The organism is Paraoerskovia marina (genome assembly GCF_900105445.1).
Taxonomy (GTDB): domain Bacteria; phylum Actinomycetota; class Actinomycetes; order Actinomycetales; family Cellulomonadaceae; genus Paraoerskovia; species Paraoerskovia marina.
On sequence record NZ_LT629776.1, the window covers coordinates 623513 to 680252 of the forward strand.

The 56740-nt window shown below is 69.3% G+C and carries 51 protein-coding genes and 1 riboswitch (1 of these 52 only partly in view); of the genes, 23 read left to right on the plus strand and 28 right to left on the minus strand.

What is annotated here, in order from left to right:
• The 5 genes in view from BLU20_RS02810 to BLU20_RS02830 are tightly spaced (each overlapping or abutting the next) and all read left to right on the plus strand, a layout consistent with a single transcriptional unit that may run on beyond the window.
• Positions 1-897: the 3' portion of a sodium-dependent transporter gene (locus BLU20_RS02810; RefSeq protein ID WP_029253955.1), read on the plus strand. The gene continues 693 nt to the left of window position 1, outside the view; only the last 897 of its 1590 coding nucleotides appear in the window; the start codon falls outside the window, past its left edge; the stop codon is at positions 895-897.
• Positions 894-1061 (plus strand): methionine/alanine import family NSS transporter small subunit, encoded by a 168-nt coding sequence (locus BLU20_RS02815; RefSeq protein ID WP_083371509.1) that lies wholly within the window; start codon positions 894-896, stop codon positions 1059-1061. Before BLU20_RS02810 ends, BLU20_RS02815 begins: the two co-directional genes overlap by 4 nt.
• Positions 1058-2020, plus strand: coding sequence for an ABC transporter substrate-binding protein (locus BLU20_RS02820; protein ID WP_052367224.1), 963 nt, complete (start codon positions 1058-1060; stop codon positions 2018-2020). The genes BLU20_RS02815 and BLU20_RS02820 overlap by 4 nt, the downstream gene beginning before the upstream one ends.
• A complete protein-coding gene (locus BLU20_RS02825) occupies positions 2017-3000 on the plus strand; it encodes an amino acid ABC transporter permease (protein WP_083371510.1) in 984 nt (327 codons plus the stop codon). The genes BLU20_RS02820 and BLU20_RS02825 overlap by 4 nt, the downstream gene beginning before the upstream one ends.
• The gene (locus BLU20_RS02830; RefSeq protein WP_052367223.1) at positions 2997-3809 is read left to right on the plus strand and encodes an amino acid ABC transporter ATP-binding protein; all 813 of its coding nucleotides are present in this window, start codon (positions 2997-2999) and stop codon (positions 3807-3809) included. The genes BLU20_RS02825 and BLU20_RS02830 overlap by 4 nt, the downstream gene beginning before the upstream one ends.
• Before the next feature lie 3 nt (positions 3810-3812).
• On the opposite strand, the gene BLU20_RS13645 is transcribed toward BLU20_RS02830, so the two are convergent.
• The 4 genes from BLU20_RS13645 to BLU20_RS02845 form a co-directional block, all read right to left on the minus strand.
• Positions 3813-4046 carry a hypothetical protein gene (locus BLU20_RS13645; protein WP_157270262.1) on the minus strand — a complete coding sequence of 78 codons (234 nt, stop codon included), beginning with the start codon at positions 4044-4046 and terminating at the stop codon, positions 3813-3815.
• Between the two features lie 190 nt (positions 4047-4236).
• Entirely contained in the window at positions 4237-5169 is a 933-nt protein-coding gene (locus tag BLU20_RS02835; RefSeq protein ID WP_029253951.1) for an excalibur calcium-binding domain-containing protein, read from the minus strand.
• A 121-nt stretch (positions 5170-5290) separates the two neighbouring features.
• Positions 5291-5728: a hypothetical protein gene (locus tag BLU20_RS02840; protein WP_083371511.1), complete on the minus strand. Its 438-nt coding sequence runs from the start codon at positions 5726-5728 to the stop codon at positions 5291-5293.
• A 15-nt stretch (positions 5729-5743) separates the two neighbouring features.
• Positions 5744-5858: riboswitch (SAM riboswitch) on the minus strand.
• Between the two features lie 139 nt (positions 5859-5997).
• Positions 5998-6201 (minus strand): cold-shock protein, encoded by a 204-nt coding sequence (locus BLU20_RS02845; RefSeq protein ID WP_029253949.1) that lies wholly within the window; start codon positions 6199-6201, stop codon positions 5998-6000.
• 483 nt (positions 6202-6684) lie between these two features.
• On the opposite strand from BLU20_RS02845, the gene BLU20_RS02850 reads away from it, so the two are divergent.
• A complete protein-coding gene (locus tag BLU20_RS02850) occupies positions 6685-7974 on the plus strand; it encodes an ABC transporter substrate-binding protein (protein ID WP_083371512.1) in 1290 nt (429 codons plus the stop codon).
• A 73-nt stretch (positions 7975-8047) separates the two neighbouring features.
• On the opposite strand, the gene BLU20_RS02855 is transcribed toward BLU20_RS02850, so the two are convergent.
• The 5 genes from BLU20_RS02855 to BLU20_RS02875 form a co-directional block, all read right to left on the minus strand.
• Positions 8048-8602 carry a GNAT family N-acetyltransferase gene (locus BLU20_RS02855; RefSeq protein WP_083371513.1) on the minus strand — a complete coding sequence of 185 codons (555 nt, stop codon included), beginning with the start codon at positions 8600-8602 and terminating at the stop codon, positions 8048-8050.
• Positions 8603-8704: 102 nt separating this feature from the next.
• Positions 8705-9520 (minus strand): ABC transporter ATP-binding protein, encoded by an 816-nt coding sequence (locus BLU20_RS02860; protein ID WP_083371514.1) that lies wholly within the window; start codon positions 9518-9520, stop codon positions 8705-8707.
• Positions 9517-10440 (minus strand): ABC transporter ATP-binding protein, encoded by a 924-nt coding sequence (locus BLU20_RS02865; RefSeq protein WP_029253945.1) that lies wholly within the window; start codon positions 10438-10440, stop codon positions 9517-9519. The genes BLU20_RS02860 and BLU20_RS02865 overlap by 4 nt, the downstream gene beginning before the upstream one ends.
• Positions 10430-11413: a branched-chain amino acid ABC transporter permease gene (locus tag BLU20_RS02870; RefSeq protein ID WP_029253944.1), complete on the minus strand. Its 984-nt coding sequence runs from the start codon at positions 11411-11413 to the stop codon at positions 10430-10432. The genes BLU20_RS02865 and BLU20_RS02870 overlap by 11 nt, the downstream gene beginning before the upstream one ends.
• Before the next feature lie 13 nt (positions 11414-11426).
• A complete protein-coding gene (locus BLU20_RS02875) occupies positions 11427-12830 on the minus strand; it encodes a branched-chain amino acid ABC transporter permease (RefSeq protein WP_029253943.1) in 1404 nt (467 codons plus the stop codon).
• Between the two features lie 408 nt (positions 12831-13238).
• Here BLU20_RS02875 and BLU20_RS02880 point away from each other — a divergent pair, with 408 nt between their 5' ends.
• The 6 genes from BLU20_RS02880 to BLU20_RS02905 all read left to right on the plus strand — a co-directional run bounded on the left by BLU20_RS02880 (position 13239) and on the right by BLU20_RS02905 (position 25510).
• Positions 13239-13664, plus strand: coding sequence for a PPOX class F420-dependent oxidoreductase (locus BLU20_RS02880; RefSeq protein ID WP_083371515.1), 426 nt, complete (start codon positions 13239-13241; stop codon positions 13662-13664).
• 50 nt (positions 13665-13714) lie between these two features.
• Positions 13715-16003: a S9 family peptidase gene (locus tag BLU20_RS02885; protein ID WP_083371516.1), complete on the plus strand. Its 2289-nt coding sequence runs from the start codon at positions 13715-13717 to the stop codon at positions 16001-16003.
• A 126-nt stretch (positions 16004-16129) separates the two neighbouring features.
• The gene (locus BLU20_RS02890) at positions 16130-17422 is read left to right on the plus strand and encodes an inorganic phosphate transporter (RefSeq protein ID WP_231959270.1); all 1293 of its coding nucleotides are present in this window, start codon (positions 16130-16132) and stop codon (positions 17420-17422) included.
• A complete protein-coding gene (locus BLU20_RS02895; RefSeq protein WP_083371518.1) occupies positions 17419-17649 on the plus strand; it encodes a hypothetical protein in 231 nt (76 codons plus the stop codon). Before BLU20_RS02890 ends, BLU20_RS02895 begins: the two co-directional genes overlap by 4 nt.
• Positions 17650-17770: 121 nt before the next feature.
• Positions 17771-22309, plus strand: a complete 4539-nt coding sequence (locus BLU20_RS02900) for a DUF5979 domain-containing protein (protein ID WP_083371519.1) — start codon at positions 17771-17773, stop codon at positions 22307-22309.
• A gap of 177 nt (positions 22310-22486) precedes the next feature.
• Positions 22487-25510, plus strand: a complete 3024-nt coding sequence (locus tag BLU20_RS02905; protein WP_083371520.1) for a DUF5979 domain-containing protein — start codon at positions 22487-22489, stop codon at positions 25508-25510.
• An 11-nt stretch (positions 25511-25521) separates the two neighbouring features.
• Here BLU20_RS02905 and BLU20_RS02910 read toward each other — a convergent pair whose 3' ends face one another.
• Entirely contained in the window at positions 25522-26559 is a 1038-nt protein-coding gene (locus BLU20_RS02910; protein ID WP_083371521.1) for a threonine aldolase family protein, read from the minus strand.
• Between the two features lie 221 nt (positions 26560-26780).
• On the opposite strand from BLU20_RS02910, the gene BLU20_RS14010 reads away from it, so the two are divergent.
• Positions 26781-27815 carry an LPXTG cell wall anchor domain-containing protein gene (locus BLU20_RS14010; RefSeq protein WP_083371522.1) on the plus strand — a complete coding sequence of 345 codons (1035 nt, stop codon included), beginning with the start codon at positions 26781-26783 and terminating at the stop codon, positions 27813-27815.
• A gap of 117 nt (positions 27816-27932) precedes the next feature.
• Positions 27933-29213, plus strand: a complete 1281-nt coding sequence (locus BLU20_RS02920) for a DUF2254 domain-containing protein (RefSeq protein ID WP_083371523.1) — start codon at positions 27933-27935, stop codon at positions 29211-29213.
• Positions 29214-29363: 150 nt separating this feature from the next.
• On the opposite strand, the gene BLU20_RS02925 is transcribed toward BLU20_RS02920, so the two are convergent.
• The 5 genes from BLU20_RS02925 to BLU20_RS02945 form a co-directional block, all read right to left on the minus strand.
• Entirely contained in the window at positions 29364-29780 is a 417-nt protein-coding gene (locus BLU20_RS02925) for a YchJ family protein (RefSeq protein WP_083371524.1), read from the minus strand.
• Entirely contained in the window at positions 29777-30853 is a 1077-nt protein-coding gene (locus BLU20_RS02930) for an ADP-ribosylglycohydrolase family protein (RefSeq protein WP_083371525.1), read from the minus strand. The genes BLU20_RS02925 and BLU20_RS02930 overlap by 4 nt, the downstream gene beginning before the upstream one ends.
• Before the next feature lie 28 nt (positions 30854-30881).
• Positions 30882-31130 carry a hypothetical protein gene (locus tag BLU20_RS02935; protein ID WP_083371526.1) on the minus strand — a complete coding sequence of 83 codons (249 nt, stop codon included), beginning with the start codon at positions 31128-31130 and terminating at the stop codon, positions 30882-30884.
• An 87-nt stretch (positions 31131-31217) separates the two neighbouring features.
• Positions 31218-31772 carry an NUDIX hydrolase gene (locus BLU20_RS02940; RefSeq protein WP_083371527.1) on the minus strand — a complete coding sequence of 185 codons (555 nt, stop codon included), beginning with the start codon at positions 31770-31772 and terminating at the stop codon, positions 31218-31220.
• Positions 31769-32488, minus strand: coding sequence for a hypothetical protein (locus BLU20_RS02945; protein ID WP_157270264.1), 720 nt, complete (start codon positions 32486-32488; stop codon positions 31769-31771). Before BLU20_RS02945 ends, BLU20_RS02940 begins: the two co-directional genes overlap by 4 nt.
• 86 nt (positions 32489-32574) lie before the next feature.
• Between BLU20_RS02945 and BLU20_RS02950 the strand changes: the two genes are divergently transcribed.
• Positions 32575-34224, plus strand: a complete 1650-nt coding sequence (locus BLU20_RS02950; RefSeq protein WP_083371529.1) for an NERD domain-containing protein — start codon at positions 32575-32577, stop codon at positions 34222-34224.
• Here BLU20_RS02950 and BLU20_RS02955 read toward each other — a convergent pair.
• Both BLU20_RS02955 and BLU20_RS14015 read right to left on the minus strand, forming a co-directional pair.
• A complete protein-coding gene (locus tag BLU20_RS02955; protein WP_083371530.1) occupies positions 34180-35082 on the minus strand; it encodes a cytochrome c biogenesis CcdA family protein in 903 nt (300 codons plus the stop codon). The two genes, BLU20_RS02950 and BLU20_RS02955, sit on opposite strands and share 45 nt — an antisense overlap.
• 1 nt (position 35083) lies before the next feature.
• Positions 35084-35926 carry a DsbA family protein gene (locus BLU20_RS14015; protein ID WP_083371531.1) on the minus strand — a complete coding sequence of 281 codons (843 nt, stop codon included), beginning with the start codon at positions 35924-35926 and terminating at the stop codon, positions 35084-35086.
• Positions 35927-36109: 183 nt separating this feature from the next.
• Between BLU20_RS14015 and BLU20_RS02965 the strand changes: the two genes are divergently transcribed.
• The 3 genes from BLU20_RS02965 to BLU20_RS02975 all read left to right on the plus strand — a co-directional run bounded on the left by BLU20_RS02965 (position 36110) and on the right by BLU20_RS02975 (position 38754).
• A complete protein-coding gene (locus BLU20_RS02965; protein ID WP_157270266.1) occupies positions 36110-37093 on the plus strand; it encodes a DUF4190 domain-containing protein in 984 nt (327 codons plus the stop codon).
• Positions 37094-37249: 156 nt separating this feature from the next.
• Positions 37250-38026 (plus strand): CHRD domain-containing protein, encoded by a 777-nt coding sequence (locus BLU20_RS02970; RefSeq protein ID WP_029253923.1) that lies wholly within the window; start codon positions 37250-37252, stop codon positions 38024-38026.
• Complete coding sequence (locus tag BLU20_RS02975; RefSeq protein WP_083371533.1) at positions 38026-38754, plus strand: class F sortase; 729 nt, start codon at positions 38026-38028, stop codon at positions 38752-38754. The genes BLU20_RS02970 and BLU20_RS02975 overlap by 1 nt, the downstream gene beginning before the upstream one ends.
• Before the next feature lie 208 nt (positions 38755-38962).
• Here the strand turns inward: BLU20_RS02975 and BLU20_RS02980 are convergent, their stop codons facing one another.
• From BLU20_RS02980 to BLU20_RS03005, 6 genes are all read right to left on the minus strand, one after another.
• Positions 38963-39595, minus strand: coding sequence for a DUF6318 family protein (locus tag BLU20_RS02980; RefSeq protein ID WP_083371534.1), 633 nt, complete (start codon positions 39593-39595; stop codon positions 38963-38965).
• 339 nt (positions 39596-39934) lie between these two features.
• On the minus strand, positions 39935-40567 hold the full coding sequence (locus tag BLU20_RS02985; RefSeq protein ID WP_083371535.1) for a DUF6318 family protein: 633 nt from the start codon (positions 40565-40567) through the stop codon (positions 39935-39937).
• Positions 40568-40680: 113 nt separating this feature from the next.
• Positions 40681-41520 carry a PKD domain-containing protein gene (locus BLU20_RS02990; RefSeq protein ID WP_083371536.1) on the minus strand — a complete coding sequence of 280 codons (840 nt, stop codon included), beginning with the start codon at positions 41518-41520 and terminating at the stop codon, positions 40681-40683.
• Positions 41517-42026: a DUF6318 family protein gene (locus tag BLU20_RS02995; protein WP_157270270.1), complete on the minus strand. Its 510-nt coding sequence runs from the start codon at positions 42024-42026 to the stop codon at positions 41517-41519. Before BLU20_RS02995 ends, BLU20_RS02990 begins: the two co-directional genes overlap by 4 nt.
• A gap of 268 nt (positions 42027-42294) precedes the next feature.
• On the minus strand, positions 42295-42735 hold the full coding sequence (locus tag BLU20_RS03000) for a hypothetical protein (RefSeq protein ID WP_083371538.1): 441 nt from the start codon (positions 42733-42735) through the stop codon (positions 42295-42297).
• Positions 42736-42874: 139 nt separating this feature from the next.
• Positions 42875-43360 (minus strand): DUF4188 domain-containing protein, encoded by a 486-nt coding sequence (locus BLU20_RS03005; protein WP_083371539.1) that lies wholly within the window; start codon positions 43358-43360, stop codon positions 42875-42877.
• A gap of 60 nt (positions 43361-43420) precedes the next feature.
• On the opposite strand from BLU20_RS03005, the gene BLU20_RS03010 reads away from it, so the two are divergent.
• Entirely contained in the window at positions 43421-44047 is a 627-nt protein-coding gene (locus BLU20_RS03010; protein WP_083372882.1) for a TetR/AcrR family transcriptional regulator, read from the plus strand.
• A gap of 188 nt (positions 44048-44235) precedes the next feature.
• Positions 44236-44616 carry a hypothetical protein gene (locus tag BLU20_RS03015; protein WP_083371540.1) on the plus strand — a complete coding sequence of 127 codons (381 nt, stop codon included), beginning with the start codon at positions 44236-44238 and terminating at the stop codon, positions 44614-44616.
• Between the two features lie 174 nt (positions 44617-44790).
• Here BLU20_RS03015 and BLU20_RS03020 read toward each other — a convergent pair whose 3' ends face one another.
• Positions 44791-46425: an AAA family ATPase gene (locus tag BLU20_RS03020; protein WP_083371541.1), complete on the minus strand. Its 1635-nt coding sequence runs from the start codon at positions 46423-46425 to the stop codon at positions 44791-44793.
• A gap of 3 nt (positions 46426-46428) precedes the next feature.
• On the minus strand, positions 46429-49095 hold the full coding sequence (locus tag BLU20_RS03025; protein ID WP_083371542.1) for a hypothetical protein: 2667 nt from the start codon (positions 49093-49095) through the stop codon (positions 46429-46431).
• 47 nt (positions 49096-49142) lie between these two features.
• Between BLU20_RS03025 and BLU20_RS03030 the strand changes: the two genes are divergently transcribed.
• Genes BLU20_RS03030 through BLU20_RS03040 form a run of 3 tightly spaced genes read left to right on the plus strand, consistent with a single transcriptional unit; the run spans position 49143 to position 52284 of the window.
• Entirely contained in the window at positions 49143-49490 is a 348-nt protein-coding gene (locus tag BLU20_RS03030; RefSeq protein WP_083371543.1) for a hypothetical protein, read from the plus strand.
• Positions 49487-51673 (plus strand): NACHT domain-containing protein, encoded by a 2187-nt coding sequence (locus tag BLU20_RS03035; RefSeq protein WP_083371544.1) that lies wholly within the window; start codon positions 49487-49489, stop codon positions 51671-51673. The genes BLU20_RS03030 and BLU20_RS03035 overlap by 4 nt, the downstream gene beginning before the upstream one ends.
• Positions 51673-52284 (plus strand): hypothetical protein, encoded by a 612-nt coding sequence (locus tag BLU20_RS03040; protein WP_157270272.1) that lies wholly within the window; start codon positions 51673-51675, stop codon positions 52282-52284. Before BLU20_RS03035 ends, BLU20_RS03040 begins: the two co-directional genes overlap by 1 nt.
• Positions 52285-53278: 994 nt before the next feature.
• On the opposite strand, the gene BLU20_RS03050 is transcribed toward BLU20_RS03040, so the two are convergent.
• Genes BLU20_RS03050 through BLU20_RS13655 form a run of 3 tightly spaced genes read right to left on the minus strand, consistent with a single transcriptional unit; the run spans position 53279 to position 56445 of the window.
• Positions 53279-53638: a nucleotide pyrophosphohydrolase gene (locus BLU20_RS03050; RefSeq protein ID WP_083371547.1), complete on the minus strand. Its 360-nt coding sequence runs from the start codon at positions 53636-53638 to the stop codon at positions 53279-53281.
• A gap of 12 nt (positions 53639-53650) precedes the next feature.
• Positions 53651-55426 carry a DUF2075 domain-containing protein gene (locus BLU20_RS03055; RefSeq protein WP_231959271.1) on the minus strand — a complete coding sequence of 592 codons (1776 nt, stop codon included), beginning with the start codon at positions 55424-55426 and terminating at the stop codon, positions 53651-53653.
• The gene (locus BLU20_RS13655; RefSeq protein WP_157270274.1) at positions 55423-56445 is read right to left on the minus strand and encodes an ImmA/IrrE family metallo-endopeptidase; all 1023 of its coding nucleotides are present in this window, start codon (positions 56443-56445) and stop codon (positions 55423-55425) included. The genes BLU20_RS03055 and BLU20_RS13655 overlap by 4 nt, the downstream gene beginning before the upstream one ends.
• Positions 56446-56740 lie beyond the last annotated feature (295 nt).

A 56740-nucleotide genomic window follows, 5' to 3' on the forward strand; every position in this document is an offset into this window, starting at 1 on the left:
GTCTGGATCGCGGCGTACGGCCAGATCTTCTTCTCGCTCTCGATCGCCTTCGGCATCATGATCACCTACTCGTCGTTCCGCCCGCGCCGGTCGAACATGACCGGACCCGGCCTCGTCGTCGCGTTCGCCAACTCCTCGTTCGAGATCCTCGCGGGGATCGGTGTCTTCGCCACGCTCGGGTTCCTCGCCTTCAACGAGGGCGTCGCGATCGACCAGCTCGAAAACCTCACCGGTGTGGGTCTGTCGTTCATGACCTTCCCCGCGGTGATCTCGGAGATGCCCGGCGGGCAGCTCTTCGGGGCGCTCTTCTTCGGCACGCTCGTGCTCGCGGGGCTCACGTCGCTGCTGTCGATCCTGCAGGTGGTCTCCTCGGGCTTCCAGGAGAAGTTCGGCTGGAGCCCCCGGGCGTCCGCCGTGGGCATCGGGAGCGTCAGTGCCGTCATCTCGATCGTGCTGCTCGGATCGACCACCGGGCTGATCTACCTCGACACCACCGACAACTGGGCCAACAACATCGGGATCGTCGGGTCCGCCGTCCTGATGACCGTGCTGCTGATGTGGGTGCTGCGCCGGGGCAAGGAGCTCCAGTACCACCTCAACACCGTCTCGACGTTCCAGCTCGGGTCCTGGTGGCGGTTCTGCGTCGGGATCCTCGCACCCGTCCTGCTCACGTACATGCTCGCTTCGCGCATCGTCACGCTGATCTCCGAGGGGTACGAGGGCTACCCCACCTGGTACCTCGTGACCGTCGGCTGGGGCTCCGTCGCGTTCATGGTCGTGCTCGCCGTCGTCATGCCGATGGTGCGCCGGCACGAGTCCGTGGACGGGTTCGTGCCCTGGCCGGAGTACCCGCCCAAGCCGCAGCCCACCAGCGCCGTCAAGGAGGCACGTCGATGACCAGCACCGCCGTCATCTTTCTCATCGTGACGATCGTCGTCGTCTGGGGCGGTCTGATCGCCAGCATCGTCGCGCTCCGCCGGCGCCCGGAGGCGGAGAACCTCCCCGAGGGCGGCCACGACGACGACGGCGTCGCGCCCGTCGTAGACTCCAGGGAGTCATGACCTCGCACCCCGCACAGCACCCTCCCGGGCCCGCCCGCCGTCCGACGTCGGGCCTCCGGATCGCCGGGGTGCTGACCGTCACGGCGCTGGTCGCCGCGGGGTGCACTCAGGTCTCGGACGAGGAGATCATCGGCGAGAGCGGCGGGGTGACCATCCCCGAGGTCGACGTGTCCACGATCCAGCCCGACCCCGACGTCGTCGCGCTCGTCCCGGACGACGTCGCGGCCGGCGGCCTGCTCACGGTCGGGGTCGACGGGGCCTACGCCCCCGCCGAGTTCCTCGCCGAGGACGGGCAGACGCCGATCGGGTACGACCTCGACATCATCGCCGCCGTCGCCGCCGTCATGGGGCTCGAGAGCGCCCCCGAGATCGCCGACTTCACGAGCATCATCCCGTCGGTCGGCTCGACGTACGACGTCGGGATCTCGTCGTTCACGATCACGCCGGAGCGCCTCGAGGCGGTCACGATGATCAACTACTTCAACGCCGGCGAGTCGTACACGGTGCTCGCGGGCAACCCCCGGGAGATCGACCCCGACCACCTGTGCGGGACCACCGTCGCCGTGCAGGTCGGGACCGTGCAGAACGAGGAGATCCCCGTGATCTCCGACGAGTGCGTGGCCGCGGGCGACCCCGAGATCACGATCCTGCCGTTCAACCAGCAGAACGAGGTGACGACCAACCTCGTCGGCGGACGCGCGGACGTCATGTACACCGACTCGCCCATCGCGGCCTTCGCGGTCGCCCGGACGGGCGGACGCCTGGAACAGCTCGGCAGCGTCCGGGCCGAGGCCGACCAGGGGATCGTCGTCGAGCTCGGTGACGACGACCTCGCCCTCGCCATCCAGGCCGCCCTCGAGTCGCTCGACGCCTCGGGCGACTACGAGCGCATCCTGACGGCGTGGGGCAACGAGCAGGGCGCCGTCGACTCCTTCGATATCCAGCCGGAGATCTCATGAGCCAGACCCCGACCCCCGAGACCGACCCGATCCCCGGGCGCATCCACGCCGTGCCCGTCCCGCGGCCCGGGCGGTGGATCTCCGCCGTCGTCATCGGCGTGCTCGCCGCGATGGCGGTCAACGGCCTGGTCACCAACGACAACTACCGCTGGGACGTCGTCGGCGCCTACCTCTTCGACACCCGCGTGGTCCAGGGCGTCGGGTGGACCCTGCTCCTGACGTTCCTCGCGATGGCGATCGCGGTCCTGCTCGCCGTCACCCTGGCGATCATGCGGCGGTCGCAGAACCCCGTCCTGCGCTGGACGAGCTGGACCTACATCTGGATCTTCCGCGGCACCCCCGTGTACACGCAGCTCGTCTTCTGGGGCCTGCTGTCGGTGCTGTACCCGCGCCTGAGCGTCGGCGTGCCGTTCGGGCCCGAGTTCTTCTCCTTCGACACCGCCGACGTCATCACGGCCTTCTACGCCGCCGTCCTGGGCCTCGCGCTCAACGAGGCCGCCTACCTCGCCGAGATCGTGCGCGCCGGGCTCGGCTCCGTCGACCCCGGTCAGAGCGAGGCGGCGAAGGCCCTGGGGATGAGCGAGAGCAAGATCCTGCGCCGCGTCGTCCTGCCCCAGGCCATGCGCGTGATCGTCCCGCCGACGGGCAACGAGACGATCTCCCTGCTCAAGACGACGTCCCTCGTCCTCGCGGTGCCGTTCACCCTGGACCTGACGTTCGCCACCAACGCGATCGCCAACCGGATCTTCCTGCCGATCCCGCTCCTGATGGTCGCGGCGATCTGGTACCTCGTCATCACGAGCATCCTCATGGTCGGGCAGCACTACATCGAGCGGTACTACGGCAAGGGGTTCGGCTCCGACGGCGGGACCGGGCGCCCGGGCGGAGGACGACGACGCGCGGGCCGCCCGAGCCGCCAGGCCGCCATCCGGCAGTCCGGCACCACCACCGACGACCCCTTCCTGGACGTGACGCCATGACCACGCAGCCCACCACCCCGGACCCCGCGGCGGCCACGGCGCCGATGGTGCAGATCGAGGGCCTCCACAAGCTGTTCGGCGACCTGCACGTCCTGCGCGGCGTCGACCTGACGGTGCAGCCGGGGGCCGTCAGCGTCATCCTCGGTCCCTCGGGGTCGGGGAAGTCGACCCTGCTGCGCTGCATCAACGAGCTCGAGGAGATCGACGCCGGCTCCGTCGAGGTGGCGGGCGAACGCATGGGCTACCGCGAGGTCACCCGCCGTGGGCGCACCCGCCTGCACCGGCTGCACCCCAAGGTGGTCGCACGCCAGCGCTCGCGCATCGGCATGGTCTTCCAGCGCTTCAACCTCTTCCCGCACCGCACCGCCCTCGAGAACGTCATGGAGGCGCCGGTACAGGTCCGGGGGGACTCGAGGTCGACGGCCCGGGCCCGGGCGCTCGAGCTCCTGGACCGCGTGGGGCTCTCCGACCGCGCCGACCACTACCCGGCCCAGCTCTCCGGGGGGCAGCAGCAGCGAGTCGCCATCGCGCGGGCCCTGGCGATGGACCCCGAGCTCATGCTCTTCGACGAGCCCACCTCGGCCCTCGACCCCGAGCTCGTGGGGGAGGTGCTGGGCGTGATGCAGGACCTGGCACGGTCCGGGATGACGATGGTCGTCGTGACCCACGAGATCGGCTTTGCCCGCGAGGTCGCCGACCAGGTGGTGTTCATGGACGAGGGTGTGATCGTCGAGCAGGGGGCGCCCGAGCAGGTGCTCGTCACGCCGCGCGAGCAGCGCACGCAGGACTTCCTCGCGCACGTGCTGTAGGCGTCAGCCCCGGACGAGCGCTCCGAGGCCTACTCCGCCGCCCAGGCCGACGACGATCGCGGCAGAGGTGAGGGCGACCGGGTGGCGCAGCAGCCGCTGCGAGAACGTGAAGTCGTGGGCGTCATGCGTCACGGCACCGTCGGCGACGGGGTGGGCGGCACGCTCTTGCGGTGCCTGCACGAGGCTCGCGGGCGACGTCGTCGACGGTGATGCGCTGATCCGGGCGGACTGTGGCACGGAGACCTCCAGGGCACTGCGGCTGCTCGTGCACGGCGCACGAAGCGGGCAGACGTGTGTGCCTGCCCGCCTCCGAGTCTGTGGTTCGCCGTGGTCGCACGCTCGCTGAACGAGCCTCCGTTACCGATCCGTGGCCGAACAGGTGAGGTAAAACGCCCCGTACCGGACGGACCGGACGCCCGCGGAGGCCTCAGTCGCAGATCACGCCGTCGCGGTCCCAGTCGAGGATCGCGTTGTAGGCGGGGTCTCCCTCGCGCATCGGCGCGACGCCGTCGCGCTTCGCCTCCCCGCAGTCCCAGTACGTCTTGTCGGCGTTCTGGTTGTTGTTCTGGTTGTCGTTGTTCTGGTTGTTGCCCTGGTTGTTGTTCTGGTTCTGGTTCTGGTTGTTGCTGTTCTGCGCCTCGTCCTCGCGGTCGCTGATCTCGCTCTCCCGGTCGTCGAGCGCGTCCTGCTCGTCCTTGAGCGCGGCCTGGTCCTCGGCGAGCTGCTCCTGCTGGGCGGTCAGGTCCTCCATGTGCGTCTCGAACTCGGCGCGGTCGTCCGCGAGGGAGTCGCGCTCCGCCTCGGCCTTGGCCTGCGAGGCGTTCGCCTCGGCGATCGCCTCGCTCGCGTCGCCCCGTGCGGCGAACGCGAGGACCAGCCCGATGACGAGCCCTGCGCAGAGCCCGCCGATCGCGGCGGCGACCATCGGGCCCGTCGCGGTGCGCCGTCCGGAGGACCCGTCCTTGCTCGGGTTGCCCGCGCCGGATCGGCTGCCGCGTGACGGCGCCCCGGCGGCCGGGGAGTCGTCGGGGGTCGCGCCCAGGGCGACGACGCCGCTGGCGGACGCGGTCGGTGTCGACCCCGACGGGCTGCGGGTGGTCGACCCGCTGGTGGCCGTCCTGTCGCCCGAGCTCCGGACGGTGGTCGTCCTCGTGCTCGTGGCCGCCGGAGTGCGGACCGCCTGCATGACGGCGGTGGCACCCGGATCGGTCGCGGCGGGGACCACGGTCGTGGCGTCGTCGTCGTCGACCCAGTACTCCCAGCCGGGAGGGGCCGGGGGCCACGACGGGTCGGGCGACCAGGTCGCATCGGGCTCGAACCCGGGCGGGGTGCTCCACCCCGGGGGCGGGTTGAAACGCATGTCAGGCTCCTCGATCGGTTGCGCGGAACACTATGCGGCAAGCGAGGTGGTTTGCGCCAGACCGTGTGCATTTTTGGGCAGGCGGACGACGCCGGCCTCCCGTGTCGGGAGCGGCCTCCGGTCAGGTGGTCGCGGGGCGGGGAGCGGGGCCGACGCCGCACTCGACGAACGCGGAGACGGTCCGGATCGCGTCGTGCGCGTCGTCGACGACGTACCGCAGGGCGTGGTGCTCCTCGTGGACGGCGACGAGGTCCCCGACGTGGAGCGCGGCCCGCAGATCAGCGGCGTGCCAGAGGATGGCGCGGTTCGGCACCGGTGCGGGCTCTCCGAGACCCGTCGGTCCGGACGGCGCGGCAGGGAGGACGTCGGCGTCGTAGCCGACACACGTGAGTCGTTCCGACACGGACCGCACCACCCCGGTGCGCCATCCCCACGGCGTGGCGTCGAGGGCGGCGCGCTGCGTCGGTGTGAACCCGTACCCCGGTGTGACCGGAAACACAGCCGCGGTGGCCTCGGGCGTGCGCGTGCCGGCGAGGGGAAGGGTGGTGGCGGAGGCCATCTGCGTACTCCTGACGTGGTGCGCTTCCCCCACCGGCGGCGGGGGCGGGTCTTCCTCCGGGAGCACCGTGCGCACTGGCGCGGTTGCCGGTCCCGCACGCCGGAGGGCGATACCACGGGGCCTCATGACCGCGACCATCGTAGGCCGATCCGCCCGCGGATGGCGAGCCCGTCGTCGGGCACCGCGTCCGCACGCAGAACGACCCCCCGCCACGAGTGGCGAGGGGTCGTCGGTTCAGCTGCCGCGTCAGGCGGCGGGCTGAGAAAAAATCACGCGGGGCGGATGTTCTCCGCCTGCGGGCCCTTGGGGCCCTGCGTCACGTCGAACTCGACGCGCTGCGCCTCTTCGAGCGTGCGGTAGCCCTGCGTCTGGATCGCCGAGTAGTGGGCGAACACGTCGGCGGAGCCGTCCTCGGGGGCGATGAAGCCATAGCCCTTCTCCGAGTTGAACCACTTCACGGTACCGAGCGTCATCTTGTTTCTCCTTCAAGAGGTGTCAACGGCCCCGACTTCCGAGGCCGGCATCACGGTGATTCGTCGTCAACTCTTGGGTAAACAAGGTCCGCCCGGTCCGGAGACCGAAGCGCAAGGACAAGCGAACTGCATTCTGCGAGTACGAGCGTACCGGGTTTGAGCCAGGGACACCATGGCCTGACGGCAGAATCATGTGGAGATTTCCGCGCCGCCGGTGCCGCCGCTGCCGCCGGTGCTGCACGCGCGGCCAGGCGGTGCGGTCGCGGGTCGAGGCGGGGCTGTGCGACGTCGTCGCCGCCGAAACGGCACGATCGTGCCGGTATTGCCCGCCAGGTGAGACGAAACGTGTCATGAGTCACATCACGGTAACGATCGGGCGGAACTGTGCCCCAGGACACATCGCCGACACATTCGCTGCCTACTGTGACCGCACGGCACGAATGGTGTCGTGGATCACAGGTCCACCTCGGAGGGAAAAGACTTATGAAGCGACGGACCCTTGCGACGCGAAGCCTCGCGCTCGCTGCAGCCCTCAGCCTGGGCCTGGCGGCCTGCTCGACCGACGACGGCGGCGACAGTGCCGACGGTGGCGGCGACGGCGGCGGCGGCGACGACCAGCTCGTCGTCGGGACGCTCCTGCCCCTGACCGGAACCCTCGCGTTCCTCGGCCCGCCCGAGGTCGCAGGTGTCGGCCTCGCGGTCGACGAGATCAACGAGGCCGGCGGCGTGCTCGGCAACGACGTGACCATCGAGGGCGCAGACTCCGGCGACTCGACGGACTTCAACGTCTCGACCCAGTCGGCGACCGACCTCATCGGCAAGGACGCTGACGTGATGATCGGCGCCGCGTCGTCGAGCGTCTCGCTGAACGTCGTCGACATGGTCACCGAGGCCGGCGTCATGCAGATCTCGCCCGCCAACACGTCGACCACGCTCTCGGGCTACAGCGACCTCTTCGCGCGCACCGCCCCGCCGGACTCCGTCCAGGGCTCCGCCCTCGGCTCGCTCATCCTCGACTCGGGGGCCACCAAGGTCGGCTTCCTCGTCCAGAACGAGGACTACGGCACGGGCCTGCGCGACAACGTCCAGCAGACGATCGAGGCAGGCGGGGCCGAGGCGGTCTACGGCGGCACCGGGGCCGGGCAGGAGTTCCAGCCCGGCGAGTCGAACTTCTCCGCACAGGTCACCGACCTGCTCGCGCAGGACCCCGACGTCATCTCCGTGATCGCGTTCGACGAGACCAAGGCGATCGTCACCGAGCTCGTGGCCCAGGGCTGGGACCTCGGCGGCAAGACGTTCTTCTGCGACGGGAACACGGCGTCGTACGAGGGTGACTTCGACGAGGGCACCCTCGAGGGCGTCATCGGGACGATCCCCGGTGCCGAGGCCAAGGGTGAGTTCAAGGAGCGTCTCGACGCGTTCTACGCCGACTCCGAGGGTGGCGAGCTCACCTCGTACGCCTACGGCCCCGAGTCGTACGACGCGACGATCCTCGCGGCCCTCGCGGCCGTGCGTGGTGGATCGGCCGACGGCCAGACGATCGCGGACAACATCAAGTCCGTGTCGGGCGCCGACGGCGGCACCGAGGTCAGCAGCTTCGCGGAGGGCGTCGAGGCGCTCGAGGCGGGCGACGACATCCACTACGTGGGCGTCTCCGGCACCGGCCCCCTGAACGACGACAACGACCCGTCGTCGGCGTTCATCGGTGTCTACGAGTACGACAGCAGCAACGTGCAGAACTTCACGCGTGCTGTCGAGGGTCAGATCGGCTGACCCTCTCCACACCCCCGCCGCAACGGCGCGGCAACCGAGGAGGGCTCGGCACCGTCTGGTGCCGGGCCCTTCCTCATGGGACACCGGGCGAGCCCGCGTGCTCGGCCGCGAGCATCCCGTAGACGGCGGTGTCCGTCCACTCGCCCTTGCACCACCAGTTCTGCCGCAGGTGGGCCTCCTGCCGCATTCCCAGACGTACGCAGAGCCGTGCCGACGCGGTGTTGCGGGGGTCGAGCTGCGCGGCGACGCGGTACATCGAGTACTCCTCGAACGCGATCGTCAGCAACGCCTGCGCGGCCTCGGTGGCGTACCCGCGCCCGGCGGCGTCGGGGTGCAGCACCCAGCCGATCTCTCCGCAGGCGAGCGTGTCGTCGGTCGGCCAGAGCACGACGTCGCCGATCACCCGGCCGTCCAGGACCATCACGAGCGCCAGGGCCGTCCCCGGCCCGTCGATGCCGGTGCGCGCCACCCGCTTGGCCATCTCGACCGGCGTGCTCTCCGCGGTCCAGGCCGCCATGGGCACGTACCGGGCGACGTCGTCCCGTCCGTAGATCTCGCGCAGCGACGGTGCGTCGTCCTCGTGGACGTGGCGCAGGAGGAGACGGTCGGTGGTCACGGGCACGGTCATGGCACCAGTCTGCCCCCGGAAACGACGCCGGCCCCGGGGGAAGTCCCCCCGGGGCCGGTCCGTGCTGCGGTGTCGGGCGGGCCGGAGCCCTGCCCGGTGGTGCTACGGCGTGGAGCGGTCCGCTGCGGCGGCGTCGGCCGCGTCCTCGACGCCCTCGGCGAGCGTGCCGAGGTACAGCGAGATGACCTTCGGGTCGTGCTGCAGCTCGCTCCCCGTGCCGTTGTAGGCGTCGACGCCCTGGTCGAGCACGTAGCCGCGGTCGCAGATCTGCAGGCAGCGGCGGGCATTCTGCTCGACCATGATCACCGAGACCCCGGCCTTATTGATCATCCGGGTCCGCAGGAACGTCTCGTCCTGCCGCACGGGGGACAGTCCCGCGGACGGCTCGTCGAGCAGAAGCACGGAGGGGTTCATCATGAGCGCGCGACCCATCGCCACCATCTGACGCTCACCGCCCGAGAGCGAGCCCGCGCGCTGGGCGCGGCGCTCCCCGAGGGCGGGGAACAGCTCGGCGATGAACGCGAAGCGCTCGGCGAACGCCTTCGGGCGCAGGTACACGCCCATCTTCATGTTCTCCTCGATCGTGAGGGACGGGAAGACGTTGTTGGACTGCGGCACGAACCCGACGCCGCGCTCCACGAGCTTGTTGGCCTTCATCCCGGTGATGTCGTCACCGCCGAGCGTCACGGTGCCGGACCGCACCTCCACGAGACCGAACAGGGCCTTGAGGAGCGTCGACTTCCCGGCGCCGTTGGGGCCGATGATGCCGATCAGCTCGCCCTGCCCCACCTCGATCGAGCAGCCGTTGAGGATGTTGACGCCCGGCAGGTAGCCCGCGACGAGGTTGTCGGCGCGCAGCAGCAGGTCGTCGACGGCGGGGCGGGGCCCCGCGGTGGCGGTCACGGTGTCGTTGCTCATCGCTTCTTCTCCTCTTCCTCGAGGCGGGCGAGGATCGCGGGGTCGAGGAGCGAGTCGTCACCCAGGTCGGTGTCGTGGTGCGCGCCGAGGTAGGCGTCGATCACGGCCTGGTCGTTCATCACGCTCTCCGGTGGCCCCTCGGCGACGATCCGGCCCTCGGCCATGACCACCACCCAGTCGGAGACGTGGCGGACGGCGTGCATGTCGTGCTCGACGAAGAGCACGGTCATGCCCTCGTCGCGCAGCGCCTGGATGTGCCCGAGCAGGGACTGCACGAGTGCCGGGTTCACCCCGGCCATCGGCTCGTCGAGCATGATCATCGTCGGGTCCGTCATCAGGGCCCGCGCCATCTCGAGGAGCTTGCGCTGGCCGCCGGAGAGCGAGCCCGCGAAGTCGTCGGCCTTGGCGAGGAGGTTGAAGCGCTCGAGGATCTCGGACGCCTTGTCCGTGACCTCGACCTCGCGTCGGCGCCACAGCGGCGGGACGAGCGAGGCGAACATGTTCTCGCCCGGGTGGTTCCGCGCGGCCAGGCGCATGTTGTCCATGACCGTCAGCCGCGAGAGCGCCTTGGTGAGCTGGAACGTGCGCACCATGCCCGCACGGGCGACCTTGGCGGCGGGCTTGCCGCCGAGGGAGTGCCCCTCGAACGTCCAGGACCCCTGGTCCGGGACGTCGAACCCGGTCAGAAGGTTGAAGAACGTCGTCTTGCCGGCACCGTTGGGGCCGATCAACGCCGTGATGGCCTTGGCCTCGACCTCGAGGTGGTCGACGTCGACCGCCGTCATCCCGCCGAAGCGGCGGCGGACGTTGTCGACCGTGAGGATCGACGTGGGCTTGGGGGACCCGGGCGTGGCCTCGACGTGTGAGAGGTCCAGCTTGACCGGGTCGACCGTCGTCTCGGTCGTCGTGTCATCGGACATTGAACGACAGCTCCTTCTTGTCGCCGAATATTCCTTGGGGTCGGAAGATCACCAGGCACATCAGCGTGATCCCGACGAGCATGCCGCCGATCTGCTCGATCTGGGCCGAGGAGACCGCGTCCGGCAGGGCGGAACGCATCCCGGCCCGCAGCAGCATGTAGACGCTGAAGAAGATCATCGACCCGATCACCGGGCCCCAGACGGTGGCGGCGCCACCGAGCAGGAGGATGGTCCAGATGAAGAACGTCATCGACCGGCCCATCGAGTCGGGCTGGACGGCGCGCGGGAGGACGAACAGCACGCCTGCCACGGAGCCGGCGACGCCGCCGAGGATGAGCGCCTGCATCTTGTACGCGTAGACGTTCTTGCCGAGCGACCGCACGGCGTCCTCGTCCTCACGGATCCCCTTGAGCACGCGGCCCCAGGGGCTGCGGGTCAGGAGCCAGACGAGCAGCACGGCGATCAGGACGACCGACCAGGCCACGATCCGCACCCACCAGGAGTCCGAGCCGTTGTTCAGGTACTCGAGCGGTCCGATCGCGGAGCGGCCGTCGGGCAGCGGGGAGAGCCCGAGGAAAGTCTCCTTGAACGAGTTGCCGGTGAGGCCCGAGGACCCGCCGGTCTGCTCGTTGAAGACGGTGGAGCGCCCCACCATGCGGATGATCTCCGCGGCCGAGATCGTGACGATCGCGAGGTAGTCCCCCCGTAGCTTCAGCGTCGGGATGCCGAGCAGGAGCGCGAAGAGCGCTCCGGCGATGATCGCGACGAGGAGGGCGACGAAGAAGGGTGCTCCGGCGATCGTGGAGATCGCGAAGCCGTAGGCGCCGAGGAGCATGAAGCCCGCCTGGCCCATGTTGAGCAGTCCGGTGTACCCGAAGTGCAGGTTGAGCCCGATGGCCGCGAGCGCGTAGGCAGCGGTGGTCGGCGCGATGAGCTCGCCGAGGGCTTGTTCGAGGATGCGCAGAAAGTCCATGGTCAGCTTCCCTTCAGCCGATGCGCTCGGCTCGACCGAGCAGACCCTGGGGCCTGAACACGAGGACGAGGATGAGGATGAGGAGGGCCGAGGCGTACCGCAGGTCGCTCGGGATGAAGAGGTTGGAGAGCTCGACGACCATGCCGATCACGAGGGAGCCGACGAGGGCTCCGAACGCGGTGCCGAGTCCACCGAGGGTGACGGCGGCGAACATCAGCAGCAGCATCTGCATGCCCATCATCCAGTTGAACGACCCGAAGACCATGCCGAGCAGCATCCCGGCGAGGCCGGCGAGACCGGCGGCCAGGACCCAGACGATGCGGATGATCTTGTTCGGGTCGATGCCGGTCGCCGAGGCGAGCGCGGTGTTGTCCGAGACGGCGCGGGTGGCCTGGCCGATCCGGGTCCGGGTGAGGAACCACGCGACGGCGAGGAGGACGACCAGGGCGATCACCATCGAGACCCACGAGGCGCGGGTGAGGGTGAACGGCCCGAGCGACCACGTCTCCGGGTTGCTCGTGATGATGCGCTGGGTGCCGGCGCCGATGGCGAGCTGGATGAAGTACTGCAGCGCGATCGACAGGCCGATCGTCACGATCATCAGCTGGACCACGGGTGTCCCGCGTTTGCGGAGCGGTTTCCAGATGCCGGCGTCCTGGATCCAGCCGGTCGCGGCGCAGAGCGCGATGGTGACGATCGCGCCGAGCCAGATCGGCATGCCCATCACGTTCATCGTCACGTACGCGAGCATCGCGCCGAGGGTGACCTGCTCGCCGTGGGAGAAGCTGGAGAGCTTGGTGGTTCCGTAGATGAGGCTGAGGCCCACGGAGGCGAGGGCCAGCAGGAGGCCGAAGCGGAGGCCCGAGCCGATCTGCGTCCACACCTGGTCGGCCTTGAGCCCGCCGGAGGAGGCCGCCGGTGTGCTGCCGTCGCCGTCGAGCCCGCCCTCGCCGGTGGACGAGGCGGTCTCGCTGGGCGCGACCGCCGTGTCCTCCCCGATGCGGAACGCGGCGCGGGCGGTGCCGCCCATCTGCGCCGTGACGGTGATCTCGGTCTCTGCTCCTTCGCCGAGCTCCTCCCCGTCGGGGAGGGTCGTCGCGTCGAGGGAGGCGACGTACTTGCCGGTCTCCGTGACGGCGACGGCGGAGAGCCCGTCGTCCGTCGTCGTCACGATCTCGCTGAACCCCTCGGGTCCGGTGATCTCGATGTCGGCGTCGGCGATCCGGTTGTTCTCCGGGTCGAGGACGAGAACGCCGATGCAGGCCGTCTCCGTGTCGGGCGTGCAGGTGCTGGTGGCGGTAGCCACGCTGGTCGGTGTGGTGGCCAGGGCTGGGGCGGCGGCGAGCGCGGCGAGCCCGGACAGCATCAACGCTGCCAGGGATCGTCGGATCGTCGTCTTACCTCGGTCCGCTGTCATCGGCGGGTCCTCCGTGTTCGCTGTTCACCGAGAGGGGTGGCGGGTCGGCCGCACCTCGGTGTGCGGTGGACAGTAGATCGGGCGTGTATCGGTCGTGTTTCTGCAAGGTGCCGGAAGTGTAGCGCGCGTCACATTAGGAATTGGTGGCCTGCGAGTGCCTGGCTCTTTACCTGGACGTTTGCACCACTTTCCGCCGTTCACGCAGGTCAGTGGCCGGATTCGTGCTGATTCGCAGAGTGGATTCGGGCGCTCTCCCGTGCCTGGCGGGCCCCCAGGGCGGGCCAGGGTGTGCGGCGCGTCGCCGATTCCCGTCCGTCGTCGAGCGTCCGGTCCGTTGCGCGATCGTGACACTACGTACCGTGATGTGAGACACAGTCGCGTCCGGTCGGTCTGCGGGAGGATGGCGACATGACTTCTCAGAACACGGACCTGCGCGACGAGTCCTTCCTCGCCCTCACGACCTTCCGACGCTCGGGCGAGGGGGTCGCGACGCCCGTCTGGGCCGCGCGTGACCCCCAGGTCGACGGCGCGCTCGTCGTCGTCACGGACCTCCACTCGGGCAAGGTCAAGCGTCTGCGCAACAACCCGACGATCACGCTCCAGCCGTGCGACGCCCGCGGCAACGTCCGCGGAGAGACCGTGACCGGGACCGCCGTTGTGCTGGACGGGACCACGCCGGCGGACGAGGCCACCCGCAAGGCGGCGCACGCCGCGCTGCGGAAGAAGTACGGGTGGCAGGCCCGCGCGCTCGACCTCGCGTCGAAGTTCCGTCGCAAGCAGGAGCGCACCTACCTCCGCCTGACCCTCGACGACGGCCAGGACGCGACGGCGTAGCCGCCAGGCGCGTTCGACGGCACCCCGCCCCGCCCCCGTACGCTGGCGGGGTGTCGGATTCGCAGCAGTTCTCAGACCCCGCCGTCGTCGCTCCCGTCGCGGAGAAGCGCCCGACGACGCGCACCCACCACGGCGACGTCGTCACCGACCCGTACGAGTGGTTGCGCGACAAGGAGTCGCCCGAGGTGCTCGCGCACCTGGAGGCCGAGAACGCCTACGCAGCCGCGCAGACCGACGACCTCGCCGACCTGCGCGAGCGGATCGTCGGCGAGATCAAGGCGCGCACGCAGGAGACCGACCTCTCCGTCCCCGTGGCGGAGGGCCCCTGGTGGTACTACTCGCGCACCGTCGAGGGACAGCAGTACGCCATCCGTGCCCGCGCACCGCGCGTACCCGGCGACGACGTCCCGCCCGAGCTGGTCCCCGGCGAACCCGTCGAGGGTGAGCAGGTCCTGCTCGACGAGAACGTCGCCGCCGAGGGGCACGAGTTCTTCTCGCTCGGGTCGTTCGACCTCTCCGGCGACGGAGACCGGCTCGCGTACGCGACCGACGTCGTCGGCGACGAGCGCTACACGCTCCGGGTCCGCGACCTGACGACGGGAGAGGACCTGGCCGACGAGGTCCCCGGCACGTTCCCCGGGGCGACGTTCAGCCCCGACGGCCGCTACGTCTTCTACCCCACGGTCGACGACGCGTGGCGCCCCCACCGCATCTGGCGGCACGAGGTCGGCACCCCCGCGGGCGACGACGTGATCGTCTTCGAGGAGCCGGACGACCGGTACTGGGTGGGCGTCGGCCTCTCCCGCTCGCGCCGATACCTGCAGATCGAGCTCGGCTCCAAGATCACCAGCGAGTCGTGGATCCTCGAGTCCGACGACCCGACAGGCGACTTCCGCGTGGTCTGGCCGCGCCGCGAGGGTGTCGAGTACACCGTCGAGCACGCCGTGCTCCCCGGCGCCGACGGTCCCCGTGACAGCCTCCTGATCACGCACAACGACGGGGCGCTCGACTTCGAGGTCGTCGCCACCGACGTCCCGACGGCCGGGGCGACGCTGCTCCCCGAGGACGCGACCGTCGTCGTGCCGCACGACCCCTCGGTGCGGATCGAGGGCGTCGACGCGTTCGCCGGCCACGTCGTCGTCTCCTACCGCAAGGACGCGCTCGCCCGGGTCGGGGTCGTGCGGCTCGACGTCGGTCGAGCGGAGGTCGTCGGTCGGGCGGAGGACGGCGGTCGAGCTCGTCGAGACCAGGATCTCGACAGGCTCGATCAGCGTGGCCGGCTCGATCAGCAAGGGCCGCTCGATCAGCCGTGGCAGATCGAGGAGATCGCCTTCGACGAGCCGCTGTACACCGTCGGCGTCGGTGCCAACCCGGCGTGGGACCAGCGCCACGTCCGCATCGGCCAGACGAGCTTCGTCACCCCGGCGACGGTCTACGACCACGACGTCGCGACCGGCGAGCGCACCCTGCGCAAGCGCCAGCCCGTGCTCGGCGGCTACGACCCGGCCGACTACGCGCAGTCGCGCGAATGGGCGACCGCGGACGACGGCACGCAGATCCCGATCTCGCTCGTGTGGCGCCGCGACGCGGTCACGCTCAACGCGTCGGGCATGCAGGCCGACCCGGCACCGCTGATGCTCTACGGGTACGGCTCGTACGAGATCAGCACGGACCCGGGGTTCTCGGTGCCGCGCCTGTCGTTGCTGGACCGCGGGGTCGTCTTCGCGGTCGCGCACGTGCGCGGCGGTGGCGAGATGGGGCGCGGCTGGTACGACGACGGCAAGACCCTGACCAAGAAGAACAGCTTCACGGACTTCGTCACCTGTGCCCGGCACCTCGTCGGCAGCGGGTGGACGACGCCGGAGCGCACGGTCGCGTACGGGGGCTCGGCCGGCGGCCTCCTGATGGGGGCGGTGGCGAACCTCGCCCCGCAGGACTTCGCGGGTGTCGTCGCGGCCGTGCCGTTCGTCGATCCTCTGACGTCGATCCTCGACCCGTCGCTGCCGCTGACCGTCATCGAGTGGGACGAGTGGGGCAATCCGCTAGAGGACCCCGAGGTCTACGCCTACATGAAGGAGTACTCGCCGTACGAGAATGTGCGCGACGACGTCGAGTACCCCCGAATCCTCGCCCTGACATCGCTCAACGACACCCGCGTCCTCTACGTCGAGCCCGCCAAGTGGGTGGCCCGGCTGCGTGAGGTGGGGGCCGACGTCGTGCTGAAGATCGAGATGAGCGCCGGGCACGGGGGAGTGTCGGGGCGGTACGAGCGCTGGAAGGAGATCGCGTTCGAGGACGCGTGGACGCTCGACGTGCTGGGGCTTGCAGGCCGTGCATGAACGACACACAGATGTTTCTTAGAATCTCCTGCTGACTCGAACGCAAGATGAACTCCAGGTGAACAACCGCGGAAGGGTTGTCGATCTGGTCGCGTCCTCCCCTCCGGACGCCGCACCATTGAATACGTGACAGAGACGATCCTTCTGGTCGTCGTCGTAATGACGGCGCTGGCCTTCGACTTCACCAACGGGTTCCACGACACGGGGAACGCGATGGCCACGTCCATCGCCACCCGGGCTCTCAAGCCCAAGACCGCCGTCCTGCTGTCGGCGAGCCTCAACATGGTCGGTGCGTTCCTGTCGCTGACCGTGGCCGCGACGATCGCCACGGGCATCGTCGACGCGGGCCTCGTGACGCTCGAGGTCGTGCTGGCGGGTCTGGTCGGCGGCATCCTGTGGAACCTGATCACGTGGCTCTTCGGTATCCCGTCCAGCTCCTCGCACGCACTGATCGGCGGCATCGTCGGCGCCATGCTCGCCGCCGCCGGCACCGAGGGCGTGCTCTGGGGCGGTCTGGTCGCCAAGGTGATGCTGCCGGCGCTGCTGGCCCCGATCGTCGCGATCGCGGTCGCGAGCATCGGTACGGCGCTCGTCGCCCGCCTGACGCGCGACGTCCCGCAGGACATGAACGAGAAGTCGTTCCGCTGGGGTCAGATCGGCTCGGCATCCCTCGTCTCGCTCGCGCACGGCACCAACGACGCGCAGAAGTCGATGGGCATCATCCTGCTCGCACTGATCGCCGCGGGCGCGGTCCCCGAGGACTCGGGCGTCCCGTTCTGGGTCATCTTCTCCTGCGCCCTCGCGATGGCGCTCGGCACGTACCTCGGCGGATGGCGCGTCATCCGCACGCTCGGCAAGGGGCTCGTCGAGATCGACTCCCGCCAGGGCATGGCCGCGGAGACCTCGTCCGCCGCCGTCATCCTCCTCTCCAGCCACTTCGGCTTCTCGCTCTCGACGACGCACGTCGCCACGGGATCGATCCTCGGCTCCGGCGTCGGGATGAAGGGCGCCGACGTCCGGTGGGGTGTCGCCGGTCGGATGGGCCTCGCCTGGCTCATCACGGTCCCGGCCGCGGGCATCGTCGGAGCGCTCGCCTACTGGATCCAGGGTGTGGTCGGCGGCGATGCCGGTGCGTTCGTCTCCTTCGGCCTCCTGATCCTGATCTCGGCCGGGATCTACCTGGTCTCGCGGCGCAAGCCGGTCAACCACACCAACGTCAACGACGAGTGGGAGCCGAGCCGCACGGGCGGCTCGGACGAGACCGCCACGGACGGCGAGCTCACCGGTGACTCGTACGAGTACGACCCGGAGGCCATCGACGTCCTCGCCGACGCCGTCGTGATGCGCGACGTCTACGCGCTCTCCTCGGAGTCCGACACCGACGAACCTGACCCCACTACCTCGGAGAACCGCGCATGAACATCGAGTGGAGCGCCCTCGGCAGCGTGATCATCTGGGGCATCCTGATCGGCGCCGGCCTGCCCGCGCTCTTCGCGCTCGGCGTGAAGACGCTCGCCGTCCCGGCCGGACCCGACGGTGAGCGGCACCCGAGCCTCGGCCGCCGCGTCGGGGCCTGGACGTGCTTCGGCGTCATCATCCTGGCGATCGTCGGAGCCGTCGTCTTCATCGCCTCCGGCGGGCACTGACCTCCTCGGCCGACGAAGGTCGGGCCGAGGAATTGCCTGCTCGGTTTCCGGTCGCGCTCCCACGCTTTCTGGACCACCCTGTGATGTGACGCACAGGGTGCAGGGGGGATCGGGGACGTTCATGCGGACGACGACGAGGCGCGCGACCGCGCGCGCCGCTCTCGCCGGACTGGCGCTCGCGCTGGTGGCGCCCTTCAGCCCGTTCGCGGTGGTGGCCCCCGCGGCGGCTGCTGACGCCCTGCAGTGCCCGGACGTCCCGCCGAACGTGGGGATCTTTCCCCCGTTCAACGGGTACGACACCAACGTCAACACCTATGTCGGCGGCGACTGGACCATCACCGAGTCCGCGGCCGAGACCGAGGGCGTCGTCGTCGTCGAGGGCAACGCGACGTTCGACCGCGACCCCGACGGCATCTTCAACCTCGGCGTGGTCGGCGTCGGCTCGCAGGTCGTGCCGCCTCCCGGGTCGGTGATGCTGCACGTCGGCGGCGACATGGAGACGGTCGGCACCAACTACGTCGACGTCGGCTCCGGGCTCGACGGCGGTGGGGCCGTGAACGTCGGAGGCGGGATCACCACCGGGATCGACCAGTCGGCGGCGATCGTCACCAACGGCGGGACGGTCCAGGAAGGGCTGGGAACGCCCGACGCGCTCGTCCCGTTCGAGTCGTTCGGCAACACGCTGCAGACGACGTCCGACACGTATGCCGCCCTCGCACCGACCGGGACGACGACGGACGACGGCTTCGGCACCCTGTACTTCGAGGGGGACAACACCCTCGACCGTCAGGTCTTCGAGGTCGACCTCAACGCCGATCCCACCGCGCTCGAGAACCCGACGATCGTCTTCAAGAACATCGACCCGGCAGCCGTCGTCGTCATCAACGTGATCGGGCCGGACGACGGCAGCCCGGTGAACGTCAACACGAGCACCTTCTACGGCGGCGACCCCTTCGCCGGCGGCACCGCCCTCGGGGCCGAGAACCTCGGCGAGTGGGCGACGGACACCCTCTGGAACTTCGAGGACGCCACCGACATCACCTTCGACGGCACGTCGCAGTTCGTCGGGTCGGTCGTCGTCCCGACTCCGGGCGGCACGGTCACCACGTCCATGCCGGGTCTCAACGGCCGGATGTACACCAACGGAGACCTCACCCAGGCCGGAAGCGGCACCGAGATCCACGCCTACCCCTTCGACGACGGCACCGACTGGGGCTGCCAGGACGAGGACGCGGGGTACGGGATCGCCAAGATCGTCGTCGACCCGGAGGGCATCGCGCCGGAAGACCTCGTCTTCTCCGGGACGTTCGAGTGCCGTGACCCCGACGACGACTCCGTCCTGCTCGAGGGCGCGTGGGAGCTGACGGCGGGCGAGACCAAGATCTACGCGGGCGACGGAGTCCCGGCCGGGTCCGTGTGCACCGTCACGGAGAACACCCCGCCACCGGTCGACGGGGGTACGTGGCAGGAGCCGGTCCTCGACCCGTCGGAGTTCGTCGTCTCGGACGACCCGACGGAGATCGTGACCATTCAGGTCACGAACACGCTCGACGCGCTCGCGACAGGGTTCGAGATCACCAAGGACCTGACGGACGGGGAGAGCCTCGTGCCCGCCGGCACGGAGTTCACCGGAACCTGGGAGTGCACGGACCCCGACGACGGAAGCACCGTCGGCTCGGGCGACTGGGCGCTGGAGGCCGGTGAGTCCGTGACCGTGGCCGAGGACCTGCCGATCGGCTCGGTCTGCACGGTCACCGAGGACGAGCTCCCGGCGATCGACGGCGGTCAGTGGCAGGATCCGGTGATCTCCCCGGACTCCGTGACCCTCGGCGTCGCGGCCACCGACGAGGTGCCGACGATCACGGTCGCGAACGAGACGGCGGTCCTGGCCGGCGGGCGGTTCGACATCGTCAAGGCGCTCGACGACCCGACGGGTGCCGTGGATCCCGACCTGACCTACGACCTGCAGTGGGAGTGCACGCTCGACGGCACGGTCGTCCGCTCCGGGACCGTGACCCTGGCGGCGGGCGAGAGCGCGGAGGTCCCCGGGGCGGACGAGGAGCTCCTGCCCGTCGGGGCGGTCTGTGTCGTCTCCGAGGTCGACCCGCCCGACGTCGACGGCGGGGAGTGGGCCGACCCCACCATCTCCTCCGAGGTGGTGATCGGCGACGAGTCCGCACGCGCCGACGTCGTCATCACGGTGGTGAACGTCTTCGAGGTCGACACCACCGGGTTCGTCATCGCCAAGTCGGTCGACGACCCGGACGAGGTGCTCTCCGGGGACGAGACGTACACCGGGACCTGGGAGTGCACGCTCGACGGCGAACCAGTCGGGGACGGCACGTGGTCCCTGACGGCCGGTGAGACGGTGACGGTGGCGGAGGACGTGCCGACTGGCTCGGTGTGCACCGTGGAGGAGGACCTGCCGCTGCCCGAGATCGCCGACGGCGTCTGGGCCGACCCGATCCTGCCCGAGCCGGTGACGGTCGTCGCCGCGGGCGAGGGCGTCGAGGTCCCGACCGCGACGGTCTCGAACAGCGTCGCGGCGGCCGTCACCGGGTTCGAGATCACCAAGGCCCTGGTGGACGACGAGGGCCTCGTGCCGGACGGCACGACGTTCGACGGCGCGTGGGCCTGCGTCTTCGACGGCGAGGTCGTGGGAACCGGGACCTGGGAGCTCGCCCCGGGGGAGACGGTCGAGGTCGCGGACGGGCTGCCGATCGGTGCGGTGTGCACGGTGCGCGAGATTCCACCGCTGCCCGACGTGACGGGTGGGTCGTGGGAGTTCCCGACCTTCGAGGGGGTTCCCGTCACGCTCGAGGACCGCTCCGACGGCGCGGACCCCGTCACGGTGACCGTCACCAACACCTTCACCGCCGACGTGACGGGTTTCGAGATCACGAAGGTGGTCTCGGACGCGGACGAGCTGTTGAGCGGGGACGAGACGTTCACGGGGACGTATGCGTGCACGCTCGACGGTGAGCCGGTCGCGGGTGGCGAGGGGACGTGGTCGGTGGTCGCCGGTCAGACCGTGACGGTGGCCGAGGGGCTGCCGGTGGGCGCGGAGTGTGTCGTGGCCGAGGACGACCTGGACCCGGTGGACGGTGGGACGTGGGCCGACCCGATGATCGAGGGGTCGCCGGTGGTCCTGGAGAACCTCGACGACGGCGTCGACCCGGTGCTTGTGACGGTGACGAACACGGTGGTGGCCGAGGACGTCGTCACCGGCTTCGACATCACCAAGGTCGTCAACGACTTCGACGAGGTGCTCTCTGGCGACGAGGAGTACCCGATCACCTGGGAGTGCACCTCCGACGGCCTGGTCGTGGGCGGGGGTGACCTGATGCTCGCCGCGGGGGAGACGGTGACCGTGGCCGAGGACCTGCCCGTGGGCTCGGAGTGCACCGTCACCGAGGGCGGCCTCGACCCGGTCGACGGGGCCACGTGGGCCGACCCGGAGATCGACGGGTCCCCGGTGGTCCTGGAGAATCTGGCCGACGGCACCGGGCCGACGCTGGTGACGGTGACGAACACGATCACGGCCGACGTGACGGGTTTCGAGATCACGAAGGTGGTCTCGGACGCGGACGAGCTGTTGAGCGGGGACGAGACGTTCACGGGGACGTATGCGTGCACGCTCGACGGTGAGCCGGTCGCGGGTGGCGAGGGGACGTGGTCGGTGGTCGCTGGTCAGACCGTGACGGTGGCCGAGGGGCTGCCGGTGGGCGCGGAGTGTGTCGTGGCCGAGGACGACCTGGACCCGGTGGACGGTGGGACGTGGGCCGACCCGATGATCGAGGGGTCGCCGGTGGTCCTGGAGAACCTTGACGACGGCGTCGACCCGGTGCTTGTGTCGGTGACGAACACGGTGGTGGCCGAGGACGTCGTCACCGGCTTCGACATCACCAAGGTCGTCATCGACGCGGACGGCGTGGTCGGCGACGACGTCGTGTTCACCGGGACCTGGGAGTGCACCTCCGAGGGCAGCGTCGTCGGCGAGGGCACCTGGGAGCTCGCCGCGGACGAGACGGTGACGGTCGCGGAGGGCCTGCCGGTCGGTTCCGAGTGCACGGTGTCTGAGGACGTGCCATTGCCCGAGATCGAGGGCGGCGCCTGGTCGGAGCCGTCGCTGCCCGGCGCGGTGACGCTCGTCGACGCGGGTACCGGCCCCCTGCCGGTCGCCGTCGTGACCAACACCGCCGGTGCTGACGACGTCGCCACGGGCTTCGCCGTCCGCAAGCAGCTCGACGACCCGGACGGCGTCGTGCCCGACGGGACGCCGTTCACCGGGGACTGGGAGTGCACGCTCGACGGCGAGACCGTCGGCGAGGGCACGTGGGAGCTCGCGGCGGGAGAGTCGTCCGACACCCTCGGTGCGGATCTGCCCGTCGGCGCCGAGTGCTCCGTCACGGAGGACGACCCGGCCCCGATCCAGGACGGGGAGTGGTCCGCACCTGTGATCTCCGACGCGGTCGTGCTCGGCGTCGACGGCATCGACCCGCTGCCCGTGGTGACGGTGACGAACGAGGCGGACGCGACGTCGTCGGGCGGGGGCTCCCTGGCCGTCACCGGCGCGAACGCGGCAGGCCTGATCGGTGCCGCAGGGGCTCTGATGGTCCTGGGCGGCCTTCTCGTCGTGCTCCGTCGTCGGTTCGGCTGAGGGGACGTTCGACTGGGCGTGAAGAAAAATTGTCCTGAATTGAGAACTAAGGTTCGTATTCCCGGGTGATTTAGTTCGCAGTGCGTACGAGAAACTTGAACGCACGTCCAGTTCGGTCCCACAATCGTCGTGGCCTCGAAGTTTGAGGGTGGTTGCGACGGATCAGGAACAGCACAGATGAACAGGTCTCGGACGGTACGGCTGCGGGCGCGATGGGCCTCCGCCTCGGCGTTGGCCCTGGTGGCGGCGACGAGCACGGTGGCGACGGCGATGCCGGCGACAGCCGCGCAGACGTCCCCGGTCGCTTCGACGCTCTCGACGGCCCCCGAGACCTTCTCGAGCGCCGCGTACTGCCCGGAAGTGCCCCCGGACATCGGGAACGGCGGCCCGGCGGGGTTCGACTCGAACGTGAACGTCTACGTCGGCGGGGACTGGTACACGACCGAGGGCGCGGCCGAGACCGAGGGCGTCGTGGTCGTCAACGGGAACGCGACCTTCGACCGTGACCCCGACGGCCTCTTCAACATCGGTGTCGTCGGCGTCGGTTCGCAGGTGCCTCCGCCCCCTGGCTCGACCATGCTGCACGTCGGCGGGGACCTGACGACGGTCGGCACCAACGTCATCCACGTGGGCATCGGCCACCACACCGTCGGTGGCGGAGTCAACGTCGGCGGGACGATCACCCCCACGCCGGCTGACGCGCCGTGGGACACCGGGAACGTCCAGACCGCCGGGGCACTCGTGCAGGAGGGCATGGGTCACGACGCGGCGCTCGTCCCGTTCGAGAGCTTCGGCTCGACGGCCCTCGACACCTCGACGGCCTACGCCGCCCTCGAGCCCACGGGAACGGTCTCGAGCGAGTGGGGCACGACCACCCTCACGGGCACCGGCGCGGACACCACCGACCGCCAGGTCTTCGAGATCGACCTCAACAAGACTCCGGAGGCTCTCGGCACGGCCAGCACGGCGGCGACGATCGCCTTCGTCGACGTGAACCCTGATGCGACGATCGTGATCAACGTGATCGGGCCCGACAGCGGGACGACGACGGTCAACGTCAACTCGTTCTTCGGCGACGGCGCACCCCTCGACTTCAGCTCGATCGGCCAGTGGGCCACGGACACGCTCTGGAACTTCGAGAACGCGGACACCCTGAACCTCGAGGGTTCCGCACAGTTCGTCGGCTCCGTCGTCGTGCCCTCGACATCGGGGACCGTGACCACGTCGATGCCGGGCCTCAACGGTCGCCTGTACGTCGGCGGTGACCTGGTCCAGGCCGGGAGCGGCACCGAGATCCACGCATTCCCGTTCGACGACGGTACGGGCTGGGGCTGCACCGGCGGGATCACGCTCACCAAGGTCGTCGAGGACCCGAGCGGCACGGTCCCGGCAGACACCGTCTTCACCGGCACCTGGGAGTGCACGCTCGACGGCGAGGTCTCGGCGAGCGGCACCTGGGAGCTGACCGACGGTGAGTCCGTCACCCCGGACGTGGAGATCCCGGTCGGCAGCACCTGCGCCGTCGAGGAGAACACCGCCCCGCCGGTCGACGGTGGGTCGTGGGAGGCCCCGGTCGTCACGCCCGAGCAGCCGTTCGTCGTCACGGACGGGACGACGGCGGTCGGTGTCGTCGTGACCAACACGTTCGTGCCGACCACGGTCGAGGAGTCCACCGGGTTCTCGATCACCAAGACGGTCGACGACGAGTACGGCTCGATCGCCGCGGACAAGACCTTCACCGGCACGTGGGCGTGCGAGCTCAACGACGCACCGGTCGGTGACGGCGAGTGGACCCTCGCGGCGGGCGAGAGTGTCACGGTCGCCGACGGGCTGCCGCTCAGCGCGACCTGCACCGTCGAGGAGAACTTCACGGACGGCACGGCCGACGGGACATGGGCCGAGCCCGTGATCTCGCCGGAGTCGGTCACGCTCAGCGACACGACCGAGCTCACGACGGTGACCGTCGCGAACACGTTCGAGCAGAACCTCGGTCAGCTGAGTGTCCTCAAGATCGTCGACGACGCGGACTCCGGGCTCGTCCCGGCCGACACGACGTACTCCGGTGACTACCTCTGCACGTTCGACGGCACGGAGATCGCCGCGGGCACGTGGGAGGTCGACGGTTCCGGAACGGCCGTCGTCGCCACGGACCTGCCCTACGGCACCGAGTGCGAGCTGACCGAGGACGCGGCCCCGGCAGTCGAGGGCGGCACCTGGATCGCGCCGACCATCGTCGGCTCTCCCGTCGTGATCGGCGAGAGCGGCAGCGACGTCGCGCGCGTCTCGGTGACCAACACGTTCGTCGAGACCCCTGCCCCGGTCGTGGGTGGTTTTGAGATCACGAAGACCCTGAACGACGAGGGTGGGGTGGTTCCGGTCGGGACCGAGTTCACGGGCACGTTCGAGTGCACGGCTGACGGCGGTGTGGTCGATTCGGGTGTCTGGTCGGTAGCAGCCGGCGAGACGGTGACGGTGGCTGAGGATCTTCCAGTCGGTGCCGAGTGCACGGTCGAGGAGGATGCTCCCGCCGAGGTCGAGGGTGGCACGTGGGACGCTCCGGCGATCTCGGGTTCACCGCTGACGGTCACGGATGGCACGGACGGCCTGGCGAACGTGACGGTGACGAACACGTTCACCGGAACCACGCCGACGCCGACGCCGACTCCGGAGCCGGTCACGGGTCACTTCGCGATCACCAAGGTGCTGGACGACCAGACGGGCCTCCTGACCGAAGACCTCACCTACACCGGTGACTGGGAGTGCGTGCTCGACGGCTCGTCCGTCGGTTCGGGTACCTGGGAGCTGCAGGCCGGCGAGACGGTGACGGTGTCGGAGGAGCTGCCGGTCGGTGCCGAGTGCGCGGTGACCGAGGACGCGCTGTCCCCGTCGGCCTGGGGCGAGTGGCGGGAGCCGACGGTGTCGGCGCCGGTCACGATCGTCGACACCGAGGTGCTGCCGGTGGTGACGGTGACCAACACGCTCACCCCGTTCGAGCCAGAGGTGCTGCCGACGACGGTTCCGTCGCCGGAGCCGACGACAGGTCCGACGACGGTTCCGTCCCCGGAGCCGACGACCGACGTGACCGAGGGCCCCGGCGGCCTCGCCGTCACGGGTAGCGCGGTCATCGGGACGCTGGCGGTCGCGGCGCTGCTCGTGCTGATCGGTGTGGGGATCGTCGTCCTGCGACGTCGCCACTCCTGACCAGCCTGACCTCAGCCCTCCTCGCGGATCGTCGCGAGGAGGGCTGAGGCGTCTGCCGGGGTGGTGTCCCACGAGCAGACGATGCGCACGGTGGCGGTGCCGTCGTCGTGCGGGGTGCCGAACGCCTGGTGCTCGCGCGCCACACGGTCGGCCGCCGCCTGCGGCATCCGGACGAACAGCAGGTTCGCCTCGACCGGCGCGACCACCGCGACGCCGGTGGCTGCCGTCTCGGGCGTCGCGAGGCCCGCGGCGATCTCGGCGGCGCGGGCGTTCGCCGACGTCGCGCACCGCTCCCAGAGGGGAGCGTCGCCGTCGAGCAGTGCCAGGAGCTGCGCCGAGAGGTAGCGCTGCTTCGAGGCCAGCTGCAGGTTCGGCTTGTGCAGGTGTCGGACGGCGGAGGCGAGGTCGTCGCTGAACGTCACGACGGCCTCGGCCCCCATCCCGCCGTTCTTGGTGCCGCCGAGGCTGAGGAGGTCGACGTCGCCCACCGCCTCGCGCAGACCGACCCCCAGGTGCACGGCCGCGTTGGCGATCCGTGCGCCGTCCATGTGGACGAGCATCCCGGCCGCGTGCGCGGACTCGACGAGCCGCGCGACGTCGTCGGGGGAGTAGACCGTCCCGAGCTCGGTGGCCTGGGTGATGGAGACGACCACGGGTTGTGCGTGGTGGATGTTGCCGGTGTCCCGGGCCCAGCGGGTGATCGCGTCCGGCGTGAGGCGGCCGTCCACCGTCGGACACGTCAGCACGGTGAGGCCGTGCCGGGCCGGGGCGCCCGCCTCGTCGGCGACGACGTGTGCGACGTCGGCCACGACGACACCACCGCCGTACGGTGCCGCCGCGTTCAGCGCGAGGATGTTGGCCCCCGTCCCGGTCGGCACGACGACGGTCCGCGCCCCGCGCTCGAAGGTTGCGGCGACGCGCTCGGCCAGGGCCGCCGTCGTCGGATCACTGCCGTACGCGGGCGAGTGTCCCTCGTTCACGGCCGCCAGCGCGGCGAGGATCTCCGGGTGGACGGGCGCGGTGTTGTCGGAGGCGAACGAGTGTGTCATCCGGTGAGTCTAGGTCGCGGGAATGCGCGCGACATCGCGCGACATCGTGCCGCGACCAGGGTGTTCCGCGGGGGCGGGTTCTGCCCTACTATTCGCTCAGGCGCGCAGAGATCGACTGATCGACGAGGCTCCAGAGCGCGGCAACCGTCGCGGCTCGTTGTCCGGGCTCAGGCCCCTTTCACTCCTCGGTGCGCCGTGTGGTGTGCCGTGAACGGATCACGATGAAGACATCACGCATTCTTGCCTCGAGCGTCGTCGCCGGGGCACTCGTGCTCTCAGCCCCGCTGGCCGCGGCCGCGGAGGACGCACCCGTCGAGTCGAGGACGACCTCGACGGATGACGGCTCCGACGACACCGGCGACGACGCCGGTGACGCGGCCCCGGGGACTCCGGGAGTCGAGGAACCCGCCGCGGGCGACGCGGAGTCCGCACCGCTCGTCGGCGAGACGTCGCACGGCGAGACGGGGACGCCCGCCGCCACCGACGAGACCGGTGCGGTCGCAGGCGAGGAGGAGACGGTCGGCGGCGAAGACGACGGGTCCGGGGACGGGGACGGGGACGCGGCCGGCTCCGACGACGGGTCGGGCGACGGTTCCGCGGGGAGCGACGGCGACGCCGGGTCTGGCGAAGAGATGACCGACGAGGACCTGGGCGAAGACGAGGCCGAGGCTCTGCCCACCGAGGACGACGTCGCCTATGCGCCGATCCCGCTCGTCTGGGTGGACGACCCGTGCGGCTACGGTGCGGACGCCTGGTACGTCGGCTTCCAGGAGGAGGACGTCGACACCTTCGAGTACCTGCTGGCCTCGAAGGCCGACGGGTACTCGGAGCTCCTGGTGCTGACCCCGGAGGGCACCGTGAGCGATGTCGACGGGCTCTACGAGGTCTACGAACCGGACGAGTTCCTTGTCGAGGCAGAGGAGGACTTCGCGGTCTTCGCCTACCAGTTCACCGACGAGACGTGCACGGGGGACCTGCCGGTCGCCGACGACGGCGCGATCCTGATGCTTGACGGTCTCGGTGGCGAACTGCCAGAGGAGGTGGCCGACGTCGTGACGACGCCGAGCGCCGCACCTGCCGCACCCGCCGTGCTCGACGCCGCCGTGCCCGCACCGGCCGAGCCGCGCGCACTGGCGAAGACGGGTGCCGACGCCGCCGTGATGGCGTTGGTCGCCGGCGGGCTCGTCGCGGCCGGTGGCGCCCTGCTCGCGCTGCGTCGTCGGGTGAGCGCGTCGACCACCCGCTCCGCGAGGTAGACCCATAGCCGCCGACGTCGACCCTGCCAGGCACTACCTCGCGCGGCAGGGTCGACCTCGGCGATGGGGCAGGAACGCCGCGGGTGGGTACCGTTGCCGCATGACAGGTGATCTGCGATGAGGGCACGGTGGGCGAGCGCCCGGGAGTCGTTCTGGTTCTTGCCGACCGCGCTCGGCGTCAGCGCGATGGTCCTCGCGCAGCTGCTCGTCGCGTTCGACCGGCTCCTCGTCTCGAAGGGCCTCACGGACCTCCCGCTGCTCGACCAGCTCAGCGCCAGCGGGGGCCGGGCGATCCTGACCGCGATCGCCGGCTCCGTGCTGACAGTCGCCGCGACGTCGTTCTCCATCACCATCTCCGTGATGGCCACGACGTCCTCGGCGTACGGGCCGCGACTCGTCCGCAACTTCATGGCCGACCGCGCCAACCAGCTGGTGCTCGCCGTCTTCACCTCCACGTTCCTGTACTCGCTCGTGGTGCTGCTCTCCGTGCGAGACCAGCAGGATGGCGACAGCGCCTTCGTCCCCACCGTCGCCGTCCACGTCGCGGTGATCCTCGCCGTGCTCAACGTGGCGTTCCTCGTCTTCTTCATCCACCACATCGCGCTCAGCGTGCAGGTCACGACGCTGCAGACGTCGGTCCGCAACGAGCTGGTGCGCGTCGTCGGGCAGGTCTACGAGGACACCGAAGGTCGCGGAGCCGCCGTCCCGTCTGCCGAGGACGGCCGCGTCGTCGAGTCGGACGGCGCCGGGTACGTGCAGTACGTCGACGTCGCGGCGCTCCGGCGTGCGGCGAAGAGCGCCGACTCGGTGGTCACGGTCCTGGCCGGACCGGGCGACCACGTCGCAGGCGAGCCGTTGGCCCGCGTGGTCGGAGTGGCCGACGACGACGTCGACTCCGCCGTCCGCGGGGCCGTCACCCTGGGCTCGGCGCGGACCCCGACGCAGGACGTCCGCTTCGCGGTGCAGCAGTTGACCGAGATGGCGGTCCGGGCGCTCTCGCCCGGGACCAACGACCCGTACACCGCCGCGAGCGCCTTCGACGGACTCGCCGCCGGCCTGTGCCGTGCCGTGCAGGCGGCGCCGGTCGCCCGGGGATGCCTCGACGACGAGGGCGAGCTCCGCGTCGTGATGCCGTGGCCGGGCGTCGAGCTGCTGATCGACGACGTGCTCGTGGCCGTGCGCACCTACGCGCTCGGCTCGCCGGTCGCGCTGCACGCCGCGATCGGGCTCGTGGAGCGCATGGAGGACTGCGCCGAGCGGGTCACGGTGCGGTCGGTGCTCAGCGAGCAGGTGCGCGAGCTGCGGGGTGCCTACGACGCGACCGAGCCGCTCGACGCCGACGCGCAACCCGTGCGGGCTCGGCTCGACGCCGTGAGCGCGAAGCTCGCGGTCGTCTAGCTCGACCTCTGTCGGTCGAGCTCAACCCGCGGAGGTCGAGCTGGTCGAGACCGGGTTTCGACAGGCTCAACCCGCGGTCGTCAGGCTCACCCCCGGTGGTCGAGCTTGTCGAGACCGGGTTTCGAAAGGCTCAACCCGCGGCGGTCGGGCTCAACCCGCTGCGTCGACGTAGTACCAGCGCCCACCTTCGCGGACGAACCGGCTCAGCTCCTGCATCTTCCCCCGGCCCTCCCGCCCGGCGACGGCAGGGTCGCGATAGTGGGCCACGAACTCGACGGTGCCCGCGTCGTCGAACGGGCCGCCCGCCGTCGTGCCGAGGATGTCGAGGCGCCACCACTCGAGATCCGGGTCGAGGTCCAGCTCTGCCGGACGGGTGCTGACGTGCCAGGAGGCGCGCAGATAGTCGGCGTCGCCGACCGCGAAGGCGCTGAAGCGTGACCGCATCAGGGCCTCGGCCGTCGGGGCCGGCCTCGTCCCGGAGTGCGCGGGACCGCAGCACAGCCCGTAGAGGTCGCCCGAGCAGCACGGGCAGCGGGCGTCGGTCGCCACCGGGGCGCTCGCGGTCATGCGTCGGACTCCGGCGCGTACCCGGACCCGTCCGCCGGTCCGCGCTCGAGCCCGTGCCGGGCCGTGCGGACGGCCAGGTCCACGAGGTCGTCGGCGCGCATGCCGGGCCATCCGTGGACCGCGGCTCGCCAGTCGGCGGGAACCCTCGATGCGCCGTAGTACGCCCCGAGGAGCTGCCCGGCGATGGCGGCGACCGTGTCGGTGTCGCCACCGATTCGGACGGCGGCGGCGAGCGCTTCGACGAGGTGGTGCTCGGCGTCGCGCGTGGTGTGGACGGCGTGCCAGGCGGCGAGGAGGGCGGTGACGGTGAACCCGTTCTGCCGGAGCTCGGCGGTGGGCTCGTCCTGCTCGGCGTCGTGGATCCATGCCGACCACATGTCGGCGCGTTCGGCGGGCAGCAGGTCGAGGCCGGCGCGGACGTCGAGGCGTTCTTCGGTCACCGCGACGCGGATCGCCTCGCCCCAGAGCACGCAGGACTCGGCGGCGAGCACGTCGGCGTGCGTGAGGTGCGCGACGGCGCGGGTCGCGCGGGCGGTGGCGGTGCGGTCGTCGAGGGCCACGAGTCCGACGATGCCGGTGCGCATGAGTGCGCCGTTCCCGGCGGTCTTGCCGGTCACACCGTGCAGGGCGCGGGCGGCGGTGGTGAGACGGCGGTGGGCGGGCCCGTCGAGGTGCGCGGCGTCGCGGAGAACGGTGGCGGTCTGGGTGCCGATGTCGCTCGCGCCGCCGTTCCGCCATGCCTCGAACGCCTCGGCGATCTCGTCGAGGGCCTCCCCGCGCGCCTCGCCCTCGGTGTCGACGAGGCAGTGCCCGCCGGGTCCGTGGGCGGTGACGCGCGCGATGCAGATCGCCATCTGGGTGTCGTCCGACCACTCGCCGGGCTCGTACGGGCCGAGGCCCCCGCCGCGCATCACGGGCATCTCGTCCTTGGCCGGTGGCATCGCGAACTCGTACGGCACGCCCAGGGCGTCCCCGCAGGCTTGTGTCAGCAGGACGCCGGCGGCTCGGGCCAGCAGGGCGGCGTCGTCGAGATCGGCGGGGTGGGAACTGCGTCGGTCTGCCGGGGAGCTCATGCCGTCAGCCTAGTGATCGGGGGAGGGCTCAGCGCGCCGGGTCGGCCTCGATGCGTGCCTCGGCGTCGAGCTCTGCGGCCTCGAGGTCGAACGTGTCGAGGCCGTCGACGACGCGTCCGAGGATCTGGACGAGCCGGTCCATCTTCTCGGCGGGCAAGTCGGCCTCGGCCTTGGCCACGGTCTTGCCGGCGATGGCGTCGGCGACGTCGCTCGCCCAGCGGTCGTCGGTGCTCGCCGACGGCGTGTCGCCCTCAGGTCCCTCGTGCGCGTCTGCCACACCCGCTCCTTCTTCGCGTTCCGTACCCCGAACCGTAGTGTCTCCTGCCGGAGTTGAACACACCGTCCACCGCGCGAGCAGTCCTGCTCAGAGGTGCGGCCTGACCTCGTCGAGCACCGTCGCGAGACGCTGCGGGAAGTCGGGCGGGACTTCGGCCGGCAGGTCGTCGACGGCGAACCACGCGACGTCGTCCGACTCGTCGCTCACGGCCGGAACCATGTCGCGTGGGGCGAACGAAACATACCCGACGTCCCAGTGCGCAGTACACCGCCCGAACGCACTGCCGAGCTCGTGCCGGTGAAGGTCGGCGGGCCGGGTCCGCCACGCGGCGACGTCGAGCCCGCTCTCCTCGCGGGCCTCCCGGAGCGCGCCGTCGGCGACGCTCGCGTCGTCGGCCTCGACGTGCCCGCCGACCTGGACCCAGAACTGTCCCTTGCGGTGGTAGCAGAGCAGCACGTGGGTGAGATCGGGGGTCAGGACGAAGCACGACCCGGTGACGTGCTCGGGCCCGCCGTCGCGGCGCAGGGAGTCCTCGCCGTGAATGTCGAGGAAGTCGAGGTAGCGGTCGCGGAGCGCCGCCTGCTCGGGCGACCGGGGCTCCCACGCGCGCAGGTCGGCGTGGAACGCCGCGGCCCGTGTCATGCCGGGTCTCCGGCCACGGGCAGGACGGTGATCGCGGCGGTCCACGGCGCGGACCACTGCGAGATCGCGGCGAGCATCAGCGCGGCGGCGCCCTCGGGGGAGTCGTCGTCCCAGGGTGCCTGGGCCACGCCCAGCCGGAGCCGTCGGATCCGGATCTTCGCCCAGGTCTCGTCCTTGGCCGGTGGGGCGGGGACGGCCTGCACCGTCAGCGCCGGCACACCCTCGGCAGTCTCCTGCGCGGCGGCGACGTACGTGCGTGGGTCGATCCCCGCCCACCCGCCGTAGGTGAGCACGATGCGCTCGCCGCGAGGGAGTCGGTCGCGCAGCACGGCGGTCATCAGCGAGACGTACTCGGGCCAGTTGACGTCCGACGGCGGTTCCTCCAACGCGGGGCCCAGCCGGACGACGTCGTCCCCCACCTCGGAGAGCAGGAGTTCCGTCCCCGCGTCGTCGGTCCGCACCCCGACGATCTCGCGCACCGCGCCGTCGGGCAGCACGTGGCGGGGCAGCCTCCCGCGGCCCATGACCTCGGCGAGACGGGCGGCGTCGTCGGGCGTGGCGAACGGGTGCACGGTGTACCGTCCGTCGCCGTGCCACAGCGGTACGAGCGTCGCCCCCGGCAGGCCCACGACGGACCCGGGAGCGCCACCCACTGTCGGCGGGACCGCAGGCCCGCGCGGGGCGGCGACGGCGATGGCATCAGGGTGCAGCGGCATACCGCGACCGTAGCCGATCCGCCCGACAGTGCCGCGTGCGGGCGCGGGAGATCACCGACGTCTGTCGGATCCGGTACACATGACACATGGCTCGCCTGTACCCGCCCGCACCCAAGTTCCCGCACGACAACGGTGCGGAGCTCGCGGTCTGGCGAGCACTGAAGGAGAACCTGCCGGACGACGTCCTGCTGTTCGCCCACGTCCCCCTCCAGATCGACGACGACGAGGGTGAGATCGACCTGGTCGTCGCCTGGCCCGAGGTCGGGATCGCGGTGATCGAGGTCAAGGGCGGGCACGTCACGCGACGCGACGGCGAGTGGATCCAGTCGGGCGGGGGCGCCGAACGGCGCATCGACCCGGTCGGGCAGATCCAGCGCGCACGGCACCTGCTGACGGACGGTCTTTGGGAGGCCGGGTTCGACGTCGCGGACCTGCGGACGGTGCACCTGGTCGCGTTCCCGCACGTCGCCGTCCCGGACACGTGGGGCACGCTCGACCTGCCGCGGGCGATGCTCGTCGACCGCACCGAGGTCGACAACGGTGCGGCCGTCGTCGCACGCGTGAAGAAGGCGATCGAGCAGCACGGGCACGGGCACAGCGGGCTGCCACCGGCGGACGCGGAGCTGCTCGTCGAGCACCTCGCCCGGGGCTTCCCCAGCCAGGTGGAGCATTTGGTCGCCGCCGCGATGCACGCCAGCCACGCCGACCAGCTCACGAGCGAGCAGGCGACGATCCTGGACGTGCTCGAGCAGCAGCGCCGCACGTGCATCGTGGGCGGCGCCGGCAGCGGCAAGACGTGGCTGGCGCTCGAGAAGGCGCGGCGGCTGGTCCGCGCCGGCGAGCGCGTCGCGCTCCTGTGCTACTCCCGCGGGCTCGGTCGGTACCTCCAGCGCACGGTCGACACCTGGCCGCGTCGCGAGCGACCGGCCTTCGTCGGCCTGTTCCACGACCTGCCCGTCGAGTGGGGTGCCGAGGGCGGCGCCGACGACGACCCCGACTACTGGGAGCGCCAGCTCCCCCTTGCCCTGGGTGAGCTCGCGGACGCCCGGACGCCGGAGGAGAAGTTCGACTCCGTCGTCGTGGACGAGGCGCAGGACTTCGGCAACCTCTGGTGGCCCTCGCTCCTGCGGTGCCTGCGTGACCCGGACGGCGGCGGCGTCTTCGTCTTCATGGACGAGGCCCAGCGCGTCTTCCCGCGCGACGGCGAGGCCCCGATCAACCTGCCGCCGTTCCCGCTGCTCGAGAACCTGCGCTCCACCAAGCAGATCGCCCAGACCTTCTCCTCGATGTCGGACCGCCTGGTCCGGCCACGCGGGCTCGACGGCCCGCCCGTGCGCATGGTCGACGTGCCCGCGGAGCAGGCGATCGCGACCGCCGACACGTGCATCGACCTGCTGCTCGAGGACCACTGGGAGCCCGGGCAGATCGCGCTCCTCGCGACCGGGCGCCGGCACCCGGCCCAGGTCAACGAGGTCGAGGTCGGCGGGTACGAGTCGTACTGGGACCAGTTCTTCGCCGCCGAGGACGTCTTCTACGGGCACGTGCTCGGGTTCAAGGGCCTGGAGCGGCCGGTCGTCGTGCTTGCGGTCAACGGGATCCGCGACATGGACCGGGCGCGCCAGATCCTCTACACGGGCATGTCGCGCGCCCGCTCGCTGCTCGTCCTGGTGGGGCCGCGGGACCTCGTGGAGTCAGTCGGAGGAGAGGGCGTCCGACGACGCCTGGCCGGCGCGTAGCCGGCGTCGCCGTCGCAGGAGCCACCACGCCCCCGCGGCGAGGACCGCGACCACGACGATCACCGCGACGTCGGGCACGGACCCGGTCGTCTCCATCACCCAGCTCTCGAGCCGGAACTGCTGGGGCGCACCCAGCACGCCGCCGAGCGTCGCCGTGCCCTCGGTGAGCAGCAGCAGCACCCCGACGGCGATCGTCAGGACCCCGCCGACCACGCCCGTCCACGTGTTGCGCCACGGGCCGACCGAGATCTCCCGCGGTCGCACCAGCCGGCGGACGAACGGCAGCCGGCCCCACAGCAGGGCGAGCAGCAGGAGCGGCAGCGCCATCCCTGCGGCGAACACCAGCAGCACGACGCCGCCGTACAGGGCGCTCCCGCCGAGGGCCGCGAACGTGAGAGCCGCACCGAGCAGCGGGCCCGCGCAGACACCCGCGAGCCCGTAGACGGTGCCGAGCGCGTAGACCGCGAACGTCGAGGTGTTGGCGCCGGTCGCGCCTGCCGCGCCGGTCGAGCCTGTCGAGACCCCGACTCCGGTGGTCGAGCCTGTCGAGACCCCGCGCCGCAACCCCGGCACCTGGACCCCGAGCAGCATCAGCAGCCCCAGGAGTATCACGACGACGGAGGCAACGGTGACGACGTCGGTCCGGTAACGGTTCACCAGCGCCCCGAGCGACCCGGCGAGGACGCCGAGGGGCACCAGCGTGGTGATCAGGCCGAGGTAGAACACCCCGGTGCGCTCGACGATGGTGCGCGGGTCGGTGAACGCGTAGGAGAAGAACGCGGGTAGGAGCATCACGGAGCACGGGCTCAGCAGTGTCAGGACGCCGCCGAGGAACGCCCCGAGGAGCCCGAGGTCCACGTCAGGACGCCTCGGGGAGGCGGGCGTCGATGAACTGGCGGAAGACGTCGACGGGCTGGGCCCCGGAGATCGACTCGGTCCCGATCGCGAAGAACGGCACGGCGCTGACGCCGAGCTGCTGGGCGGTGGCGGTCGACTCCTGGACGGCGGCGTGCAGGTCCTCGCGGTCGAGGTCGGCGGTGAACTGCTCGATGTCCGGCACGCCCGCGTCCTCGGCGAACGCGATCAGCTTCTCGGCCGGCATGTCCGGGTGCCCGCTGCTGGGGGCGTTGTCGAAGACGACGGTCATGTACTCGAGGTACTTGCCCTGCTCGCCCGCCGCACGGGCCGCGACGGCGGCGTCCTCGGACTCGTCGCCGAAGAACGACACGTCGTTGATCTCGATGCGGACCTGCCCGCTCGCGACGTACTCGTCCTCGATGGTCGGCAGGATCTCGGTCGAGTAGACGGCGCAGAATGGGCAGCGGTAGTCGATCCACTCGACGAGGACGACCGGCGCGTCGACCGATCCGATCGCCATCGGGTCGTCGGCGTCGCGGCGCACGATGGGGAGCTCACCCTCGCGCGGTCCCTCGGCGGCGGTGGCTGCGGCGCCGTCCTCGGCGTCCGACGTCGTCCCTTCCGGGGTGGCGGCGGTCTCGCCGGAGTCCGTGGTCTCCACGGCGGTGTCGGCCAACGCGTCGTCCCCCTCGAGGAACTGCGCCGCGAGCACGAGCGCGAGCAGGCCCACGATGACCGCGATCACGGCCCAGGCGACGCCCGGGATGCGGCGGCGCTGCGTCGTCGTGCCCGCGGGTCGGTCGGGCGACGACTCGGGCGCCGGGGTGGGTGCGGGCGACGACATGTGCTGCTCCGGAGGACGAAGGGGTGGTGAGGGGAACGCTACGCGAGAAATCGGTACGTGTGTGCAGGTCGAGGGTGATTCTGAAACTCGCCTGTGGATAACCCGGGCATTCGGCGAAGCGTCCGGAGCGCTGCTGGTTGGGTGGTGACCCGACACCTACCCGTACTGCCCCTAAGGACATCCATGTCGACGCCCTACGACGCCCCGACGCCTCCAAATCCATCCAGTGGTGGGGGCCACCCGGCGCCGACCGCGCCGACGGACAGCAGCCCGTACGCGACGCCCGTGGCCCAGGCCGAACCGTCGAAGGCCCCCGAGGTCCAGGGTCCGCAGTACGGCGGGCCGCCGTCGCCCCCTCCCTTCAACCAGGCGCCCTACGGCGGCCCCGTTGCCGCGAAGCCGAACTCGGAGAAGAACGGTTTCGCCATCACGGCGCTCGCCCTCGGGATCGCCGCGTTCCTGGGCTGCTGGATCCCGTTCGTGAACATCGTGTCGATCGTGATCGCACTGGCCGGCGTCGTCTTCGGGATCCTCGCGCTGGTGAAGTTCGGTGGGAAGGTCCTCGCGATCGTGGGGATCGCGCTCTCGGGCGTCGCGATCGCCGTTGCCGTCGGGATGAACATCCTCGTCGGCTCGGCGATCACGGCGCAGGTCGACGCGCAGAACAGCGAGCTCGCGGACCTGGATACGGTGCTCTCGGAGCAGCTCGACGCCGCACAGGACGACGCCGTGTCCAGCGAGCTGCACGCGGACGATGCCGCACTGCCCGCAGATCCCGCCGACGCGGTGAGCGAGGTCGCCGGCTTCGAGGAGGTCTTCATCTACACCGACGGGCTCGAGGTCTCGGTCAGCACCCCGGAGGCCTACACGCCCGGCGACTACGCCTACCAGTCCGACGAGGGCGGCGAGCCGATCGTCTTCGACGTCACGGTGACGAACGGGACCAACGAAAACCTCGACGGCTCGTACATCCTCACGAACGTCATCTCGGACGGACGCGAGGCCGTCAAGATCTACGACGACGGGATCGACGGCCGTGGGTCGGGCACCATCCTGCCCGGCAAGTCGCACACGTTCTCGAACGCGTTCGCGGTCGAGAACCCGGACGACCTCCAGATCGAGATCAGCCCGGACTACGCGTACGACACCGCGATCTTCGTCAGCTGACGTCGTACCGCACCGGATGCCGCCTTCCCGTCAGGGAGGGCGGCATCCGTCGTCTCGGAAAGAAGTTCCGATCCGGACCCATCCGATCGGCCCGCGGCACCGAACCGTTGATGTGGCCCCGAGATTCGGGACGCCACAGAACGGAGGGAAACGACCATGAAGGCACGCACCCGTACCGCACTCGCGGCACCCGCACTCGCACTCACCGCGATGTTCGCCGTCGCCGCACCCGCGTCCGCCGAGACCGGCACCGGACAGGGCGACCTGTCACCCGTCCCGCTCAACGGCGTCGACGGCTCCGGGACCGCCATGGTCTGGGTCGACGGCACCACGCTCAAGGTCGAGGTCGAGGCGAACGGACTCCTCGCCGGCAGCCCGCACGCCGCGCACATCCACTACGGCTCCGACGCCGCCAACCAGTGCCCCACCGCCGACGACGACGCGGACGGCTCCGGCACCATCACCACCACCGAGGGCGTCCCCTCGTACGGCACCGTCCAGGTGTCGCTCACAACGTCCGGCGACACGTCGCCGGACTCGGCGCTCGCGATCGACCGCTTCGACACCGCCGAGGGCGGCAGCATCTCCTACGAGCGCGGCGAGATCGAGGTCTCCCAGGACCTCGCCGACGACATCCTCGCGGGTGACGCGGCCGTCGTCGTGCACGGCGTCGACTACGACGGCTCCGGCGCCTACGACGGCGACGTGATGTCAGACCTCGACCCGTCGCTGCCCGCCGAGGCGACCGACCCCGCGCTCTGCGGAATCGTCAGCGCCTCGCAGATGACCGACATGCCTGAGGGTGGCGTCCAGACCGGTGGCGGTCAGACCCAAGGCATCGAGCACCTCGGACTGCTGGTCGCCGGTGGCGCCGCCGCAGCCGTCGGTGGCGGACTGCTCCTGCGCCGTCGTTCCACGCGCACGGACAGCTGATGAGTGACGACGCCCGGCCCGAGGAGGCCGGGACGACGCCGGGCTCCCGGGCCCGGCGTCGTCGGCCGGTCCTCCTGGTCGCCGCGGTCGCCCTCCTCGTCAGTGGGGTGGCCGCGGTGGCCGTCGGGGTCGCCGGACAGCAGTCTGCGCCGCCGTCGGCGGTCGAGTCGCCGGTCGAGCCTGTCGAGACCCCGTCGCCGGTCGAGCCTGTCGAGACCGACGAGCCGACCACGCCGGTCGAGCCTGTCGAGACCCCGCCCGTCGAGGCCACCGCCGCGCAACCGCTGCCGACCGAGGTCTCGATCCCGTCGATCGACGTCGCCTCGGACCTACTCCACCTCGGTCTCAACGCCGACGGGACGGTCGCTGTCCCCGAGGGCGACGACGTCGACACCGCCGCCTGGTTCGACGGTTCCCCCCGCCCCGGTGCGGTGGGGCCGGCAGTGATCGAGGGGCACGTCGACAGCGTGAACGGCGAGTCGGTGTTCTACGACCTCGCGACCGTGGAGCCCGGCGCGACCATCGACGTCGGGCGCGAAGACGGCAGCACGGTCAGCTACGTCGTCGACCGCGTCGAGCAGTACCCGAAGAACGAGTTCCCGACGCTCGCCGTCTACGGGAACACGGAGAGTCCAGAGCTCCGCGTGATCACGTGCGGCGGGTCGTGGGACCCCGAGATCGGGCACTACCGCGACAACACGGTGGTGTACGCGCACCTCGCGGAGTAGCGCCCCGTCCGAGATCACCGACCCCCTTGTGTCGTCAGTACTGGGCGAGGGGGTCGGTGACGAGTCGTGGGGTGAGTTCGAGGAGGTCGAGGGGGTTGCTGGTAGAGGTGGTGGTGGCGATGCCGGGGACGTCGGTCCAGGTGGTGGCTTCGGCGATGCGGTATTGGCCGGTCCATTGGGTGGTCAGGGCCCGCTGTCAGCAGGACCGTCATCCCGCTTCGCCCTGGTCGGTGGTGAGAGCGAGTGTGCGCCAGCTTGAACCGTCATGAACGAGATCGATCTGGAGAAATCCCGTGTCACGATCCCACCTGTCGACTTCGGTGCCGGACGCGTCGTGGACCGTTCGTTCGTCTGCTGAGAATGCGGCCGTGACGGCGTATCCCCCGGTCAACGAGTCCTTGTCGCCGGTCTGAAGGTCAGATATCTCGGTGGCACCGCCCGTGACCGTGTAGCCGGAGGTTTCGTACTCCTCCGCTTCCTCGACGACGGCGACGCAGAATCCGCACGTGCCGTCGTTCGACATCGCCGCCAGTTCGGTCGTCTCACCCGTCGTGCTGGCGTAGGTAGTGAGCGCGATGAAGTACTCCGCTGCAGCCTGCGCGCCCTTCTTGCCGGTGTCGTCCATCGCCGCCGGGCGTGGTGGCGGCGTCGGTCCGGTCTCGGCGGGTTCCGGCTCCGGGCTCTCGGTCGGCTCAGGCGTCTCGGACACCGATGCGGTCGGTGCCGCGCTCGTGGTGGCGCTCGCCCCGGGCTCGGGTTCGTCGTCGGACGAACAAGCGCCCAGTCCGACGACCAGGGCGACGGGCAGGACAAGGGCGGGCGTGCGGCGTCGGACGCGCATGGGAACTCCTCAGCAGGCGACAGTCCGCGCACGGTAGCGAGAATCAAGGCCTGTCCGCGGAGGGGCTGTGGATAACGAAGGCCTGCTTTACGTTCACCGTCTCCTTCGTGCCGCTACTTCTGTTCGAGGAGCTCGGTACCGGGCTCTTGGACTGCAGGTTGGAGTAGCAACTCGTGGAAGGCTCGGGCGGCTTCGTCGGCGAGGTCGGCGGGTCCGATGCACTCGGGTAGCGCGTCGCGAGCTCAAAGCCAACGACGACTGATGAGCCCTCCGTCTGCGGCGACCATCCGAACGGGATCAAAGTGATCGAAACGAGCGCGGAGGCAAGTGCAGACGCTTTCACTCCGCTGCGTCCTGGTCAGTAACGATGGCCAAAGCACGCCAGCGGGTTCCATCGTGCATGGCATCGAACTGCATCCAGCCGTCGTCGTACTCCCACTCGTCGAGGATCTTTCCAGACGCGTCTCGAAGCTCGCCGGCTGGCTCTGAAAACGCCATAGTGACGGCGAAGCCGCCAGTGAGCGAGTCCTTGTCACTCACTTCGAAATCCCAGAGCTTGGTTTCTCCCCATGTTGAGGAGTACCCGTCAGTTTCGACCTTCGCCGCCTCCTTGATAATCGAACTGCACGCTGTACATGTCGAGGGGTATGCCATCTCTTCAAGCTGCGAGACGTCGCCGGTGGCATACGCATACGTGACGAGCGCAATGAAGTACTCAGCCGCAGCTCGCGCGCCCTTCTTACCGGTGGCGTCCATCGCCACCGGCCGTGGCGGCGGTGTCGGGCCGGTCGCGGTGGGTTCCGGCTCGGGGCTCTCGGTGGGCTCGGTCGTCTCGGACGCTGGCGCGGTCGGTGCCGTGGTCGTGGTGGCGCTCGCTCCTGGCTCGGGTTCGTCGTCGGACGTGCAGCCTCCCAGACCGAGGATCAGGGCGACGGGCAGGGCAAGGGCGAGCGTGCGACGTCGGACGCGCATGGGAACTCCTCAGCAGGTGACAGTCCGGGCACGGTAGCGAGAATCGACACCTGTCCGCGGAGGGGCTGTGGATAGCGAGGGCCTGGTCCGAGTTCTTCGATCCCCTCGTGTCGTCAGTACTGGGCGAGGGGGTCGGTGACGAGTCGTGGGGTGAGTTCGAGGACGTCGAGGGGGTTGCTGGTGGAGGTGGTGGTGGCGGTGCCGGGGACGTCGGTCCAGGTGGTGGCTCCGGTGATGCGGTATTGGCCGGTCCATTGGGTGGTCAGGGTGATGGTGTAGGTCTGCAGGTCGGTGTATTGGTGGGTGATGGTGTGGTCGGGGTAGGGCTTGCCTGGGTCGTTGGTGGTCTGGGTGGTGCCGTCGCCGAAGTCCCAGGTGTACTCGGTGGGTTGGGCGCGGATCTGGACGGGGGTGCCGAGGAGCTCGGTGGTGGTTTCTTGGGCTGCTTCGTCGGGGTTCTGGGTGTGGACGATGGTGTCGAAGTGGACGATGGTCCAGCCGTTGGGTGGTTGGACGTTGAGGGTTGCGGGTTGGATCTGCATTTCGTGGAAGGCGCGGGCGGCTTCGTCGGCGAGGTCGGCGGGGCCGATGCACTCGGGGCCCGAGGCCAGGGTCCAGGTGCTCCAGGGGGCGGTGTCGTTGTCGCGGGTGGAGACGAAGAGCGGGTCGAGGAGGATCTCGTCGTCGGTGCACTCGGGTAGCTCGCCCAGGGCCAGCGCTGCGGCGCAGGTCGCGGCGATCTCGGGGGAGCGTTGGGCTTCGGGGTTGATGCACGCAAAGACCGGGAAGCGGTGGTATCGCACCGTCGTCGGCGATGAACTCACCGGCGCGGCGCTGTAGATCGTCGAGTCTTCCGCATAGATCGCGACCTGTTGCGCCTGCGTGTCGCCGTTCAAGAGAGGAGGTGGTTCCGGCGTGGTGAAAAGTACGCTCAGCGCGAGAAGCCACGTCATTCTGCAGAGTCCTGGTCGGTGACGACGGCCATGACGCGCCACGTGTTCTCGTCATGTAGAACGTCGATCTGAATGAAGCCGTCGTCGGACCTCGACACGCCGACGTTCTCACCATCGGACGTCGAGACGGCCATCTCACTCGTCTCGAACGCGCCGCTGACTGCGAAGCCACCTGTGAGTGGATCCCGATCGCTGACCTTCAATCCGGAGAGAGTGGTCTCGCCGCCGACGACCACGTAGTCACTATCGCGGTGTGAGTCCGCTCGTTCAGCGAAGTTCTCGCAGGAGATGCACGTGGCGGACAGGGACATCTCTCGAATGGATTCGGATTCGCCCGACTGAAACGCGTAGCCGAGCAATGAAATGAAGTACTCGGCCGCAGCCTGCGCGCCCTTCTTGCCGGTGTCGTCCATCGCCGCCGGGCGTGGTGGCGGCGTCGGGCCGGTCTCGGTCGGTTCCGGCTCCGGGCTCTCGGTTGGCTCGGGCGTCTCAGGCGTCTCGGACACCGACGCGGTCGGTGCCGCACTCGTGGTGACACCCGAACCGGGCTCGGGTTCGTCGGCAGACGAGCAGCCTCCCAGACCGAGGACCAGGGCGGCGGGCAGGACAAGGGCGAGCGTGCGACGTCGGACGCGCATGGGAACTCCTCAGCAGGCGACAGTCCGCGCACGGTAGCGAGAATGAACACCTGCCCGCGGAGGGGCTGTGGATAACTCCTGGGCGTACGATGTGACGGAGAAGGACAGCGCTCCGTGAGGGCAGCGGTGCGCGCCTCTACGGGGTGACGGTGACCGTGGCGGGTTCGCTCGTCCCTGCCCCGATCTGTGCCTCGCCCGACTGGGCATCTGGTGGGGCGGTCGCGTCGAGGGACCACTCGCCGTCGGGGCCAGCGTCGACGCGGCCGAGCTCGATCTCGACGTCACCCTGGGACCAGACAACCGAGATGTCGGACATCGCCGTGCTGGACTCGTCCGGGGCCAGCGTGCCGTCCACGACCTCCGGGTTGTCGGCACAGCCGTCGACGTACCCCTGCCCGGTGATCCTGAGAATCTTGCCGGGTGCGACCGGCCCTGGCTCCACCGAGACACGGGCGGCCTCGCAGGCGCCGTCCGCCGTCGTCGCGGTCTCGCCGGGCGAGCAGCCGGCCGCCAGTGGGACGACGATGCCCGCGAGGACCGCGAGCAGAAGAGCGCGTGTTCGGGCACTGCTGCGCATGACGGTCTCCTTAGGAAGGGCCTGTGGGTCGTTCTGCTCTCACGTCGGATCGCGCGCGGGCTCAGCACCCGAGAACCATGAACGATCTTGCCAAAAGATAGCGCAGCGGCGCCCCTGGTGGCTCCCTGGAGGGCTGGCCTCAGGCGCGCATGCGCTGCGATGACGTGTTCAGCCCCGCTGCGACCTCGCGGTGCCCGTCGGCGTTGGCCCGGCCGAAGCGTGGCATGTTCACGTAGACCGCCTCGCTGCCGCCGGACCGCAGGTCGTAGAGCTCATGCCACACGCCGAGGTCACGGGTAGCGCCGATCAGGCGGACGTACTCGCGCCACGCGGGAAGGTGCAGCCCGTCCGGCTGACTGGCGTAGGCCTGGACGGCGGCGACGTCGCGCCAGTAGGAGACGAGGATGGTCGTGCGTGCGAACCAGTTCTCCCCGCTGAGGAAGCCTGTCTCCGGGTGGGCGTGCAGCTCGGCCTGCATCGCGCCCATCGCACGGCCGACCCGGCGTGCTCGGAGCAGCCCTCGCAGGGTGTTGGCCCGCATCCCGATCAGGAGCATCGCGCCGGCGTTGCTCTGTTCGGCGGGGCCGGTGGTCCATCGTCCTGTGTGGACGGCTCGAGCGGGCATAGAGGTCTCCTCTGAGGTTCGTAACGGTGTTATGTAACGACGTTACGTTAGCCTGTGAGCATGCCCCGCGCCAGAGTTCACGACGACGACCTCCGCACTCGCCTCGTCGAACGCGCCTCTCAGATCATCGGGGCGGGCGGCGCCGAGGCGCTCTCGCTGCGCGGTCTGGCCGCCGCTGAGGGCACGTCGACGAGCGCCGTCTACTCCCTGTTCGGCGGAAAGCCCGCGCTGCTCGGGGCGGTCCTCGATGCGGCGTTCGAGAGCTTCGGAGCCTCGCAGCGGGACGCCGCGTCGCGGTGCGCCGCACAGGAGGTCGGTGTTCCGGAGGAGCTGCTAGCGCTCGGGCGGGCGTACTGGACGTGGGGCAGCAGCCATCCCGACCTCTACGCCGTCGCCTTCGGCCAGGCCACGGGGATCGAGTGCGAGCCGCCCACGGCTGCTGCGCGGGGGGCCATGGGTCCGCTTTATGCCGCCGTCGAACGCGGTCTCGCTGACGGGAGTCTGCGATCTGAGGCCCCGTCGGTACTCGTCGGTTTGCTCTGGGCCGCCGTCCACGGACCGATCTCGCTCACGCTCTCCGGGCTCGTCGGAGACGACCGTGACGCGCAGCAGACGCTCGCCGAGGCGACGATGCGCGCCGTCGTCCGAGGGGTGTCGTTTTCGGCTGCCGAGCGTGCGTACGGCTGAGTCGAAAGTGTCGGCGCGCAAGCGTTGAACGTGCTGGCGTGCGGGGTGCCTACGTGGGAATGCCGCGGTCCACACATCTGTCGAGGAGGCTCAGGTGAGTAGTCGGAGATATTTCCCTCCTGCAGTACTGCAGTAATTCGACTACCGTGAGAATTTCGGTGTGACAACTCAACGATGAGGTGTGAGCTATGTCTGGTATTGCGGATTTCGAAGGATCGTGCGGAGAGAATTCTTCGGCGACGGCGGGGCATCCGTTGCAGCTGAACCAAGAGGTTCGCCTCAACGGAAACACTGACCTCAGTTCCTGCATCACGGGCAACGACAGTGCCTGCGTCCACGGGATCACGCTCACAGGCTCGCCGGGGTTCTACGACCACGTGCTCAATGTCGACGCGGAGGGCCCGCACGCCGTCTTCGGCGGCAGCCTCTACCTTGCCTTCACGGACGAGACCGGAGACCGCTACCGCCTCATGATCTACAGCAGCAAGCGTTCTGTCCACACTGTGCGGTTTGATAGCGAAAAGCCCGGCATCAAGAAGATCGAATGGAGCAACACAAGCATCGACTGACCCTCGGCGCGTCGCTGACCTTTCGGCGGTCGGAGCGTGAGTTCGATCGAGAACTTCCGTCTCAGCTTCTGATTTCATCGACCAGGTGGATCTGGATCGTCCAGTTTCGGATTTTCTGAAGGCGGGCAATCCGCCGCTCAATCGGCGCGCATTTTTCGTTCAGCAGTTTTGTGCCTATTCGAAAGAGAGCACGTCCCGAGAATCCACTCTGACGCGCCCGAACGCCTCGAGGATCGACCGGTGCGTCTGCCGCGGCAGGCTCCGGTTCCCGGGCTCGCCGAACGGGGTCCCCGGGCGGGCGGGGGCCTCGTCCAGGAGCGTGTCGAGCCCGGGGCGCGCGAGCATCAGCAGTCCGTGCGTGGCACGGGTGCACGTGACCGCGAGTCGTCCGAACTCCGAGTTGAACGCGTCGAGCCCGGTGGCTCCGTTGAGCGGGTGGATCGCCACCGTGATGCCGTTGGTCTGGCCCTGGTACGAGTCGACGGTGGAGGCGAGGATGTCGCTCTCGAGGAGGCCGTGGTGCTCGCGGAGGCGTTCGACGGCGTCGGTCGCGTCCTCGACGGCGAGTCCGCGGGTGGCGAGGACGGCGATCAGCGCATCGTCGGACGGGTCGCCGGGACCGCGGCGCATGATCTTGCCGGTGGGGTTTGCCCGCGCGTCGTACGCGGCGGTCGTGAGCGCGAACCCGGCGGCGAAGAGTTGGTCGATCAGCGACTCTGCCGCGAGCATCAGAGGCAGGTCGATGTCGGGGGCGTCGGGCGCCTCGAGCCCGTCGATCTCCACGAGCGTGGGCACCCCGGTCCCGACGTGCTCCCAGATCGCGGCCACCGCCGGCGGCAGGTCGCCGACCTCGAGCCCTCGGTCCCCGGGCCCGGCCACGCAGTTCAGCGTCGACCACTCGGGGTAGAACCGTCGCCAGAGCCCCAGGTGCCCGACGGCGGGACGCCAGACCGTCGGGAGCTCCCGCGCCCACGTGTTCTCGTCGTCGTCGTACGCCGTGGGCCACGCCCGGTACGGGTTGTACCCGCTGTCGCCGCGCCACGGGTTGTCGCCGATCTCCAGCGGGGAGAGCTGCCCCACGTCGCCCACCCCCACCCACAGGTGCGCCGCCTTGGACACCTTGGTGAACAGGTGGTGGGGGATCTGCCACGCCTCGTCGACGAACAGGACGTCGTAGGGGGTCTCGCCGTTCGCGGCCGGGCCCAGCAGGTCGAGGTGGCGAGTCAGCTCGTGGAAGACGCCGAGCTTGTGGACGGTGGAGATGATCACCTGGCACTCGGGCGGGATCTCCTTGGCCGACGTCGCGACGGTCACACGGTCGGCCACCTCGTCCGGGAGCTTCGCGAGCGCGCCCGCCGCGGCGAAGAGGCAGACAGCCTCCCGGCCCAGCGTGTTTGTGAGGGACAGCGCGAGAGGCCACGTCTGCTTGTTGGTGAACGCGACGATCGCCACGCGGGTGCAGCGCTCGTGCGCGACCGCCTCCGCGACGAGGCGCTTGAGGACGAACGACTTGCCGGCTCCTGCGGCGGCCTTGAGGAGGATGCGGTGGTCGAGCTTGTCGAGCTCGTCGAGACCGTCGTCGCGCTGGTCGAGCTTGTCGAGACCTTCTTCCTCGTCTCGACGGGCTCGACGATCGGGATCCTCGTCTCGACGGGCTCGACGATCGGGGGCCTCGTCTCGACGGTCGGGGCCGTTCAGCAGCCGTCGCAGCTCGGCCACGGCCTCCTCGGCGACCACGGCGTTCCCGTCGGCGGCCTCCGCGTGGTGCGCCCCGTCGTCGTGCGGCGGGACGGTGAAGGGGAGGGTCATCGCCTACTCCAGGTCGTTGATCGTGAGGTCGGCGGGCGGCGTCTCGGGCGGACTGGTGGTGGCGTCGCCGCGGGGCAGACCGTCGGGCGGGACCTCGAACGCGTCGAGGTCGCGCACCGGGGGCCAGGCCTGGGGGTTGAGCTCGTCGTTCTCACGGCGCTCGGCGAGGATGTCGGAGTACTCGGCCTCGCCGATCTCGTGCGGCCGGCAGCAGAACCCGTGGCTCTCGGGATCGTCGGCGTACGAGCCGGGCTGGCAGTCGTCCTTCGGGGCGAGCGTCTTGTCCACCGGCGGGCGGGGGACGGAGAAGTACCGGTTTCCCTTGGTCTTCGCGAACCATCCGAAGTCCGCGAGGACCACCGCGTCGCCCACCGACAGCGCGGGCGGCACCTCCGGCTCCCAGACCATGCGCGACGGCGCACCCACCTCGACAGGGCGTGTTCCGTCGTCGTGCGGGTGCAGCGGGCCGATGCTGAAGCCGTCGATCTTGAAGGAGCCGCCCTGGTGCTTGATCGAGACGGCGTTCTCGATCGCGGGCGTGCCGTTGGTGTGGAGCAGGACCGCGCGGACGGCCTCGTCCCCGGAGGCCCGGCCGAACCGTCGGCTCTCGACGTCGACCACCAGCGGATCCAGCGACGTCACCGTCGCGCGGGTCAGGTACTTGTGGCTCGGGTCGGCGGCCATCTCGTCGGCCTGCTGCGGGTGCGAGACGGCGGTCAGCTGCTCGCGGCAGGAGCTGTCGGCCTCGATGATCGGCACCAGCGCGTTGCGCCAGAACGGGGCGGTGCGGCCGAACCGCACGAGGTCCGAGGAGTGCAGCTCCACGCGCCGCCGCCACACCGCCTGCGCGGAGGACTCGATACCCTCGTACATCTCGCGCGCACGGGAGGTGGGGAGCGTGCCGAGGTGCGCGACGACGTCGTCCACCACCGCCTGCTTGTACGCCAGCTCATCTATCACCAGGGCGGCGTACCGCTCCGGGTCGGCGGGTCGGCCGCTGCGGCCCCGCGTCCCGGAGAGCGCGTGGTGGATCTCGTCCGAGCGGACGTTGGTCAGGCGCGCACCCGGTGTCGAAACCAGGGCCTCGACGTGGTCGGCGACCGCGCGGTGGTCGAGCGGCTCGGTAGCAGTCGCCCATGTGGCCAGGTAGTCGAGGCGCAGCGAGTCGACCGCCGGCCCGCCCGCGACGACGTGCCGGGCGAGCACCGCACGCAGGTCGGCCACGGGGGAGCGCAGCGTCAGCGCCCGCGCCCGGTCGTCCTCCAGGAAGAAGGAGACCGCGACCCTCGCGACCGCGCCGAGCGGCTGCGGGATCCGAGCCGGCTCGCCGTCAAACGTCAGTGCCTCGCGCCCCTGCTCCAGGTCCCGCTCCCACCGCAGGCGGCTCAGCTCCACACCCGCGAGGGCGTCGGCGACCGTCGCGAGCACGTCCGCCGTCTGCTGATCGGGCACGACGACGTGCACCGCCCCCTCCGCCTCGGCGCTCGCGGCGTCCAGGGCCTCGCCGAGCAGCGCCATCACCGTCCGGCGCGTCGCGTCCGACTGCGGGTCGTCGAACACCCGGGTCTCCCACGGCGTCGGACCGTCGGGCGTCATCCGCTGCTGGGCGATTCCGTGCAGGCCGAGCGTCGCGGCGTCGGACTTCGCGACCACCACGTTCACCGTCCCCGGCAGGCCGACGGCGTCGACCCGCCCCTGCCCGGTCAGCTGCGCGACGCCCTCGCGGGTGGCCCGGAGCACGGCGCTCGCGGTGGGGCCGTCGTCCTCCGGGGCGAGGCCGAGCTCGATCCGCAGGCTCGCGTCGTCGTCCGACGTGCGGAGCTCGTTGCGGCAGTACGCGAACAGGCTGCAGGTGGCGCACGACGCCGGATCGAACGTCGCCACGAGGTGTTCCGTCGGGACGGGGGTCGGGTTCGCGGCGGCGGCAAGCCGCTGGTCGAGGAACCACCGAACCTCGGTCCGGTGGTCGCGCAGGTCCTCGAGCACCGCCGTCGGCTGGAGGTACGCGTTGCGCGGGACCGCGAGGACACCGAACCGGTGGACCTCGAGCCCGTCGGGGCGCAGCGCCCACCGATCGAGGGCCTCGGCACCGAGCGCCACCTGCAGGTACCCCTTGAGGAGGCGTCCGTCGTCGATCCGCGACCGGACCCGCTCGTAGTCCTTCGCATCGCCCATGACCACCCAGGCGCCGTCGTCGTCGGTGCGCGCCGTGACGATAAGGAAGTCCGGCTTGATCGGCGTCGCGTCCGGTGCCGTCACGCCCGGGAACGGGACTTCGGGCTGGTAGATCAGCGTGGCCAGGGGACCGCCGTCCGCGCCGTCCGACCGCGCGCGGTCGCGGGCCTCCTCCAGAAGCCGGACGGTCTCCGCCTGGCTGCAGTGCGCGTCGACGACCGCGACCTCGTCCGGACGGTCCAGCCCCAGGCCGCCGACCGTCGTCGTGGTGACCTGCGCGGCAAACGCCTCGTCGCGCACCAGACGCTCGAACGTCATCGCGCGCATCCACCGCGCCTCCGGGATGCCGGCCGCGGTGTCCGGGAACCCGAGGTCCGCCGCCAGCGCGCGCCGCGGTACGCCGGTGACCAGGGGGTCGGTGCCGCGGAATCGCTCGCACGCCGACAGCGTCGACGCGCCGACGGCGCTCGAACCGCCGCCTGTGATGGTCGTCATGTGGGCCTCCTGGGACGAGCGTAGGGGGTGGGACCGACGGCGCCGTCATGGGTGGGGCTGTGGATAACTTCCTGGGGGCTCGTGCCTCCGTGACTAGGGTCTCTGCCGATGAGGGGGAGACCTTGGCGGAGAAGCTGACAGTCGACGAGCGTGAGATCTTTACAGCGAGCGCACCGGTCGTCAGGCTGCGAGCAGCGTTGCCCGAGAGCGTGACGCTCGACGCGGGCGACTGCGGATGCGTTCGCGTTCGCGATGCGATCGACACCTACGCACTCTGGGCGACGGCGCGCCTGAGCGGTGTGTCGAGCCTCGCCGGCGCTCTGATCGACGGCGCGGCCGGCTCGGTCGACGCCTACGCGGCTGCGGACCACGAGCTCTCGGCGGCGACCTCGTGATCGCCTGGGACGCGCAGGACCCGGCCTTCGGGCAGGGTGTCGGAGTGTCTGCGGCGGCCGCCGTGCTCCGCGGTGTCGGTGACGACCTGGGTGCGTTGGCCGAGGCTGCCGACGGTGCAGAGCAGATCCCCGAGACGGCGTGGGACGGAAGCGCGGCATCTGCATGGCGTGGAGTTGCACGCCTCCTCCGCGCCGATGCTCGCGAGATGGTGACGGCGTTCGACGACGGTCAGCACGCGCTCGACCGGTACGCCGACACGCTTGCCGCCCTCCGGCCCCGAGTCACCGCGGCGCGGGCACTCAAGGACGCCGCACTGCAACGGATCGGCACGTTGCAGTATCAGCCCGACCACGGGTCACCCGCGGCGGCTGCCCAGATCCAGTACGCCCTGGACACGGCCCACTCGAACCTGCACGAGGCAGACCGACGGCTGGAGCAGGTCGCGAACGAGCGACAGACGGCGGACGACGCGCTCGTCTCCGCGCTCGCGATCCCGGGGGTCTGGTCGGACGCTCTTCGCGCGCTCGAGCGCGTCGGCATCCACGACGTGGATGCGCTGGCCCCGCACGTCCTGGCAGAGCGCATGGTGGTCGTGGCCCGCTCGATCACGTCGGGCACCGGAGACGACGAGGATGCTCGCGCACTGCAGGCCTTCCTCGATCACTGCGGGCAGAACCCGCAGGCGGCAGAGACGTTTGCCGCGGCACTCGGCGGGGCTGGTGCCGTGGCCCTTCTTGCACGGCTCGGCGACGGCGTCCGAACCCACGACGCGGAGTCCTCCGTGCGTACCCGGGCGCTCGCGGGATCTCTGCGAAGTGCTCTGTCGCTCGGAACGGTCCGGCTTTCCCGGAAAGAGGCCACGGAGTTCGTCGACGGGGTCTTCACGGCCGCGAAGGCACCGGGAGGGCGAAGCGTCGTCGCGTACCTCTTCGGCGACTCGGCCAACGCCCCCATGGGTCGGGAGGTGACGATCGCAGCGGCGATCCGGGTCGATGCACTGGAACGCGAGACCGGCGGAAGCGCCTGCGGGTGGTTGGACGACGACCCCGTCCACGCCGGCGGAGGCAGACTGCTGGCTGAGGGCGGAAATCTTGAAGGAGACCGCCTGAAGGACCCGGCCGGCCGCATCCTCCAGACCTTGGCGCTCTATCCGGATGAAGCGCTGGCCTGGCTGACGGAACCGGGACGGGACGACGACGCGTCGTCGAGCTCGATCGGTGAGGAACGTCGGGCCTATTGGTTCTGGGCACGAGACTGGTCCGCCCAGACGAGCGGGGACGGGTTCGAGGGGCCGGCGTCGCTGGTCGCAGGGGTCCAGTACGCGACCGGCGGCCCCAACAGTCCGCCGTACGACGAGAAGGTCTGGGAGGACGTCGCCGTGACCTCGTCCGACGCGCTCAGAGGTCTAACCGGCGACGCCCAGCCTGGAAACGACCGCCTCGATCCTGACCACGTCACGGCCCGTGGGTCGATCGCGATGTCCGCGGCTGTGGTCAGCATGTACGACGAGCTGATGGAGACGTCGATCCTGAAGACGCGCACAGGCGACGAGCCGACGGACCTGGTGGCGACCGATGACGGCTTCTATCCAGGAGTCGCCCTTCGTGACGGAGTGTTGATTCGCTCGGTCATGGCAGCGACGCTCACGGAGCCGGGCGCGGCGCTCGTGGATGCGCGGGCGTTGCTCGAGATGAGCGCGACTCTCGATGCTGCTCGTGCGGGAGTCGTGGACACCACATACTTCGACGACCGTCTTGTGACAGCGGCCGCACTCGTAGATGCCGGTGATGACACGGCCAGGCTTGAGCGCGCAGCCCGACTAGACATGGAGCACGAGGAACTGGCGGCAGCTCGAGCCGCGGTTCTTGGTGGAATCCCGGTTCCCGGTGCCGAGGTCGGATCCAAGGTGACGGGGTACTTGCTGGATACGGCTATCGGTGCGACTCAAGGGCACATCGCCAACATCCTCACGAGTGCCGACTCGAGTGCGCACGAGAATGCGCGGGCTGAGATCTATCTCGCTCAAGCCGAAGGTGCCGATGCGTTCGTCGATTGGTACCGGGAGCAGGTGGCCTCGCTCAAGCAGGAGGGTGTCGTCTTCCATGGTTCGGCCGATGCCGAATCCGTGAACACGGCCTACCTCAATCAGCGCACCAGGTGGAAGGACGTGGCCGAGACGTGATGGGACGACTGAACATCAGAGGGCTGATGATCGCAGGCTCCGTCGTTGTGGTACTCGCCGCGTGCTCAGAGGATCCAGGGACGCGGCCGAATACCACGACGCCGTCGCTCGTGCTCACGAGCGGTGTAGTGCCGCCGCCGGCCGATCACGACGAGTTCTTCGACAAGGTCCGTGACCTGGAGTTCGAGCGAGCGGTGTCGTGGAACGCGAGGGACTTCTCACGGCCGGAGCTGCAGAAGGCGATGCCGTCGTCCTTCGTGGAGCCACTTAGCGTCACAGCAGCCCGCTTGGAGCCGGTCGTCGTCCCTGGCCCGGCGGCGCTACGACTCATCTCTTTCGTCGAAACCTCGGACGACCGCATTCAGCTGGAGGTCTGTCGATCACTGCCGGGAGAGCCAGCAAGCGAGCCGGGACCGCACGTGTTCGTGTACATCATCGTGCAGACGGACTCTGGAGACTGGGAGATCTCGTCGTACGGCACGTACCCTGGTCCGTTGGTGACGTGCGATATCGAGGATGCTCCTCGGTATCGGTTCGATCCTGCTCCTGAGCCGAATACCCACCCCGTCATCGGACCCGACGGCGAGCACGTGGAGTGGCCCGGCCAGTGACGCCCTGGCCGTCTAACCGGATGGCGTTGAGACGAACCGCTGCGGACTAGTCGCTGGGAGCTCGTGCCGTCGCGGTTGGTGTCGCCACTGACGACGGGGAGACCATGACGGAGATGCTGACGGTCGACGAGGGCGAGATCCCTGCGGTGGGTGCGCGGATGCGCTGGCTCGTCTGTGCCGTGGGGATTGCCTTGGTCCTCTCAGGCTGTGGGGAGGAACCGCGCCCCAACTCGGGGAGCCTGCCCTGGTGCTGGTTGCCGGTGAAGAGCCTGAGCCGAGCCGGACGGGCTCGCGCTCGAGACGGCATACCGCGATCCCGTGGTCGTACCGGCGCCGGCGATGCTCGAGGTCATCGACGTGAACGAGAGCGACGGCGAACCCGGGGTCACGCTCGACGTCTTCCGGTGGCTCCCGGCCGAGCTGGCCGGGGACACCACGCCACAACTCTACGAGTACGACCTGGTCGAGAGTGACGCCGGAGAGTGGGTGGTCGAGTCGTTCGGACCGGCCTCATACACGGACCCCCGCCGGGACTGCGACCTCGGCGACGCACCCCGGTACCTCTTCGACCCCGCACCCGAACCCAAGGCGCACCCGCTTCTCGGGCGCGACGGCGAGGAGATGCAGCGCGCGGACCAGTGGTCTACGCAAGGCTGGTGCCCGCCCCGAGCCATCATGGGATGGGTCCCCCGAGGCTCGAGACGTAGCTTTGCTGTGAGGCCGCGTACCCGGCATGGCCCGACGCTCGGTCGACTGCCTGACGCCGGTCGCGAGTGTTGCAGGTATAGCCGCATACACGCTTGGCAGTTGCCAACTATCGCCGCAGCCGTGTCGGACCTTGCCGCGGAGCATCCGCGCGCGGTGCGGGTGCCACGCTCCGCTGGGACGAGAATTCAGACCACTACAATCTGGAAGTGGTTGCCACACGTGCCGAATGAGCGATAGCGTCGCTGGCCGCGTTCGGCTGGTGCAGGCCGATTGCGTACTAGGTATTCTATTCCTTCACTGGTGCGACCCCTGAGACATCATCGACGGCAAACCTTATTCGAGAGTCCGCGAGCTTGTCTCGAACGGCAGCCTCGACGTCGATGTCGAGAACGTCCGCTAGTCGAAGGAGATACGTCAGCACGTCGCTTATTTCTTCGGCTGCACGCTGCTTGCGTCGTGGGTCTCGAAATTCCAGCTCGACGTTTTCGGCGGGCAACCACTGAAACAATTCTGCCAACTCGCCAACTTCGCCAGTCAGTGCAAGCACGAGCGACTTCGGGTCGTGGAACTTTTCCCAATCGCGCTCACGGGCAAACTCGCGAAGGTCCGCGGTAAGATCCGCCAATGAGTTGAGACTTCTGGGCATGTGTTAGCTCCTCTACTCGCGAAGGGTGGCTGGAAAGAACGGACGGAGGTGCTCACGCAGTGCGGAGTCGCAAACATAAACGTACGTGCCGCGCATGCCGCGAGTGAGTAGAACCGAGTAAATATTCTTCACCATGGCAAGGATGTCGCTATCACGATACTCTATTCCCAGTAGATTATTATTGGCCTTGCCCTTCTTGTCGAAGTAACACGAGCGATCGAACTCGATATCGAGGGTCGACGGATTGTAGTAAAGGTCGTTCCCGATGATAACTCCCGCGTAGTTCAGGTCGTACCCCTGAACGGTGTGGATCGAACCGACTTCGTTGACGGAGCCCTCGGAGTTGATCCAGTCGGTATCGGTACCGTTCCATCGACGCTCGTAGCCGCCGATTTTGATGTCGGCAATCGAGGGGTCCGGCTTCGATCCTCTCTTTGGTTTGGAGTTCCAGGGCCACGCGTAACCGGCAACCATGCGCGCGAGAGAGTGCTCCTCGTCGCGCTTGCGAATCTCCGCGTCCATCGCTTCGATATCGTCGAAGAACCGGAGGTCATAGTTCTCGAAAATTGGGAGACTCTGTGGCGGACGGCTGCTGAGCACGTCCCGGATGAACCCGAGGTAGTCGTCCCCGGCGGCAACGCGCATCTGAGACTGGAGCTTGTACGTCCGTCCGTCAGCAGTTGCTGACCGCAGCGATTTGAGTGCGGAAGCTGGCACATCGTTGGGTCGAACTCCTTGGCCTTCGTCGACCAGAAAGACTTGATGTTTGCTCCTGCGGATGAGCCAGTCGATTTGGGTTAAGGACTTCCAGTCCTCTCCGTCCCGGACGACGGATCTGCTTGCGGTCCGGAACTGAAGGTTCATTGGCCCTGACGACTGCGCAGCGTACTGACCCAAGCGGTGTGCCTCGTCGATGACGAGGAAGTCGTAGTCAACGCTTGACTTCGCCACATCGAATGGCGTGACAACCATCGATGCGTCGAGACCTGGCGTACGCCGAAACACCTTCTGAATGGACTTTCGGAGCGACTGCTGGGGGACGACGAGGCCGACCTTGGTGCCCGCGAGAAGGGTGGGATATCCGTCTAAGAAGTACTCGGCAAAGAGCGATTCGGCCTCTGTGTTTTCTTGGTCTGTTTGATTGCGGATATCACTGAGGAGCTTGAGCAGATAGATCGCCACGATCGTTTTGCCCGTTCCTGGCCCACCTTCGACGACTGCTGTACTCTGTCGACTTATTGCCAGGTCGTCGAAGAGGCCCTCAAGGATATCGTTGATGACGATTTCTTGATCGACGTTTAGCGCCTTGAACGGAGAGAGCTTGAAGAGGTCGGTGTTCTCGATCTCTGAGATTGACTTCTCGAAGATTCCATCGGCACGTAACTCGTTGAAGATTTCTTCGAATGCGTCCCGGTAATAATCTCGCTGGAAGTAGTCGGCGTCAGTAACACCGTCGTTCCGATTGAGAACCTGGAACTGTCCATCGCCAGCGAACAGGCGGATGAGAAATGATTCGAGGTCGAGGCAGACAGACTTGTTGAAAGTCTGGTCGAGAATTATTCGGGCTTCGTTGAGGAGCTTCGCTTTGCCAGTGTCGAGGTGCTGTAGCATTCGTGATACTGCGTTGATTGATTCGCCGACGTAGATGTCCTTATCGCTACTAATCGTATAGACGACGGGCCAGTTCCGAAGTTTTCCGTCGCGGGAACTGAGTGCGCGGATGGCTCGGGCATCGAACGGTGTCTTTTCGATGTGGGGCATGCTTCGTGGAGGGGGCACGGTGCTCATTGGTTTCCGTTCCTTGATCGGCGAGCTGCACGCGGTGGGTCAGAGCGATCAGGCAGTCGCTTTGTGGCCATCTCGATGAGGAGGCCCGCAGTCCTTAGAACGACCTGAAGGCCAATCGGCGGAATCTCATTCATACTCGTTACAATCTGCGATATATGTCTTCCCATGACAATCTTCGGGTCAAATCGCGACATTGCTATATACGCGACAGACTCGGCCTCGAACTCGCGCGTCTCCTTGGTTTCTAGGAGTCGACTTTCCCAGTGTTTGGGGTTGCGTGTGCCTAGATGTCCGCAGTAGATATGTCCGAGCTCGTGCAAGAGTGTCGCGAGTTGGTCGGCGATTGGGTCGTTCGCATTCACGACGATGTCGAATCGGAGTGGGTGAGTTGTGGCGATGTCGCCTGGTCGTGACGGTGGTCGGACTAGCAAATCTCCAGCACTCACCCGTGCATATCCTGCTGAGTGGTGTCCTTCATCCTTGGTCCTGATGCGAATGCCATCGCGTTTGGCGTTGTCGAGGAGACGTTCCCAGCACGCATGAAGTTCGTAATCTGGAAGCGTGGCTGCTGCGGCCATTGGGTCGAGCACCCCGAGCGGAAGATCTCCGCCAGATCCATCCGGTTCCGTGTGGCGAACATCGAAGACGACCATGACAGGGCCCTTGGGTCGCAAAATCACGATGGGCCGCGCGAGTTCACTGATCTTGCGGCCGTAGTTGCTTCGCCAGTGCGCTGGCGTTGCGACAAACGCGGCACCTGGATCTTGGAGGTGAACAAGTAGTCCGTTAAATGGCGAATACTGTCTGAATCGTTTGATGAATTCCACAAGGTCGCGATACTGGCTGCTGAATCGATAGTGCAGGCCATCGCGTACGAGTGCGTCGATCGAAGCCTTCGCCTCATTCATGGTGGGTTGGGGCGGACGTTCAGGTGACACATGCGCGCCATCGAAATGCGCAAAGAGGGATTGACTTCCGCCATCGAGGTCGAGGGCCTCCTGGCCAAGGCTGTTAGTCACCACTCTTGTCCGCCATTCGAACTGCGGTGGGGGAGAACCACCTTTCTAAAGTCAAGGACATGAGGTGAGGGTGGAATGGTTGCAGTTTCTTCGAGCGGATAGGAGGCCGACTCAAGTTGGAACGCGTGTCTTCGATGTTGTTGGATTGCTGACGCAACGGAACTTTTGCCGGCGGACACACCGCGGGTTCGAGGTTTCCCTCGCCTGTCGTACGCGCGAACCACGTGCCTGTGCCACGCTCCGAGCGGCGGTTTGTCCAAGGGGGCTGCACGCACGTCTATTGCCTTTCACTGCG

Coding starts and splice junctions, on each gene's coding strand:
- BLU20_RS03025 (WP_083371542.1), bottom strand. CDS start 49,095: ATGACGACCATCACAGGCGGCGGTTCGAGCGCCGTCGGCGCGTCGACG.
- BLU20_RS02855 (WP_083371513.1), bottom strand. CDS start 8,602: ATGACCGTGCCCGTGACCACCGACCGTCTCCTCCTGCGCCACGTCCAC.
- BLU20_RS02815 (WP_083371509.1), top strand. CDS start 894: ATGACCAGCACCGCCGTCATCTTTCTCATCGTGACGATCGTCGTCGTC.
- BLU20_RS02875 (WP_029253943.1), bottom strand. CDS start 12,830: ATGACAGCGGACCGAGGTAAGACGACGATCCGACGATCCCTGGCAGCG.
- BLU20_RS03030 (WP_083371543.1), top strand. CDS start 49,143: ATGGGTGGGGCTGTGGATAACTTCCTGGGGGCTCGTGCCTCCGTGACT.
- BLU20_RS02895 (WP_083371518.1), top strand. CDS start 17,419: ATGAACATCGAGTGGAGCGCCCTCGGCAGCGTGATCATCTGGGGCATC.
- BLU20_RS02910 (WP_083371521.1), bottom strand. CDS start 26,559: ATGACACACTCGTTCGCCTCCGACAACACCGCGCCCGTCCACCCGGAG.
- BLU20_RS02900 (WP_083371519.1), top strand. CDS start 17,771: ATGCGGACGACGACGAGGCGCGCGACCGCGCGCGCCGCTCTCGCCGGA.
- BLU20_RS02970 (WP_029253923.1), top strand. CDS start 37,250: ATGAAGGCACGCACCCGTACCGCACTCGCGGCACCCGCACTCGCACTC.
- BLU20_RS02950 (WP_083371529.1), top strand. CDS start 32,575: ATGGCTCGCCTGTACCCGCCCGCACCCAAGTTCCCGCACGACAACGGT.
- BLU20_RS03010 (WP_083372882.1), top strand. CDS start 43,421: ATGCCCCGCGCCAGAGTTCACGACGACGACCTCCGCACTCGCCTCGTC.
- BLU20_RS02925 (WP_083371524.1), bottom strand. CDS start 29,780: ATGACCGCGAGCGCCCCGGTGGCGACCGACGCCCGCTGCCCGTGCTGC.
- BLU20_RS02985 (WP_083371535.1), bottom strand. CDS start 40,567: ATGCGCGTCCGACGTCGCACGCTCGCCCTTGCCCTGCCCGTCGCCCTG.
- BLU20_RS02965 (WP_157270266.1), top strand. CDS start 36,110: ATGTCGACGCCCTACGACGCCCCGACGCCTCCAAATCCATCCAGTGGT.
- BLU20_RS14010 (WP_083371522.1), top strand. CDS start 26,781: ATGAAGACATCACGCATTCTTGCCTCGAGCGTCGTCGCCGGGGCACTC.
- BLU20_RS02980 (WP_083371534.1), bottom strand. CDS start 39,595: ATGCGCGTCCGACGCCGCACGCCCGCCCTTGTCCTGCCCGTCGCCCTG.
- BLU20_RS03000 (WP_083371538.1), bottom strand. CDS start 42,735: ATGCGCAGCAGTGCCCGAACACGCGCTCTTCTGCTCGCGGTCCTCGCG.
- BLU20_RS02990 (WP_083371536.1), bottom strand. CDS start 41,520: ATGACGTGGCTTCTCGCGCTGAGCGTACTTTTCACCACGCCGGAACCA.
- BLU20_RS03020 (WP_083371541.1), bottom strand. CDS start 46,425: ATGACCCTCCCCTTCACCGTCCCGCCGCACGACGACGGGGCGCACCAC.
- BLU20_RS02850 (WP_083371512.1), top strand. CDS start 6,685: ATGAAGCGACGGACCCTTGCGACGCGAAGCCTCGCGCTCGCTGCAGCC.
- BLU20_RS14015 (WP_083371531.1), bottom strand. CDS start 35,926: ATGTCGTCGCCCGCACCCACCCCGGCGCCCGAGTCGTCGCCCGACCGA.
- BLU20_RS02820 (WP_052367224.1), top strand. CDS start 1,058: ATGACCTCGCACCCCGCACAGCACCCTCCCGGGCCCGCCCGCCGTCCG.
- BLU20_RS02840 (WP_083371511.1), bottom strand. CDS start 5,728: ATGGCCTCCGCCACCACCCTTCCCCTCGCCGGCACGCGCACGCCCGAG.
- BLU20_RS03015 (WP_083371540.1), top strand. CDS start 44,236: ATGTCTGGTATTGCGGATTTCGAAGGATCGTGCGGAGAGAATTCTTCG.
- BLU20_RS02870 (WP_029253944.1), bottom strand. CDS start 11,413: ATGGACTTTCTGCGCATCCTCGAACAAGCCCTCGGCGAGCTCATCGCG.
- BLU20_RS02835 (WP_029253951.1), bottom strand. CDS start 5,169: ATGCGTTTCAACCCGCCCCCGGGGTGGAGCACCCCGCCCGGGTTCGAG.
- BLU20_RS02945 (WP_157270264.1), bottom strand. CDS start 32,488: ATGCCGCTGCACCCTGATGCCATCGCCGTCGCCGCCCCGCGCGGGCCT.
- BLU20_RS03055 (WP_231959271.1), bottom strand. CDS start 55,426: ATGAGCACCGTGCCCCCTCCACGAAGCATGCCCCACATCGAAAAGACA.
- BLU20_RS02940 (WP_083371527.1), bottom strand. CDS start 31,772: ATGACACGGGCCGCGGCGTTCCACGCCGACCTGCGCGCGTGGGAGCCC.
- BLU20_RS02830 (WP_052367223.1), top strand. CDS start 2,997: ATGACCACGCAGCCCACCACCCCGGACCCCGCGGCGGCCACGGCGCCG.
- BLU20_RS02930 (WP_083371525.1), bottom strand. CDS start 30,853: ATGAGCTCCCCGGCAGACCGACGCAGTTCCCACCCCGCCGATCTCGAC.
- BLU20_RS03005 (WP_083371539.1), bottom strand. CDS start 43,360: ATGCCCGCTCGAGCCGTCCACACAGGACGATGGACCACCGGCCCCGCC.
- BLU20_RS02880 (WP_083371515.1), top strand. CDS start 13,239: ATGACTTCTCAGAACACGGACCTGCGCGACGAGTCCTTCCTCGCCCTC.
- BLU20_RS02920 (WP_083371523.1), top strand. CDS start 27,933: ATGAGGGCACGGTGGGCGAGCGCCCGGGAGTCGTTCTGGTTCTTGCCG.
- BLU20_RS03050 (WP_083371547.1), bottom strand. CDS start 53,638: ATGCCCAGAAGTCTCAACTCATTGGCGGATCTTACCGCGGACCTTCGC.
- BLU20_RS02845 (WP_029253949.1), bottom strand. CDS start 6,201: ATGACGCTCGGTACCGTGAAGTGGTTCAACTCGGAGAAGGGCTATGGC.
- BLU20_RS02905 (WP_083371520.1), top strand. CDS start 22,487: ATGAACAGGTCTCGGACGGTACGGCTGCGGGCGCGATGGGCCTCCGCC.
- BLU20_RS02825 (WP_083371510.1), top strand. CDS start 2,017: ATGAGCCAGACCCCGACCCCCGAGACCGACCCGATCCCCGGGCGCATC.
- BLU20_RS02975 (WP_083371533.1), top strand. CDS start 38,026: ATGAGTGACGACGCCCGGCCCGAGGAGGCCGGGACGACGCCGGGCTCC.
- BLU20_RS02865 (WP_029253945.1), bottom strand. CDS start 10,440: ATGTCCGATGACACGACGACCGAGACGACGGTCGACCCGGTCAAGCTG.
- BLU20_RS03040 (WP_157270272.1), top strand. CDS start 51,673: ATGGGACGACTGAACATCAGAGGGCTGATGATCGCAGGCTCCGTCGTT.
- BLU20_RS02860 (WP_083371514.1), bottom strand. CDS start 9,520: ATGAGCAACGACACCGTGACCGCCACCGCGGGGCCCCGCCCCGCCGTC.